Origin of the sequence: Burkholderia sp. AcTa6-5, from assembly GCF_017815075.1 — a bacterium.
Taxonomy (GTDB): Bacteria; Pseudomonadota; Gammaproteobacteria; order Burkholderiales; family Burkholderiaceae; genus Burkholderia; species Burkholderia sola.
Map to the genome: position 1 here is coordinate 1 of NZ_JAGIQE010000042.1, position 41314 is coordinate 41314.

General features: G+C 67.0%; 25 protein-coding genes. 7 read left to right on the top strand and 18 right to left on the bottom strand.

The features are described from left to right. Positions 1-164: 164 nt before the first annotated feature. The 11 genes from J8I33_RS32915 to J8I33_RS32965 form a co-directional block, all read right to left on the bottom strand. Positions 165-842, bottom strand: a complete 678-nt coding sequence (locus J8I33_RS32915) for a DUF429 domain-containing protein (RefSeq protein ID WP_124595571.1) — start codon at positions 840-842, stop codon at positions 165-167. A 10-nt stretch (positions 843-852) separates the two neighbouring features. Next, entirely contained in the window at positions 853-1377 is a 525-nt protein-coding gene (locus tag J8I33_RS32920; protein ID WP_209939843.1) for an HD domain-containing protein, read from the bottom strand. A gap of 120 nt (positions 1378-1497) precedes the next feature. Beyond that, positions 1498-4968, bottom strand: a complete 3471-nt coding sequence (locus J8I33_RS32925) for a YhaN family protein (protein ID WP_209939847.1) — start codon at positions 4966-4968, stop codon at positions 1498-1500. A 3-nt stretch (positions 4969-4971) separates the two neighbouring features. Further along, a complete protein-coding gene (locus tag J8I33_RS32930; protein WP_124654927.1) occupies positions 4972-6222 on the bottom strand; it encodes a DNA repair exonuclease in 1251 nt (416 codons plus the stop codon). A 443-nt stretch (positions 6223-6665) separates the two neighbouring features. Then, positions 6666-7436 carry a hypothetical protein gene (locus tag J8I33_RS32935; RefSeq protein ID WP_209939851.1) on the bottom strand — a complete coding sequence of 257 codons (771 nt, stop codon included), beginning with the start codon at positions 7434-7436 and terminating at the stop codon, positions 6666-6668. A gap of 522 nt (positions 7437-7958) precedes the next feature. After that, complete coding sequence (locus tag J8I33_RS32940) at positions 7959-12320, bottom strand: thioester reductase domain-containing protein (protein WP_280920994.1); 4362 nt, start codon at positions 12318-12320, stop codon at positions 7959-7961. Between the two features lie 57 nt (positions 12321-12377). Further along, positions 12378-17045: a condensation domain-containing protein gene (locus J8I33_RS34900; protein ID WP_209939856.1), complete on the bottom strand. Its 4668-nt coding sequence runs from the start codon at positions 17043-17045 to the stop codon at positions 12378-12380. Then, positions 17042-22660 (bottom strand): type I polyketide synthase, encoded by a 5619-nt coding sequence (locus J8I33_RS32950; protein ID WP_209939858.1) that lies wholly within the window; start codon positions 22658-22660, stop codon positions 17042-17044. The genes J8I33_RS34900 and J8I33_RS32950 overlap by 4 nt, the downstream gene beginning before the upstream one ends. Positions 22661-22706: 46 nt before the next feature. Continuing rightward, complete coding sequence (locus tag J8I33_RS32955; RefSeq protein ID WP_209939861.1) at positions 22707-24968, bottom strand: AMP-binding protein; 2262 nt, start codon at positions 24966-24968, stop codon at positions 22707-22709. 68 nt (positions 24969-25036) lie between these two features. After that, positions 25037-26545: an AMP-binding protein gene (locus J8I33_RS32960; RefSeq protein WP_209939862.1), complete on the bottom strand. Its 1509-nt coding sequence runs from the start codon at positions 26543-26545 to the stop codon at positions 25037-25039. 13 nt (positions 26546-26558) lie between these two features. Then, positions 26559-27305 (bottom strand): iron-containing redox enzyme family protein, encoded by a 747-nt coding sequence (locus J8I33_RS32965; protein WP_050016614.1) that lies wholly within the window; start codon positions 27303-27305, stop codon positions 26559-26561. A gap of 173 nt (positions 27306-27478) precedes the next feature. On the opposite strand from J8I33_RS32965, the gene J8I33_RS32970 reads away from it, so the two are divergent. The 6 genes from J8I33_RS32970 (at position 27479) to J8I33_RS32995 (ending at position 33714) form a co-directional block, all read left to right on the top strand. Then, a complete protein-coding gene (locus J8I33_RS32970; protein ID WP_050016620.1) occupies positions 27479-27745 on the top strand; it encodes a phosphopantetheine-binding protein in 267 nt (88 codons plus the stop codon). Between the two features lie 10 nt (positions 27746-27755). Then, positions 27756-29606, top strand: a complete 1851-nt coding sequence (locus tag J8I33_RS32975) for an alpha/beta hydrolase (protein ID WP_209939865.1) — start codon at positions 27756-27758, stop codon at positions 29604-29606. Between the two features lie 159 nt (positions 29607-29765). Then, positions 29766-30791, top strand: coding sequence for a cysteine synthase family protein (locus J8I33_RS32980; protein ID WP_239469026.1), 1026 nt, complete (start codon positions 29766-29768; stop codon positions 30789-30791). 13 nt (positions 30792-30804) lie between these two features. After that, positions 30805-31470, top strand: coding sequence for a GNAT family N-acetyltransferase (locus J8I33_RS32985; RefSeq protein ID WP_050016626.1), 666 nt, complete (start codon positions 30805-30807; stop codon positions 31468-31470). After that, the gene (locus J8I33_RS32990) at positions 31467-32429 is read left to right on the top strand and encodes an amidohydrolase family protein (RefSeq protein WP_050016628.1); all 963 of its coding nucleotides are present in this window, start codon (positions 31467-31469) and stop codon (positions 32427-32429) included. The genes J8I33_RS32985 and J8I33_RS32990 overlap by 4 nt, the downstream gene beginning before the upstream one ends. A 13-nt stretch (positions 32430-32442) precedes the next feature. Further along, entirely contained in the window at positions 32443-33714 is a 1272-nt protein-coding gene (locus tag J8I33_RS32995; RefSeq protein WP_245172622.1) for a cytochrome c peroxidase, read from the top strand. A gap of 19 nt (positions 33715-33733) precedes the next feature. Here the strand turns inward: J8I33_RS32995 and J8I33_RS33000 are convergent, their stop codons facing one another. From J8I33_RS33000 to J8I33_RS33030, 7 genes are all read right to left on the bottom strand, one after another. Then, a complete protein-coding gene (locus J8I33_RS33000) occupies positions 33734-34126 on the bottom strand; it encodes a RidA family protein (RefSeq protein WP_089490172.1) in 393 nt (130 codons plus the stop codon). Between the two features lie 36 nt (positions 34127-34162). After that, positions 34163-35434, bottom strand: coding sequence for a hypothetical protein (locus J8I33_RS33005; RefSeq protein WP_245170519.1), 1272 nt, complete (start codon positions 35432-35434; stop codon positions 34163-34165). Next, entirely contained in the window at positions 35431-36198 is a 768-nt protein-coding gene (locus J8I33_RS33010; protein ID WP_050016717.1) for an outer membrane lipoprotein-sorting protein, read from the bottom strand. The genes J8I33_RS33005 and J8I33_RS33010 overlap by 4 nt, the downstream gene beginning before the upstream one ends. A 127-nt stretch (positions 36199-36325) precedes the next feature. Continuing rightward, positions 36326-37468 carry a DJ-1/PfpI family protein gene (locus tag J8I33_RS33015; RefSeq protein WP_124595562.1) on the bottom strand — a complete coding sequence of 381 codons (1143 nt, stop codon included), beginning with the start codon at positions 37466-37468 and terminating at the stop codon, positions 36326-36328. Positions 37469-37527: 59 nt separating this feature from the next. Next, on the bottom strand, positions 37528-37962 hold the full coding sequence (locus tag J8I33_RS33020; protein ID WP_245170518.1) for a FixH family protein: 435 nt from the start codon (positions 37960-37962) through the stop codon (positions 37528-37530). Positions 37963-38023: 61 nt separating this feature from the next. Next, a complete protein-coding gene (locus J8I33_RS33025; RefSeq protein WP_209929016.1) occupies positions 38024-39415 on the bottom strand; it encodes an FtsX-like permease family protein in 1392 nt (463 codons plus the stop codon). Further along, positions 39412-40122, bottom strand: a complete 711-nt coding sequence (locus tag J8I33_RS33030; RefSeq protein ID WP_050016640.1) for an ABC transporter ATP-binding protein — start codon at positions 40120-40122, stop codon at positions 39412-39414. Before J8I33_RS33030 ends, J8I33_RS33025 begins: the two co-directional genes overlap by 4 nt. A 303-nt stretch (positions 40123-40425) precedes the next feature. Between J8I33_RS33030 and J8I33_RS33035 the strand changes: the two genes are divergently transcribed. Then, positions 40426-41178, top strand: coding sequence for a thioesterase (locus J8I33_RS33035; protein WP_209939870.1), 753 nt, complete (start codon positions 40426-40428; stop codon positions 41176-41178). Positions 41179-41314 lie beyond the last annotated feature (136 nt).

Genomic DNA, 41314 nt, shown 5'->3' on the forward strand with positions numbered 1-41314 from the left:
TAGCGCCATCGGCGGCATTGCGCCGATGGCGAGACTTCCTGCGTCGAGAAACAACCTCTTGACGCTTCACAGCTAGCTGACCTCTTCGTCGCCGGGCCTGCCGCATCCCCTCACGAAACGCCCCCTGCGATCGCCATCATCCCGCGCAGAGCAGCACGCCGCTCCTACGGCGAATCGAGCACGATCGTCTCGCTCACCATCGGCACGCGGATGTATCCGCCCGCCGCATCGCCGTACGCATGCGCGTTCCCGTCGATCACGTATTGCGCGGTCAACGCACACAGCGTCGCGTCGCGCGCATCGACGGAACGCAGCGTCGATACGTCAATGCCCAGCCGCTCCAGCAAGTGCCGGCGCTGGTTGCGCTTCTGCTTCGCCGACGCCACGGCCTTGCCCAGCATCGCGCAGGTAATCGCATACGGATAGGTTTCGAAGCTCACGCGTCCGCCCGCGTAGCGCGCGTCGGTCAGCAGCGGATAGGCGCCGGCGAGCGCGCGGTAGACGCGCTCGCCCATGAACATCCAGTCGAAGAAGCCTGACGTGCTCGCGACGGCCTGCGCCCGCGACGGTGTCGGAAAGCACGAGATCCGTTCACGCGCGAGCGCCTGTTCGGCCGCGCGACGGCCGCTCCCTGTCCACCACAGGCTCGGCGCGTCGACGCCGATGGCGACGACATCATGAGCGAGGCACAGGGCGGGCAGCGACTCGGGCGCGATCCGCGCTTCCCGGCAGACGACCGTCGACCCACGCAGGATCACGAGATCGCACAGCTTCCTGTCGCCGCCGACGTCGACGCCCGCCACGGCAGCCGATTGCCGTGCGGCGGATCGGGCCGATCGCATAACGCGTGCGTCAGTCCGCCGGCCGCGCGGCGTACGCGGTGTCGAAGATCGCCTCGAGACCGGGATGGACGCCGCGCATCGGATCGACGACCGACTTCGCCCAGTCGAAGTACGCCTGCTTGCGTTCGAGCGGCCAGTCCGCGGGCGGATGCCGGGCGATGTCGCGCAGGTTGCAGATCTTGTCGGCCAGCTTCACGAGCTTCGCGCGCCGGCTGATGGTGGCCGCGTGTTCGACCTGCAGACGCTTGCGTTCTTCCTTAGGCAACGCCTTGTCGTCGGTGACTTCCATCACGATGTCCGCCACGTCCTTGCCGAACAGCCGCAGCAATTCCTGCTCGGTCGTCTCCGTATCCTCGACTGTGTCGTGCAGCACCGCCGCGACGATCACGCGTTCGTCCTCGACGCCGGCTTCGTTGGCCAGCACGTCGGCGAGCGCGATCGGATGATTGATGTACGGCGACGCCTCTTCGTCCTTGCGCCGCTGATTGCGATGCTTGTCCGCCGCGAACGCAATCGCGGCTACCAGCTTCTTCATATTCCCCCCTCGTGTGGCCAGACCCGCGACCGTTGAACCGGCCGCATGCGTTTCGGAACTGCTCATACTACCTGTACGCGATGACCCTTCCCGCGCGCCGACCCTCCGGCATACCGCGCATCACGCGCCGGCCGGCGCGCGCTGCAACTCGACCACGTTGACCCGCGCGCCGAATACGTCCCGCACGAGCGGCAGCAGGTGGTCGTGGTGCGTCAGGAACAGCACCTGGGTGCGCGTCGACAGATCGCGCAGCGCATCGAGCCCCGCCTTCGCGCGCGCATCGTCGAAATTGATGAACAGGTCGTCGGCGACGAACGGCAGTGCGGTGCGGCTGCCGAGCTGCAACTCCAGCGCCGCGATCCGCAGCGCGAGGAACAGCTGATCGCGCGTCCCTTCGCTCAGCCCGGCGACCTCGACCGACGTTCCCCTCGCGCGGCGCGCATACAGCGCGGGCGGCGTCCGCTCGGTATCGACGGTCAGCTTCGCGAATTCGCCCAGCGTGAGCCCCGCGAAAATCTCGCTCGCGCGCCGGAGCATCGGCCCCTGCTTCTGGTCGCGGTAGCGATCCGTCGCCCACTTCAGCAAGCGGCTCGCGGTGGCTGCCTCCAGATACTGTTCGGCCGTGTCGCCCATCGCCGCCAGCGCCTCCTGCCGTTTCGACTCGGCAACCGCCGCGTTCGCCTGGCCGTCGATCGCGCCGAACGCCTGGTCGGCCACGACCTGCTGCTGCGCCAGCTCGTTCAGCCGCTTGCCGACATCGCCGAGCGACTGCTTCACCGCTTCGAGATGCGCGGGCACGTCGGCAATGTCCTGTTCCGCCACCTCGGCCTCGACGGCGGACCGGGACAGCCCGTCGCCGTCGCGCACCAGCGCTTCATGCGCGGCATCGACCGCCTGCCGAAGCTGGCGCTGCCGATCCGAGCGCTCGGCCAACGGCAGCGCCGCGTCGATCGACGCGACGCCGGCCAGTTGCAGCAGCGGCTGGATCCGCGCATCGGCGCCCGCGACCGCGGCGGCCGCGTCCGCGACCTTGGCGTCGGCCTGCCGCACGGCCTCGTCGGCACGATCGATCGCCCGCGCGACTTCCCTGGCGGCCGCGAGGCGCATCGTCAGCCGGCGCGCCACGTCCGGCCAGTCGCCGCTCGCCAGCCATTCCGGCGCGAGCGCTTCGGCAAGCCGCCGCGCGCCGGCCTCGAGCGCGGCCAGCTCAGCGCGGATCGCGGCGATCCGGTTGCGCGGCGCGTCGGCATCGGCCAGTTCGGCCGTCACCGTGTTCGCGAGCCCGAGCGCGCCTTCCGCCGCGGCCAGCGTCGTCGCGCTCGCGGACAGTTTCGCATCGGTCAGCGCGTCGCGCCATTGCGCTTGCCACGCGTCGTAAGCCGCTTGTGCAAGGTCGGCCCGCGACTGCGCGGTCGCGCACCCGCGTTCGGCTTCCCGCGCGCGATCGTCGAGACTGTCCTTTCGTGCGGCCGCTTTCTCGGCCGACTGGACGAAGGTCTCGGCAACGGCGACGAGCGCGGCCAGCCCGTCCGACTCGCCGCCTCGCGATACCGTCGACAGCGCCGCACGCAGCGCGGCTTCCGCGCCGGCGCGGGCAGCACGCATCGTGTCGAATTCGCGGCGCTGGCGATCGAGATCGGCCTGCGCGGCGAACACCGCGTCGCGCTTCGCCAGCCAGTCGCCCATCGCCGCCAGCGGCATGCCGGGCACCGCGGCGGCCGTCGCGAGCGCGGCCCAGGCGTCGCGATGCGCGGCGCGTTCGCGCTCACGTTCGTCGAGCGCGGCCTGCCGGCGCGCCACGCCCGCACGCGCGGATTCGACCTGCTGACGCAGCGACTGCAGCGTCGCCGCGGCCTGGGTCGCACCGAGCTGTGCATCGACGAGTTCGTCCGCGAGACGAATCGCGTCGTCGACCGCCGGCGCGCCCGTCACGAGATCGACGGCGCCGCGGCGGATATCGCCCCACGCGCCATCGCGACGCGCGCGTGCCGCCAGCACGTCGGCGGTCGTGACGACCTTGTGGTTCTCCGCGAAATGCCTTTCCTGCAATTCAAGCCGCTCGAGCTCTTCGAGCGCACCGTCCCGCGCGTCGCGCGCGGCAGCGACGGCGCTCGCGCGTTCGCTGTCTTCCTTGAGCAGCGCGGCAAGCCGCGCCGCCGACGGCACGTCGAGCGCACGCAGCGCGTCGACCGGCATGCGCCATTGGCCGAGTGCATCGAGCGCGCCGGACAGCGTGCGTTCGGCAGCCGCGATGTCGTGCGCGAGCGCCTGCTCGCGCGGGCCGCTGTTGCGAAAACCCTGCGCGTCGGCCAGCGCCGCGCGCAACGCTTCCGGCACGTCGACGGTCGACAGGCGCGCCTGTTGTTCGCGGACCTGCGCCAGTTCGCGCGTGCGTTCGTCGAGCGATTCGCGCGCGCCGGCAAGCGCCTGGTGCAGCGCGCCGTGTTCGCGCAGCAGGTTCGCGACCGTCTTCAGCGACAGCGCCGTCGGCAACGCGGCGCGCAGCGACGCTTCGTCCGTCGGCCAGCCGAGCTGCGAAGCCGACGACGACGCGGCGCACAGGTGCCGCTCGACGTCCGCGCCGAGCAGCAGCAGATCCTGCGCGTGATTCATGCATGCGCCGCGCAGCCGATCGAGCGCCTCGATATCGGCTTCGAGCGCCAGCGTGTCGGCGTCCGCGGCGATCGCATCGCGCGCCTGCCGCTTCGCGAGCAGGTCGGCGCGCCGTTCCTCGAGCACCTTCTGCTCGGCCGCGAGATCGCCCTGCGCCTTCAGCAGATCCGCATACGCGGTCGGCGGCAACTCGACGACCGCGCCCAGTTCGGCCAGCGCCGCGTCCTTGACCGTCAGCTCCTTCAGGTACGGCGCGAGCCGCCGCACGCGTTCGAGCTTCGAGCGCAGCGCTTCGAGCCGGCGCTGTTCCGCGCGCGCCTGCTCGATCTGCTGCTCGACCGCTTCGCGCGCGTCCTTGCGATCGACCCAGTCGCGCGTGCGCACCTGGACCGTCTTCAGCTCGGCCACCGCTTCGTTGAATGCCGTTTCGGCCAGCGCGAACGCGCTACCGCTGCGACGCGGCGCCCACAATTCGAGCGCGCGCGCGTCGAGTTCCTCGCGCACCGGCCCGAGGCTGCCCACCCCGGCAGCCGATTCGAACAGCACCTGGCCGAGCTTGTCCGATGCATCGAGAATGCTGCGGCCGCCATCGACCAGCCGCCCGTGATCGAGCCCGAACATCTGCTCGAAGAATTCGCGCGTCGCGCCATCGAGAATCGACGCCAGATAGTCGTCGGGCAGCTTGTCGTCGGCGGGCGTGCGCAACGGACTGCGCCCGCGCGCACGGTGGAACGCGAGTTCGCCCGTGCCGCTCTCCAGTACGCCGCCGATCCGCAACTCGGGCGTGCTGTGCAGGAAATCGAGCGGCGTCTGCAGCTTCATCCCGAACAGCAACTCGGACACGGCCGTGCGAATCGTCGACTTGCCGGCCTCGTTCGGCCCGACGATCACATGGAAGTCCTCGGCGGCCGACGGGAACCGCAGCGTCTCGTCGGTGAACTTGCCGTACTTGATCAGATCGAGCTGACTGATGCGCATCGCTTATTCCCCCCTCGCGAGCCGCGCCAGCAACGCGGGCCCGACTTGCTCGACCAGCGCCGTCAGCTCGCCCGCGCGCGCCATCGTCAGCAACGGCACGTCCTCCTTCACGTCGCTGCGGACCTTGCCGACGAACGGCTTCAGGTCGCGCTCGAGCAGCGCGAGGAAATCCGGATCGTGCGCGGCATCGGCCAGGATCTGCTTCAGGTCCTCCAGCGCTTCAAGTTGCTCGCTCTCGCCCGGCTGATGATCGGCAGCGGACGTCGCGAGCCGGACCTTCTCGAGCCACAGCCGCTCGTTGCCGATGATGCCGATCTGGTTCAGCACTTCCGCACGCAACTGCGGCGCGCGGCCGAAAAAGAGGCCGTGCGCGGGCGTGCGTCCCGTGACGGTGACGCGCACCGCGCGCGGCACGTGGCCGTCGACGGTCAACAGCGCCTCCAGCGACTGGCCGATCTTTCGCGACAGATCGGCCACCGACAGGCAATCGGACGCATCGACCGACACGGCTTCCCAGCGCAGCACGTCGAGATACAGACGTTCGACCTGCGTCCTGCCTTGCTCGACCGTGACGAGCACCGCGCCGCGCCGGCCCGTCTCGCGGATATGACGTCCCTGCAGGTTGCCGGGAAACACGACGGTGGAGGAGCCCGTCCATTGCTGGAATTCGTGCACGTGGCCGAGCGCCCAGTAGTCGTAGCCTTTCGCGTGCAGTTCGGCCAGCGTGCATGGCGCGTAGTTCGCATGCGCCGCGTAGCCTTCAAGCGCCGTGTGCAGCACGCCGATGTTGTAGTGCCCGGGCACCGGGTCCGGATAGCCGATCGCGAGATTGTCGACGACGGCCTTGTCCTTGAAGCTCTGGCCGTGCAGCGCGACGTCGAATTCCGGCAGCCTGACGGTTTCCGGCTTGCGGTGGCCGAACACGGTGACGTTGTCGGGCAGCGTCAGCTTCTTCGTCATCTCGCTTTCGGCATCGTGGTTGCCGCCGAGGACGAACGCGCGGATGCCGGCCTTGCGCAGGCGCCCCATCTGCTGGCCGAAGAAGATGCCGGTGTTGTGATCCTTCCAGTCGCCGTCGTACAGGTCGCCCGCGATCACGAGGAACGCGACTTCCTCTTCGATCGCACGATCCACGAGTTGCCGCAACGCCTCGCGCGACGCGTTGCGCAACTGCGCGGCCGGCGCGTCGGGATACGCGCTCAGGCCGTGCAACGGGCTGTCAAGGTGAATGTCTGCCGCGTGGATGAACTTCACGAAGGTTCCTCTGTTTCATGGCGAACGGGCGACGCCGCTCGCACGGGCCGTGCCGTCATGCGTCGTCCCGGTAGCCGCCGGGCTTGCCGCCGCACATGCGACACGCGTCGGACCGGATCATGCTGCCCGCTGCAAGCGGGTCGGGATGGTACCTGAAAGCGGGTAACGACATGCGCTCTCCGTCGGTCGGGATGACGGGGAAGCACGCGATACCGATGCGAACCGACATTGTGCCGCAGCACGAGCGAGCGACGGCGATACCGCGCCGCTGAAGAACGGGCAGCGCACGACATGATGGCCGCGCGATCGCCCAATAGCGCGGATGCGCGCCGAATCGTGTGTCGGGCGAAACCAAACGGAAACGGCGTTGAACAGGCAGCAGGAAAGCACACAGGCTCGCCCCGCGTGCGTCACGATGCACGCGGGCGCCCGGCTACCTGCGCTCACTCGCCGCGCGGGACCGGCGGCGGCGCATAGCCGTTGTCGTTGCCGGGAAACGGATTCGCGCTGCGGCGCAGCGCGTCCTCGTCGCTCTCCTTCTGCGCGAACAGCGCGACGCCGATCACGCCGACGTTCGCGGCATCGCCGTACTTCGAATTCGCGACATAGCTGTCGGGCACGGCCGCGAAGCGGAACGCGGCAACTTCGTCGCGGCTCTTGCGGAAGCCCTCGATCGTCAGCGTGCGGCCCGGATACAGCACGTAGCCGCCGTTCGTATAGCTGCCCGGCCTCCCCGACCGCACGTCGAGCCCGTCGACCGTCGACACGACTTCGAACGCGCGCCGCCCCTGGTTGCGCAACACGATCATGTAGCGCGAGCCCTCGACGCCCGCCATGTGCCAGCGGCCGTCGCGGCGCGCGAGACGCAGCGGCGCGCCCTTCTCGTCGGTAAACGACAGCGCGATGTCGCCGTTCGCGAGCGCGACGCGGGTCGGCAGCCGGCGCACCTGCGACGCGGGAAGATGGCCGGGCAGCACGTCGTTGTAGTAAACCGACGCGAGATCCGTCGGATTCGCCGGATCCGCGCGTTCGAATTCGATCTGCCGGGTTTCGGATCGCACCGACTCGCCCCACGCGGTGCCGAGCCCGCGGCGCTCGCTGGCATCCGGTGCGGGAGCGGACGCGGTGGTACTGGAAGGCGGCGGGGGCGGCGCCGCACAGGCGGCCAGCCACAGCGCGCAGGCGAGCGCGAGAAGACGGAACAGAATGGTCATGACGTGATGCCTCGGAATGTTATCGGACCGCGCCGGGCGCGCCGGAACGGTGTTTTTGTATCGTCTGTCGTCACGGTGTCGATCGGACATGCTGGCCCGTGCCGACCGGCGCTGCCATCGCGGCGACCGGCGGTCGGGAGCCCTGCTATTTAAGCATGGCGCGCGTGCATTGGGCAGGGGTCGGCCGTCGATCCGGGATTGATCGAGCGCGGCACTTCGGTGATATTCGTTGGAGGTATTTTCTCACCGATGGGCGCGTTGCTGCCGGGCGACCCTGCGCGGGTGCATCGTCAAAGCTCGGCACTTCAACCGCTCGCGATCCGCGAATACAGTCGGCAGATAACGTTTCGATGCCGGCGCGACTTGCAACAAGGCAACGTATCGCTCTCGGGCAATGCGGTAACCGGGACGACGGCGGCCCCCCGTCCCGGCATCGACTATTCGACGACGTCGGTCGTCGCGATCCGACGGCGCCGACCTCGGATCATCGTCTCGCGCGCGGTCTCACCGGCGAACCGCCCCTCATGCGGTGACCAGCTTTTCATCCGGCTGCTGGAGAAAACCGTCTTCGTAGAAGTAATCGAAGAACGTGCGCAACCAGTCGTTGGCCGGACGCAGACTCGATGCGAGCACGTCGCCCGCGAGCCGCTTCAGTTGGGTGACGTCGATCGGAAGAATGCGCCCGACCGTCGGATCCGCAACGGGATTCAATTTCTTGAGCACCGGAATCAGCATCGAAAGCGGATGCGCCGGGTCCTGCCGCACATGCTCGGCCAATGCCGCGAGCCACGCGTCGTAGCTCACCCGCTCGATCGCGAAGCCTTCGTCTTCGATGAAATCGACCAGCGCGTCCAGCGAGTTCCAGCGCGGGTTGATCACATGCACGCCCTGCCCCGCGGCAGTCGGGTCGAGCGACGCGCGTACGATGATCCGGCTGACGACGTCGACCGGCAGGATGTTGTCGAATCCGACGTCGCGCGGCGCCTTTCCAAACAGGATGATGCCCTTGATCAATCGACAGAACAGATCGTCCAGGTTCATCCGCCCGCTCACCGCATGCCCGACGATCCGCGCCGGACGATAGACCGTGACGGGAACGCCGCGCGCGTGCGCCTGCGCGAGCAACTGCTCGGCGACCCATTTGCTCTGTTCATAGCCGCTCGTCAGATGTTCGTGGAACGGCACCGCGAGCGTTTCCGGCAACGCATCCGAATAACGGTTCAGCGTGCCGACCGTGGACACGTAGTGAATCGGCGTCACGCGATGCAGGCTCGCCAGTCTGACGATGTCCTGGGTCGCCAGCACGTTGACCTGCTTCAGCGTTGCGTACGGATAAACGAAGTTGACCAGCGCGCCGTTGTGGTAGATCGCATCGATTTCACGTGCGAGCGCGTCGAATGCAGCCGCCGACAAGCCCAGGTTCGGTTCGCCGAGATCGCCCGGCACGGCGACGATCCGATCGCGGTGCTGCGCGTCCCACAAGCCGTGCGACTGCATCGCGGCCTCGATACGTCGCACGCCGGCGGCCGGATCGTCGGCGCGCACCACGCACATCACGCGTGCGTCGGTCGTCGCGAGCAGCGTATGGAGCAGGTGCACGCCGAGGAATCCGGTCGCGCCCGTGAGCAACACCGTCCGATACGGGCGCCACGCATACGGTTGCCGTGTCCCGATCGCCGGGTCGAGCCGCGCTTCGCCCGGCAAATCGACGGCCGGCGTATCGCGACGCACATCGCCATTCGCGATACTGGCGGCCAGGCCGGCGATCGTCGGCGCGGCCAGCAGCGTTTCCATGTCGATCGGGTGCTGAAGCCGCTCGCCGATCTGATACAGCATCACGGTGGCTTGCAGCGAATCCCCGCCGAGATCGAAGTAATTGTCGTGAATGCCGATACGCGGCTGCTTGAGCAACACGCACCAGATGTCGTGGATCGCCGTTTCCACCAGGTCGCGAGGCGCCGCATGGCGACCATGCCGGCGAACCTCGACGTCACCGGAAAGCAGCCGGACACGGTCGATCCTGCCTTTCGCGGAACGCGGCAGGGCGGCGAGCGCGACGACTGCGCCGGCGGACAGTGCCGGCACGCCGCGCAGCCCGGCCAGTCGGCGCACGATGTCCGCGGCGTCGGCCGTCGCGTCCTGATGGAACAGCGCATGGTCCCATTGTCCGCTTTCGGCGATCCGCTCGACGAGCGCCACCTCATCAACGCCCGCCTGCCGTGCGACGTCGGCCTCGAAATCGAGCCAGTCCGCCGTCGTCTCGTCGGAACACGCGCTTCGGTCGGGCAGCCACGTATGACAGCCATGCTCGGTGTGCCACGCGTCCAGCGTCGTGCGCAACCACGTACCGTTGCGCGTGACGGTCAGGCTGTCGCGGTCCGGCTTGCCGTTGCGCAACATCAGATCGGGCACCGAATGCCCCGACACGACGAGCGTACCGAGCGCGTCCCCACCCGCCGGGTTCAGATGGGTGTCGGCGACGAACACGGATTCATTGGCCGATACCACGCCCGATTCGACGCGATCGAATCCATCGGCCGACGACACCGCATGCGGGAGCGACCACGCAGGCCAGCACAATTGCCGGAAACGCTTCGCGCCGGGTGCGAGCTCGGCGAGTCTCGCGGCGTCCGCACGCGTCAATGAGCGTGCATCGGCCATGACCCAGTCGGTGCGAAGCGCGCCGGCCGACAGCATCGACGCGGCGCGGACGATATGACGCGTCGCTTCCGGACTCAGGACGATACCGTGCCAGTGCGCATCCGGAGACGCCGCTCGCCGCAGAAACGCGGGATCGCCGGCGCTCGCGATCTGGTGCAGCGACAGCCCGGCACTCAGTGCGCCCAATACCGTCCACAACGCCGTATGCGACAGCGGCCCGTCGCCGAGCGCAACATCCCGCGATGCACCGGCCGGTACCGTCGCGCCGAACGCGCGCGCGGCTTCGACAAGCTGGGCGTGCGTATAGCGCACGACATGCCAATCGCCATCGACATCGCGCCGCAGCAGCGAACATGCGCCCTGTACCGGATCTGAACGATCGTCGAGCGCACCGTCGATTTGCCCGTACATCGGGTCCTGCTCGTCGAATACGTAACACATGACGCCGGTCAACGGCGTATGCTGCGCGGTCGTCACGCAGCTTCGCAGCGGTTCCGGCGACCAACTGCCGTCGACGAGCGCATCGAACGCGGCCGACGGCAGATTCGGATCGGTCATCGCGCAATCGACGCCATACGTCAGCCCGGACAGCAGCAAGACCAGCCCGGAGACGGGGTCGTCGCATGCAATCAGCACGCGCTCGCCCGGCCGATAGCCGAAACGCCGCCATTGATGAACGGCACGCTGCACGCGATCGGCCATCGTTCCATAGGTGACGCCGTGCGCGCCGCCCGGCGACTCGCGCCCGTCCAACCGGGCAAAGGCGATTCGATCCGGCGTGCGTGCGGCATGCGCGGCGATATGCGCCGACAACGTCGCGTCGCCCATCGATGCGTGTGCGGATGCGTCGGACACGCCGCCGGTACCCGTCGACGGTCGCGCATCGAGCATGAGATCGCGCACTTTTCGCGGGGTCGCGTCGGCCAGGATTTCGAGGAGCCCGCGGTACTGCGACGCCATGCGTTCAATGAACGCCGCGTCGAAGCGGGCCGTGTCGTAGGTCAACTGAAACGTCAGCGTATCCGTCGGCAATACGATCAGCGCCAGCGCATAGCTCGTTTCCTCGACGGCGCGCGGGTCGTCGATCCGCCACCCGCAACTCGCCGCGAGCCGGTCGAACGCATCCCGGCCCGGATAGTTCTCGAATACGTAAAGCGTGTCGAACAGCGATTGCTGGCGCGGCACTTCGCTGCATTTCAATACGTCCGCGAGTGCGCTGTGCGCATGCTGTTCCAGGCGCTGCGTACCGGCTTGCAAGCGTCGCAACCAGTCGGCCGTATCGAGCTCGCCGTCGAGCGTCGCACGCCACGGCAGCGTGTTGATGAACAGGCCGGCCATGCGTTCGATGCCGTCCACTTCTGCCGCACGTCCCGATACGACGATGCCGCCGACGACGTCGTCGCAACCGCCGTAGCGCGCAAGCAGCATCGCCCACGCACCCTGGCACAGCGTATTGAGTGTCACCCGGGCGACGCGGCACGCGCGGCCGGCCGCCTCCATCCATCCGGCCGGCATCGTGTCGGCCCGAACCGACAGCGTGCGGCGCGTGTCGGCGCCGCTTGTGGCACCGTTCGCCGGCGAAGGGCATACCGACGGCGCGAATCCTGCCGGCCTGCGATAGCCGCGCAACAGATCGCGCCAATAGTCGAGCGAACTGTCGCCATTGCGTGTGCGCAGCCACGCAACGTAGTCGCGATAGTCCCGCGCGACGGCAGGAAGCGGCGCGTCCGGGCGGGAATAACGCTGAAACACCTCGCCGAGCAGCAATGGCATCGACCAGCCGTCGAGGATCGCATGGTGATAGGTCCACAGGAACCGATGCCGCTCGTGACCGAGGTCGATCAGCGTGACGCGCATCAGCGGCGCGACGCTGAAATCGAAGCCGCGCGCGCGGTCGCTCGCGAGCAATCGATCGAATCGATCGGCTTGCTCGTCGGCCGCGTGATCGCGCCAGTCGATCACCTCGAACGGCAACCCGACCGTATGCCGGACGACCTGCAACGGATTCTCTTCGTGCAGGCGAATGAACAGCGTCTTGAGTGTGTCGTGGCGATGCACGACCGCTTCCCACGCGCCGCGGAATCGCTCGAGGTCCAGCGGGCCATGCAACACGCAGGAAAATTGCTCGACGTAGATGCCGGAGGCCGGATCGAGTCGCGAATGGTGAAGCATGCCTCGCTGCAGAGGCGTGAGCGGGTAAATGGTGTCGACGTTTCGGGTCATCCTGGATTCCTGGTGCGGTCATGCTCGACGAACGCGCGGTATCGCGCGCCGCCGCGTTCAGCGCTCGAGTGCATCGATTTCTTCCAGCAGCGCGTCGAGCGCGTCCTGGTCGACATCGAGTTGAGGAACGTCGTCGGGTGTCAGACCGCCCACCCCGTCGGCGCTGCAATGGCGAATCAGCATCGTCAGCGCCTCTTCGACGCGGCACATCAGGCAGCCGATGCTCTCATCGACGCCCGGCACCCCGAAGAAGCTGGACTCCACGGTCAGCCTGCCGCGCGACACGTACGCGACGACGTCCAGCAGGTGCGTGCGCCGCTGGCGCGGGCTGCGGATGCCCGGCGCCGGTTCGGGCGGCCCGCCGTACAGCGGCGACGACGGTCCCGACAATTGCTCCAGTTGACCGAGGTAGGTAAACAGGATCGGTGCGCGCGGAAACGATGTCAGCGCATCGGCGCCGGCCTGCGGTTTCGTGTCGAGATAGCGCAGCACGCCATAGCTCGCGCCCTTGCGCGGCACCTCGCGCAGTCGGGCCTTGACCGACTTGATGAGCGCCGACGGATCCGCGGCGGTGGCCGGCGTGTCGATCAGCACCGGATAGATCGACGTGAACCAGCCGACCGTGCGGCTCAGGTCGATCGCGTCGCCGAGGCCATCCCGGCCATGCCCCTCGACGTCCACCAGCAACGCATCGCTGCCGCTCCAGGCATGGAAACCCGCGTGCAGCGCGGCGATGAGCAGATCGTTCGCGTCGGTGCCGTAAGCACGCGGCGCCGTGGTTCGAAACGCGTGCGTCAGATCCGCATCGAGCGTGATCGCACAACTGAGCGACGATTCCTGATAAGCATGCTGAACGATCGAGGTCAGCCCGTGACGCATCAGCGCCACCCGCTTCGGCCCATCCAGCACGTCGCGCACCTGTGCGTTCACGTTGCGCCAGTAGAGACGGTCGTCGTCGAGCGCGTCGCCCTGCGCCAGCGCAAGCCACTGGTCCACCCAAGCCTTTACGGAGCTCGTCTTCGGCGGCAACGCCGCCGCCGTGCGGTCGCGCAAGCGCAGATAGCAATCGGCCAGGTCCTGCAGCAGGATGCTCCAGGACACGCCGTCGATCGCCATGTGATGAACGACGATCAGCAGCCGGCTGCTCGACACGCTGGTGCTCTCGAGCCACCTGACCGCGATGAGCCGACCGCCCTCGAGGTCGAGGCTGCGCTGTGCGGCGTCGATCGCATCGCGCCACATGCGTTCGCAATGCCGGCCAGCCGAGTCGATACACGGGACGATCGCAAAATCGACGGCGTCGGCGCCGCCGTCGCCGGCAAACATGTGCCGCATTCCATCGCCGTGCGCGACAAACCGGGAACGCAGCACGTCGTGATGCCGCATGACGACGCGAATCGCCTCGGCCATGATGTTCGCGTCGGGCGTCTCGCCGAGCGGAACGAGCAGCGCCTGGTTGAAGTGCGAACGATCGACGTCGACGCGCTCGACGAACCATTGCGCCGCCGGACCGAGCACCGTCTCGCCCTGCACCGGCCCCTGATCGACATCGAGGCCCGGCGTCTCGCGCACCACCGTCGACAGGCCCGCCACGGTCGTATGCAGGAAAATGTCCTGCGGCCTCAAATACATGCCGTCGAGCGCGGCCCGCGATACGATGACCGCGGCGAGAATCGAATCGCCGCCCAATTCGAAGAAATCCTGATCGACGCCGACCGACGGCTGGCCGAGGACGTCGGCCCAGATCGCCGCGAGTTTGCGTTCGATGTCGGTCGACGCGCGACGGTCGGCCCGCTCGCTTGCGCGAGGCAGCGGGAGCCCGCCTGCGTCGAGTGCGCCGCCCGCGTCGAGCGGCAGCCGGTCGAGCACCACGATCGCGTCGGGGTGCATCGCGTCCGGCAACGCATGCTTCAATGCCGAACGCACCGCGTTTTCGAGCGCATGCGCATCCACGTGGCCGTCATCCGCGACGAGATAGGCGACCAGCATTTCCTGCGTGTCGCGGACGACGCATGCACAGGCGACGGCGGCCACACCGGGGATCGCGGAGATCGCCTGTTCGACCGTGCCGATTTCGATCGGCACGGGCCGGTGACGCGCGACCCGTGACGAAGGATCGGCGCACAGCAGGTCGCCGCCACGGCGCACGACCGACACGCCAGTGGGTATCAGCGCCCTGTCCGGGGGCGCGGTTTCGAGTGCAGCTCCTGCAGCCGACGCGCGGATCGACGCGCCGTCGAAGAAATGCAGTTTTCCGGCCTGGCGATCATCGGCGAAACTTCCGGACGATCCGAGCGCGAATGCAACACGTCCCGGATACGACGGCGCCAGCAATTGCCAGCCGTCCGGGCCGGCCGCAAACGCACACAGCGCCGAACCGGTAGCCGCGTGCTGCACCGGGACGAAGTACGCCGCCGTGGGTATCCGGTTGGCCGCGGCGAGCGACTTCAACGGTTGCGGATGCTCGCCGTACGCGACAAGCGCGCGTGCCCGCCCCACGCCGGCGACGTCCGCACGTTGCAACAGAAGCGACGGCAGCAGGAGCGACGGGCCGTCCGCGAGCAACCGGTCGAGTGCCGCGTATGCGCTGTTCGCGATCGCAGGGTCGCCGGAAGCGAGCGCGCCAATGGCGGCCTGCTCGGACAGTCGAGCCGTGCCGCCGACAAGTACGGCCTGCGCAAGCGCCGCTGCCGACAGCCAGTCATGCGCGCCGTGCGGAACGAGCGCCGTTGCGTGGGCGTCGAGATGGAGCAATTGACCGACATAGTCGAGCAGCGGCTCGACCGCAGAAGCGCTGCCTGCGGCAACGCCGTCGCCGCGCGCGGCGTCATCGCGCGCCTGCACCACTTCTATCGCGTCGATCTCCCAGCCGGACCAACCGTCGCCACGACCTCGGCACACTGCGTCGGCCGTGTCGCCCGACACCGTATAGCACGCGCCGACGGCGCGGATCGCGAGCAACGCGACCGCGCGCTCGGCGACACTTTGCAGTCGGAGTTCGACGCGTTTTCCGACGCCGATCCCGAGGCCGTCCAGTTGTGCACGGACGGCGCGAACCGCATCGCGGACCTCGCCATCGCTGATCGCGCGATGGTCGAATTGCCAGACCACGCGCGATGCATCTAGCTGCACCTCGGGTTCGGCATGGGCCGCGCGGCGCACGAATGCGTCGGCCGCGGCAATGCGGCTTCGCGCATCGTCGATCGGCGCGGTCGCGAGTGTGTACTGGTGCAGCGAACGGCGAGTGTCAGCCACCACCTGCTCGACGAGATGCGCATACTGGCTCGCGAATCGCGCGATCGTTTCGTCGTCGAACAGATCCGTATTGAACGTCCAGGCGGTCAGGTATTCGTCACCGAGATCCTGTACGTTGAGCGTCAGGTCGTGTGTCGCGCCGCGCGTACCGGTGCTCGATGCGGCGAGACGCTCACGATAGAACGGCACGCCGCTCCCGCCTTCGGCGGCGAAATCGCCGCGCGCCTGGTTCCAGTTGTACATCACCTGGTAGATCGGCGACCGGCTCGGATCGCGCGCCGGACGCAATGCATCGACCAGCAACGGAAACGGATAATCCTGGTGATCGAGCACGCGCAGCATCATTTCGCGCGTGCGCTGCAGCAGCGCGTCGAACGAATCGTCCGGTCGGACTTCGCACGCGAGCACGACCGTGTTCACGAAATGACCGACCACGCTCTCGCTGCCCGGCGCATTGCGCCCGGAAGTCGGTGCGCCGATCATCACCCGCGCCTGCCCGGTGTGAAGGTGAAGATGCAATTGATAGACCGCGAGCAGCAGCATGTACGGGGTCACGCGCAGCAGCCGGGCCGTGTCGCGCACCTGCTGCGATAGCGTCGCGCCGAGCGACCGATCGTAGACGCGTCCATGCTCGGTTTTGCGCGGCGGGCGCAACCGGTCGGTCGCGAGGCTCAACACCGGAAATCCGTGTGCCAGCTCGCGCCGCCAGAACGCCGCGAGATGCTCGCCGTCCGCGCCGTCGAGCCGTGCGCGCTCGTGTTCGACGCAATCCTTGTACTGCACCGGCAGCGGCGGCAACTTCAGCGGCTCGCCCGCGCGGGCGAGACGGTAGAGCGTGCGAAGCTCGTTGAGCAGGATCTCGAGCGACCAGAAATCGGCGGCGATATGGTGAACGTTCAACAGCAGCACCACGCGAATCGCGTCGGCGCCGTCGTGCTCGTTCAGCAGCAGCTTGAGCCGGATCGGCGATTGCGTCAGATCGAACGGGCGATTCGACTCTTCGTCGATCCACCGGCGGATCGCGGCTTCGTCGGCCGCGAACACGCGATCGACCGAGAACTGCGCGCGCGCTTGCGACCCCACCTGCTGACGCGGCTCGCCATCGATCACGCGGTACGCGGTGCGAAGGATCGGATGGCGTGCGATCAGATAGTCGACGCAGCGGCGCAGCGTGGATAGGTCGACATCGTCGTCGATGCGCGTCGCATACGTCACGTTGTATGCCGCGCTGTCGGGATTGAGCTGATGCAGCGACCAGAGCGATTTCTGCGCGAACGAGAGCGGGTAGGTGCCCGCCGTTCCCGCAAATTGCTCGAGCAGCGCGATGAGCGTCGCCTTGTGGGTCTTCAGCTCGTCGACGAGCGAAGGTGTGACCGCGCCCTTCGGCGCCTTGTATTGCAGCTTGCCGTCCTGGGTCCAGAGCTCGATGCCGCGCCCCGCCAGTTCGTTGATGAATTCGATCGAGCTCACAGCTCTCCTCCTTCCATTTCGACGCCGAACGTCGCTTCTCCTGACACCACGTCGATCCGGTCCGCCGCGCGCGATGGGGGTGTTCCGTCGGGCGCCCGCGACTCGCTGCGGTCGAGCGTCGTCACGATCGTGCGCACGACGTCGTCGACGGACGCGCCTTCGAGCAATCGCCCGAACGGAACATCGACGCCCAGCTCGCTGCGCAATGCATTGCGGAATTCCGCGGCCATCAGCGAATCGAGGCCGAGCTCGATCAGCGGAATATCCGGCGCGATCCGCTCGCTCGACGTATGCAGGGTCGCGGCGATGGCGTCGGTCAGGTGTCCGCGCAGCAATTGCATGCGCTCGTCGTCCGGCACCCCCGCGATGCGCTCGCGCAAGCCAGGGCCGGTACCGGCCGGGCGACTCGCCGGCGGCGCTGGCGGCACGAGTTCCGACAACAGCGCCGCCATCGCCCGGCTCGGGCTGCGCTTGATCAGCGTATCGACTTCCACGTTCCAGATCTGCGTCTGCCCGTCCGGTTCGGCGACCAGCGCGTCGAACACGCGCAGTGCGACGTCCGGCTCGATCGGCTTGAGACCGAACGATGCGATGCGGCGCAGTTGCCGCGCGTCGAGCTGATCGACCATCCCGTTGCCGCCCCACAGGCCCCAGTTCATCGTGTGCCCAGGCAGGCCGTCCTGGTTGCGCACGGCCGTCAGCGCGTCCACATAGGCGTTCGCGGCGGCGTATGCACATTGCCCCGGGGAGCCGACGCAGGCCACGATCGACGAAAACGACACGAAGTGCCGCAGCGGCAGATGCGCGGTCGCGCGATGCAGATTCAACGTTCCCGCGACCTTCGGCGCGAGCACCTTCAATACGTCGGTCATCGGCTGGGTCGCGAGCAGGCCGTCGTCAAGCGTGCCCGCCGCATGCAGGACGCCGACGAGGGGGTGCGCGGAATCCGCTTCGAGCGCATGGACGAGCGCGTCGATGTCGGCGGACGAGGCGACGTCGGCCGCCACGAATTCGACGATCGCGCCGTGCGCATCGGCGATCGACGCAAGTCGCGCGCGCTCGCTGTCGGCCGGGACCTGGCGGCTGGCCGACACGATCTTCGGCACGCCATTCCGGATCAACTGCTCGATCACCCGCGTACCGATTGCACCGCGGCCGCCCGTCACCAGATAGGCGCCGTGCGCAAGCGGTTGCGCCGCGCCGGCGTCGCGTGCGACGAGCCGCGGGACGTATACGGCGTCGCCATGCGACACGAACTGCGTCTCGCCGGTCGTCGCGGCGCCCGCCAATGCGGTCAGCGCGCGCGCGCAAGACGTCGCATCGGGCGCCGGCAGATCGACCACGCACACCGGAATGTCGCCGCTCTCGTGCATCAGGCTGCGGGCGACGCCCCAGGCCGCCGCCTGAAACGGCGCTACGCGCACGTCAATGCCGGGCACGTGCTGCGCCGCGTGGGTCACGATGCAGACGGCCGGCGTGCCCTGCGGCCAGCGAGCCGACTGCACTTCGCGCCAGAGGTTCGCGAAGCGCCGGTAAGCTGCGCCGACTGCGGCGAGTTCATCCTCTGATTCCGCGTCGTCTCTCGACGGCCACACATAGAGCAGCACGGTACGTCGTGCATCCAGGCCGGCTAGTGCATCGTCGAGCGCAGCACGAATGCGCCGGGTACCTGCATCGTCGTCGAACAGGTCGTCCGCCGGCAGCGCCGCGATTGCACACGCGTTGTCAGCGTCTTCACATGCCTGCGCCAGCATCGCGTCCAGCGCGGACCCGTTGCCGATCAGCACGAAGTTCGCGCGCGCGTCGGCCGCCTCATGTTTGGCCGCAAACAGCCGCCAGACGAGCGTGTTCAGCGCGACAGGCTCCGCGACCCGCTGAAACCGTCGCGGATCGACGGCCATCAGCCGCAATCCGGAGACGACGGCGACGCAGCTGCCCGCGTCGTCGTATATCCAGAGATCCGCGGTAGCAACGCTGCGCTTCACCCGAGCCCGCACTGCACACCACACCGCCTGCACGCCGCGCATCGGCATGCAAGCGATCCGTTCGATGCCGATCGGCACGAAGGCGGTGTTCAGCTCGGCATCCCATAGCGCGCCCGCGACGGTCTGAAACGCATTGTCGAGCAGCGCCGGATGAACGATGCGGACGAGGTCGTCCGTGCCGTCCGGCTCCATTTCGATTCGGGCCAGCGCCACGTCGTCGCCCCGCGACAGCGCGCGAATCGAGCGAAATGCACCGCCGTATTCGAGCCCGGTCGCTTGCAAGCGCGCGTAGAAACCGTCGACAGGCAACGCGTCGCCGCATTGCGCGCGCCATTCATCGAGCGCCGGCACGTCGGACACGTCGGCAACGCCATGCGTCGTCCCGATCTGCGCGGCGCACTGCAACATCCATTCGGGTTGGGACGCGGCCGTGTCGTGGCAGGCGTGAATGTCGATCCGCACGCCTGCTTCGCCCGGATGCGAGGGGTCACCTGCGTGCACGACCGTGCCGAACGTCACCGCGTTGCCGGGCTCCAGCGTGAGCGCGTTATCGAACGACACCTCACGCGCGACCAGCCAGCGGCCGGCCGCGGATTCCGTATCGCCGCCATCGCGCCGCGATGCCGCGTCGAGCAGCGCCTCGACGAAGCCTGCCGCCGGAAAAACGAGTTGCCCGTGCACGCGATGTCCGCCCAGAAACGGCAGATGCCGATCGGACACCTCGCTCTCGTAGCGAAGATGATCCGATGCCGGAATCGCGAGATGCCGGCCCAGCACGCCGCGACCGGCGGTCCGACGCGCGCCGGTTGCGCTCGTCAGCACGTTCGCCCGCTGCGCCGGCTCCCGCGCATTCACCCAGTAACGCTGCGCTTCGAGCGGATACGGCGGCAGCACGCCGCGGCGCGCGGCTTGCCGCATCGGCGCACCGGTTCGGGAGCGCTCGTATGCATGCCAGTCGACACGACGGCCGCACATATAGACATGTGCCAATGCACGCAGCAACTGCTCGGTTTCGCGCCCGTCATTGCTCATCGACGGCAGCGCAATCACGTTGCGATGATCCGCCCGCTCCGCCGTGCACGCGGAGACGAGGCTCGAAAGCGTCTTGCCAGGCCCGATCTCGATGGCCGTCGTCACCTTGTCGTCGAGCAGGGTGTCGACACCCGCACGGAAGGCTACGGTGGCCCGCACATGCTCGACCCAATATGCGGGATCGCACAGGCGTTCGGCCTCGAATCGGCCTGTCACGTTGGACACGATCGGAATCGCAGGCACGCGATAGCGCACGGTCGCGGCGACGGCGCCGAAATCGGCGAGCATCGGCTCCATCAGCGGCGAATGGAATGCGCGCGATACCGCCAGCGCCTTCGTCGCGATGCCGCGCGACGCGAACAGCCGCGCGATCGACTCGATTGCGTCCGGGTCGCCCGACACCAGCACGCTCTCCGGTGCGTTGTCCGCGGCGATGGCGACGCGCCCGGGGTAGTCGCGCACCGCATCGGCCACGTGACGCACGCTTGCGAACACCGCGAGCGCACGGCCCGGCGCGGTGAGCGTATCCATCAAACGTCCGCGCGCCGTCACGAGACGGCAGCCGTCCTCGATCGAGAACACGCCGGCGATGCATGCAGCCGCGTACTCGCCGATGCTGTGGCCCATCACGACCTCCGGCACGACGCCCCAGTGCATCCACAAGCGCGCGAGCGCGACCTCGAGCGCGAACATCGCCGGTTGCGTGTAACGCGTTTCGTTGATCCGGTCCTGATGGTCGCCCCACAGCACGTCCACGAGCGACAGTTCTCCTTGCGCCTCGATATGGCTGTCGCATGCGTCGAATACGTCGCGAAACGGCGCGAAATCCCGATAGAGCTGTCGAGCCATCCCGGCGCGCTGCGCGCCCTGTCCGGTAAACAGGAACGCAAGCCGGTCGCGGGCGCCGCCCGGCTGCCCGCTCCAGACCGTCATGGCCCGCGCGGCGTCCGACAGCGCATCGAGCAGCGTGTCGCGAGCATCCGCGACAATCGCCACGCGATGCCGATGGCTGTCGCGCGCGAGACGCAGCGCGCTGGCGACCGCGTCGGGCGCCAGCGACGCGTCTGCCCGCACGTGCGCCGCGCAGTCTTCGATCGCCTGTTTCAACATCGGCGCCGTGTGGGCGGACAACGGCCAGATATCGTGACGCGCGTGCCCGGCCAGCGCGACGTCCGCGTCGGGTTCCGCTGCGCGCGTCTCCTGCCATGCCTCAATGATCAGGTGTGCGTTCGTGCCGCTCATGCCGAACGAGCTGATCGCCGCGATACGCCGGCCCGGTCGGGACGACGGCCACGCCGCATGCTCGGTCGGCACGCGAATGCCGTTCGCATCCCAGTCGACGTGCGTGGTCGGCGTATCGAAATGCAGGTGCCGCGGCAATTCACCTTTCTGCAGCGCGCACACGACCTTCATCAGCCCGGCGACCGCGGCGGCCGATTCGAGATGCCCGATATTCGTCTTGATGCTGCCGACGTACAGGTCGCCGGTGCGATTCGTGTCGCGGCAATACACGTCCTCGAGCGCACGCAGCTCGATCGGATCGCCGAGCGGCGTACCGGTGCCGTGCGCCTCGACGTAGTCGACGTCGGCCGGCGACACGCCGGCATGCTCGAGCGCGTCGCGGATCACGTCGCGTTGCGCACGGCCATTCGGCGCCGTCATTCCGTTGCTGCGCCCGTCGTGATTGACGGCGGAGCCGCGGATCACCGCCCGGATCGGCCTGCCCTGCGCCCGCGCATCGGACAGCCGCATCAGCGCGACGACGCCGCAGCCTTCGCCGCGCACGTAACCGTCGGCGGCCGCGTCGAACGTCCGGCAGCGGCCGCTCGGCGACAGCGCCTGAAGCTCGCTCAGCGCGATCGTCATCTCCGGCGACAGCATCAGGTTGACACCACCCGCGAATGCGACATCGGACTCGCGGGTACGCAGGCTATGGCAAGCCAAATGGACGGCGACGAGCGACGACGAGCACGCGGTGTCGAGATGCAACGCCGGGCCATGAAACCCGAACAGATAGGAAATGCGTCCGGCCGCGAAGGGCCGCGCGGTACCGAGCGAGGTCTGCGCATAGCTGAGCGCGTCGCCCGCTACGCTCTCGCTGACGCGCGCGTAGTCGTCCACCGACGAACCGACGAACACGCCGGTTCGGTACGACGCGATCGTTTCCCGCGAAAAGCCGGCATCTTCCAGTGCACGCCACGTGCATTCGAGCAACAACCGCTGCTGCGGATCGATGTGCGGCGCCTCGCGCTCCGACACGCCGAAGAATCCCGCATCGAAACGATCGACGTCGTCGATGAACCCGCCATGCCGGCTGTAGCTCGTGTCGCGCCGGCCCGGCCGCGGATCGTAGATCGCATCGGTCCATCGGTCGGCCGGCACCGGGCCGACGGCGTCGGTCCCGTCCGCGAGCATCGACCAGAGCGCGTCGGCGGAATCCACGCCGCCGGGCAGGCGGCAGCCCATGCCGACGATGGCGATCGGTTCGCTCATCGCGCTGCGCGCTTCTGCCAGTTCGCGTTGCAGCGCGTCGATCTTCAGCAACGCTTGCTTCACGGGTGTAAGGGGCGCGGCGGGCGCGCGATTGGACTCGATCATGTGTACCACTCCAGACGTTCGCGGAACGAGACTGCCGGGGATCGGCTCAGCGCTGCAGCGCTTTCAGCAGCAGCGCTTCGGCCTGCGCGTCGGAGAGCGCCGCAAGCTGCTCCCGGGTAGGCGGCGCGTCGGCGCCGTCGACGACCGACGCGGAACGCGCGTGCGCGGCGGCCGGTGCGGGCGCGTCGCTCGATCGCAACGCATCGGCCGCGCCCTGCAACCGCGCCAGATGCGCGGCAAGCTGCTCGACGTTCGAACAGTCCCACAGCACGGCGGCGTCGAACGTCAGCCCGATCGTGTGCTGCACCTTCAACGAAAACTGGAGCGCGCTCATCGAGTCGAAACCCATCTCGACCCACGCGGCCGTGCGCGACACTTGCGCCTCGGCGATCTTGAGCCGCTCGGCGACGATCCGTACGATCCGGTCCGCGATTTCGCGCTCGATCAGCGTCGATTCGGAATGGGGCGCAACCTCGGCGACAGCCGGCGCCACCGCACCGTCACGCGCCGCGCCCGCATCCATCGCATAGGCGCCGTCGGTCCAGCTGGCGACGGCTCGCAGTTCGCCTTGCAGATACGCACGACGACACAGCGCACGCGCGATCTTGCCGCTGGAAGTCTTTTCGATGGTTGCCGGCTCGACCAGCACGATCGCGTGCGGCGTGACCCCGAAGTCCTCGCCGATCGCGACCACCATCGCGCGCAGCGTGGCGTCGAGGTCCAGCGTGCGGCGCGCGGTGCGCCCGACTTCCTGGATGATCACGAGCTTCTCTTCGCCGTCCGCCTGCACCGATACGGCAGCGCCGCACCCGCGGCGCAACGCCGGCACCGCGTCCTGCACGCACGCCTCGATATCCTGCGGATACAGGTTGCGCCCGCGAACGATCAGCATGTCCTTCACGCGGCCGGTCACGTACAGGCGGCCGTCGACGATCGCGCCCAGATCGCCGGTGCGCAGGAACGGACGGGCGCCAGGCGCGTCATCGACATGCGCGCCGAACGTCGACCGTGTCGCTTCGGGGTTGCCGTAGTAGCCCACGCCGATCGCGCCGCCGCGCACCCAAATTTCGCCGACGCCGTTCGGGTCGGCCACCGGGCAACCATCGGGCCCTGCGATCCGGATCTCGGTGCCGGGCGCCGTGCCGCCGCACGACACGAGGCTCTTCGCGTTCGCGGCGCCGGGCTGAACCGGTTCGACGATGCCTGCGGCAAGCTTCACGTTGTCGACGTCCAGATAATGGGCGCCTTCACCGTAAGGGACACCCGATACGATCAGGGTCGCCTCGGCCATCCCGTAGCACGGATAGAACGACCCAGGAGCGAAGCCGTGCGGGCTTGCGGCGTCGATAAAGTCGGTGACGGTCTGACGATGAATCGGCTCCGCGCCGCAGAACGCCACCCGCCAGCTGGACAGATCGAGCCGGCCGCCGTCGTCGCTTCCGTCGAGGGCGGCCGCGGCAAGCGCATACGCGAAATTCGGCCCGCCGGACGTCGTCGCACGGTGTGCGGCAATCGCGCGCAACCATCGCCCCGGCTGCTGGACGAACGCAACGGGCGACATCAGCACCACCGAAAGCCCGATCGACGCCAGTTGCAACGGCATCGACAGTCCCATGTCGTGATACAGCGGCAGCCACGACAGCATGCGCGTGTCGCGATCGTGCTGCATCAGCAGCGCGATCGACCGTTGGTTGTCGATGATGTTGCCGTGCGTGATCATCACGCCCTTCGGCGTGCCCGTCGATCCGGACGTGTATTGAAGAAACGCAAGATCGTCCGGCGCCGGCATGCGCGGCAACGCCGACGTGTCCTTCGCACCCGCGTCGACGAGCGCTTCGTACGTGACGAGCTGGCAGCCGGTGAACAGCTGCTGCGTCGCGCGCAGGGTCTCGATGGTCTCGACCGAGGTCGCCGGCGCGACGATCAGCGTGGCGCCGCAATTGTCGGCAATCGCGTGCAGCTTCGCCCATTGCGCGACCTTGCGTACCTGCTGCGGATGATAGGCCGGCACGGCGACGCGCCCCGATGCCAGACATCCATAGAACGTGCAGACGAACTCGGCGCTCGTCGGCAACAGCAGCAGCACGCGAGCGCCCGGCTCGGTCAGTTGCGCGAGTCCGCGCGCCACGCGCATCATGCCGGCATGCAGATCGCCGAACGTGCTTTCGCTTTCGATCGCCTCGCCGTCGCGCAGGATGGTCAGCGCGACGCGGTCGGGGTCTCGCTCGGTGTGATGGGCGAGCGTCTCGATGATGGAGGTCGGTTCGACTTCCATCTGAAACACGTTCGGATTCGGATGCGTCGTCATGGTGTATCCAGAATGAGGTCCGTGCGCGCCGCCGCGCAAAGGCGGCGGCTTGCGCACGGGGGGTGATCTCATGCGTGTCGCAGGAACGCGTCCGCGATCGCGCGGCGATTGAGCTTGAGGTTGCGCGTGCGCAATCCGCCTTCGACGTCGAACGCGCGGTCGGTGAAAATCACCTTCACCAGTTGCCGTTGTGCGGGCAGCGTGCCGTTGACCGCGCGGACGAGTTCGCGCAGCGCGTCGGTGACGTCGGGATCGTCCGGCCGGCGTGTCGCGATGACGACGCTGAGCCCCGCTTGCGGGCCCGCCATCACGACGGCCACGTCGACGCGCGGATCGCGATACAACAGCGCCTCGATCGGCTCGGGATGGAATTTCTCGCCGTTGCTCGTGATGATCGCGTCCTTCTTGCGCCCGACGACGCGCAGAAAGCCGTCGCGATCGAATTCGGCAATGTCGCCCGTCGCGACCGCATTCGGTGCGATGAATGTCGCGCGACTGTCCTCTTCCGGCGCATCGAAGTAGCCGAGCGACAGCAGGGCGTTCCGTGTGACGACGACTTCGCCGTCCCCCAGCAACGAGACGCTGCCCGGCTCCGCCGGCTGGCCGACCGTACCGACGCGTACCTGCCCGGGCTTGTTCCACGCAACCATGCCGGCCTCGGTGATCCCGAACGCCTCGTACAGCGCGATCCCGCAATCCCAGAAGAAATCGAGCGCCGCGCGCTTGATCGGCGCCATCCCGGTGACCATGTAGCGGATGTTGCCGCCGGTCAGCGCGCTCAGTCGCTCGGCGAGCGTCGACGGATCGCTGCCGGGCCCGGCAGCCGCGCGCGCCAGCGTATGCAGCGTCTCGTACAGCACCGGCGGTGCGATCACGAACGTCGGCTGGTGCCGCTTGAGCCCCGGAAAGAGTCCGTGGAACGGCACCGACACGAGATCGACCCCGTGATACAGGCAGAAGTAGTACGTCATCCGTTGCTGATAGTTCGCGAACGGCAAGAACGTCAGGAACCGCTCGCCCGGTGCGACGCCGAATGCGTCGCCATACAGACCGAGCAAGTGCGCGGTGCCGCGGCGGCTCATCACGAGCCCTTTGGTCCTGCCCGTCGTGCCCGAACTGAACACCAACGAATGGGTATCGGGCGTATGCTCGACCCGCACCGGTTCGATACGCGCGTGCGAATCGCCGCGGCTGGCGGGATCGATATCCACGACGCGCCCGGCAATCGTCTCGCCGGCATCGATCCATCGTGCGTCTACTGCCAGCACACTCAGCTGGTAGCGCTCGATCAACGCGTCGCACGTGTCGAGCAGGCCATCGTTCGGAAACGCGACCGAAACGCAGCCGAGCTCGATGCACGCCAGATCCCACACCATCCACGGATAGCCGTTCGGGGCCGCGATGCCGACGCGCGCCCCGGGTACGAGGCCGATTGTCTTGCCGCGCTCGACCGTGGCGAGCACGTCTTCGAACAGTTCGTGGAAGGTCCGGACGGTTTCGGCGCCCTTGTCGTCGACAAAGGTCAGCGTATGACTGTTGTCGCGCAAGCGCGCGACGAGATCGTCGAAGGTCATCATCGGCGTTGTCCCGTCACGCGTGCGCGACGCCCTCGGCGGATGCGTAGTACTTTTGCGCGGCGCTTTCATACATGTTCCAGAACAGCTTGCACGTGTGGCGCACCGCGAACAGCGCTTCCTGTTGCATCTCCACGGTCGTGCACAGGTCGGTCACGAGCGAGATGCCCTCGGCGACGTGCGCGACGTCCTCTTTCTGGTGAACCGAGAAGAATCGCGTGTCTTCCTCGGTGAGCCCGTAGCACTTCGCCAGAATCGAGTGGCGCGCGTCGCCCGCACGGGTTTCCAGGCTCTGCCCTTCGCTCGCGATCATCACCGCGGCGGCGCCGATATGGTAGGTACCCTCGCCCTTGCAGTTCTCGAGGCGATAGTCGATCAACTCGCGCGTGGCCGCGGACGGCGTCCACGCATCGCGCTCCTCGTCGCTGATGTTTTGCGCGCGAATGAAGTCTTCCATGAGCTCGACATGGTTCTTCGTTTTCGAGAAGCGCCCGGTTTCCTCTTCGAACAGGTTGTACAGCAGCCGGCGCTTGTGGTCGGGGAACGGGCAGCGGAAGTACAGGTTCTCGATGTACTCGAGAAAGTACCGGGTGATCTGGTATCCCTCGAGCGAGATGATCTTCAGCAAGCGCCAGTTTTTCTGCGGCGTGAACAACTCCGCGAAGATCGGGTGATCGAGCGTGAGCTGCTCGTCCAGCGTTTCGCGCAGCGCGCGCGAAAACGTCGCTTTGTCCATCAGCACGGCTTCTTTGGTGAGGGTCATGATCGTTCCCTGTCGGTGAGGTAACCGGCAATGTAATGGCCGCTTTCAAGACTGAAACCTGTCCGTTCGGGCGAGTGTTTCCCTTGCTGCGCCAACCCTGTACGTCAGTGCAGGTAGGCAGTGCGGTGGCTTGACGCTATAAAGCGGAACCCCTACGGCACTTGGAGAATCCGATGGACGACCACGCGAACGTGTTCGCTACGCTTACCGAACTGATTCCGCAGATTGCTGCGCTCGATATTGCGCCGGACATGCTGACGCGGGAAACGTCGCTGACGTCGGATCTGATGCTCGATTCGATCTCGCTGCTGTCGCTGATGGCGCTGACCGAGGATCGGCTCGGCATCAGCTTCGCATCGCACACGGAACAGGTCGCGAACCTCGAAACCATCGGCGATGCGGTTGATCTGGTCGAAATGCTGTTGTCCGTGAAAGCGTAACGAGATGACGATGAACGATCATCCGCACGACGCATGCAGGATGCCGTCGGCCGGCGGCGACGACCGTATCTGCCTGCTGGATGCCGGCGACCTCGCCGCGCTGCGCGCAGCGGCCGATGCCGGCGATGCGACTACGGCACTCGGTGCGTACCCGCGCATCGCTCGGCTTCGCGACGCATTGAACGCGCCCGGTTCCGGGCAGCTCGCCGTCGTCGTCGACGATCCCGAGATTCGCCGCACGCGCGAATTCGCGTCCTTGCCCCGCCTCCTGTCGGCCGCGCTCGACGTTGCGTCCGCATCCGTTGCGAACGCATGCATCGTCGTGCTCGGCGACGCGCTCGCGGACGGCACGGCCGCCATCGGCGAAGCCGGTACGCTATCGCTGGCGTCACTCGACACGCTCGCCGACGCGGTCGCCGAAACCGTGTTCGAGGTACGCCGCCGCGTCGACACGTACTTCGAGCAAGAGCCGCTGGCGTTGCCTGCCGAAACAGCCGGCGCGGCTTGCCTGCTGACGGCTGAAGCGGTGCTGGCCTGGCTTGCGACGCAAGCGTCGCCCGGCCTTCACGTCGTGCATGGCGATCGGCGTATTGCTTGGCGCGAACTCGCCGAAAGCGTCGCGCAAAGGGTGCCCATTCCGACGCGAAGCGATGCCGACGAGGCCGGCTCCGACGCCGTTCTCGCGCTGCTCGAAACGAATCTGAAGCACGCCGAGCACATGCTGGGATACGCGGATGACGCGCACGTTCCCCCGACCGACATCCGTTCTCACCGACTACGCTGTGACGGCTTCGACTGGCAAGCCCGGATCGCTTCACGCGTCGCCGCTCACGCGGCCCGGCACGAACGGCGCGACGCGCCCCGGTTTGTCGACCTGCCGTCTGCGCGCCGGATCACGACCGGCAGCGGGCATGGGTATCTGAATGCCGGGCGCGGCTCGCGGGCCATGCTGCTCATCAACGCATTCGGCATCCCGCACGACGTGTGGCACGACTTCGCGGCCGGATTGGCGCCGGATTTTTCGCTCTATCTGGCGGACGACGCGAGCGATGCGTCAGCCGATGCAGGACTGACACGCGCGTACTATTCGAGCCCCGATGCGCCGGACCGCTACGCGCGCAGCGTGGCTGAATTGCTCGACGTCGAGGGGATCGACGCGATTCACGTCGCCAGCTGGTGCGGAGGCGCCCGATATGCGCTGGCGCTGGCGCGCGCACTGCCCGGCCGCATCGCGTCGATGAGCCTGATCGCGCCGTCGTTTGCCGGCGCGCAGGACTACGACGGCGCCGACAGCGCGTACGAAAACAATCTCAATACGATGTGCTCGCTCGTCGCGCGCATGCCGAAGGCCGCGGACAGCATGGCCAAATCGATGATCGGGCTCCTGGAGAAGCGGGCACGCAGCGACGCACGCGAAGGCGGCCACGCATCGATGTTCGCGCTACCCGATTCGGCAACCCGTCACTGGCTGCACGCGCCGTTCGTGTCGGCGGCGAACATGATCGAATACAGCCAGCAACTGTTGAATTTCCGCGCCCATCGGATCGAAGCCGAACGCGACGGATCGATCGCCGGCATCCCCGCGCTGCTCGTGACCGGCGAATACGACGAAATGACCTGCGCGATTCGTGCGCGAGCCATTACGTCGGCCCAGCTTCGCCCGATCCGGATCGAGCTCCAGGCCGGCAGTCATCACATGGTTCAGCAGAATGCGGCGCTGCTCGCGCAACTCGTCGGCGCGTTCGTCGGCGATCGGGCGCTGACACCCGACGCACTGCCGCATCCGAGACTGCGCGTCCTCCCTGCGGCCGACCGCGGCGAGAGGGAGAGGGAGACAGAGATGGAATCGGGCGAACTGTGACGCACGCGCCTTCCGATGCCCGTTCGGACAGTTACAGGCCCCGGGCATCGATCACTAAAGTCGCACTGTGAAGCAAGCCGGATCACACGCGGCCGATCGCGTCGTACAACTCGCAAACGACGCACAAGCCAACGCCAACCCGCTGGTCGGAGATGTCGAATGTACGCAAACAGCCTAGTCGAACTGATCGGCGATACGCCGCTGCTGTATCTGAAAAGCCTGTCGAATGAACACAGGCGAATCCGCGTGTATGGAAAGCTCGAGTGCTACAACCCCGGCAACAGCGTGAAGGACCGGAGCGCGCTGCAGTTGCTCCGCCAGGCCGAGCGCGACCATGGCCTCAAGCCGGGCTGGTCGATCGTCGAATCGACGTCGGGCAACATGGGGCACGCACTTGCGATGCTGTGCGCCACGCGCGGCTATCGCTTCATTTGCGTGCTCGATCCGAAGACGCCGAAGACGAATGCGAATCTCGTGCGCGCATTCGGCGGAGAGGTCGAGATGGTCGAACACCCCGACGAGACGGGCAGCTATCAGCGCAAGCGCATTGCGGTCGCGAAGGCGATTGCCGCGAGCGTGCCGAATTGCGTGAACCTCGATCAGTACAACAATCCGGCCGCGATCGACGCCCACTATTACTCCACCGGGCCCGAAATCGTCTCCCAGCTCGCCGATCGGCTCGACGCCGTGATCGTGTCCGCGAGCACCGGCAGCCATCTGAGCGGCATCGCACGCTATGTGAAGGAGCGCGACCCGGCCACCCGCGTGATCGGTGTCGAGCCCGACGGCTCGGTCGTGTTCGGCGGCACCTACCGGCCGCATCTGCAGAACGGCGCGGGGCTCAGTTTTCAGCCCGGCAACATCCTGATTCATCTCGTCGACGAAACGATGCGCATCGTCGATCGCGATGCGTTCGTCGGCTGTCGTCGCCTCGCGCTCGACGAAGGGTTGCTGCTCGGCGGTTCGTCCGGCGCCATCGCGCAGGCCGCGCGTCGCTACGTCGCCACCTTGCAAGGTCCGGCCAACATCGTGCTCGTCTTCCCCGATAGCGGCACCAAGTATCTCGACACGATCTACGACGATCAGTGGCTGGTCGATCATGGCCTCCAGGCCGTGCTCGACGACCTGTGCACCGACGCGCCCCCGCCACGCGCCGAAAGCGCCGTGGCCCTCGAAACCACGTGATCCAGGGACACCCATGAACGACTCCATCCGTACCTTGCTTGCCGACGGCGCGCAGTATCCGATCGCGTTGCCGAAGGCCAACGTCACGCACGTCACCTATCGCTGGACGAACGCCGTCGACGATACGTTGGGCGCGCAGATCGTCGAACTGATGCGGCGCACGAGCGAAAGCGCGCCGATCATCGGCTTCGCCGAAACGATCACGGACGCGGAAGCGAGCCGCTATCTCGACGAACTGCGCTCGAATCTCGCCGCGGAAAAGGTGCGCCTGCTGACGATCTTCGCGAACACCGGGCAGCTGATCGGCCTGTGCACGTTGCGCCGCAACCTGAACCCCAACAATCGCCATATCACCGATCTCGCGAAAGGCATGATCCACGACGCCTGTCGCGGCGGTGGCGTGCTGCCTGCCGCGTTCGTCGAGATCGCGCTGCAATGCGATCGGGACAATGTCGAACTGTTGACGCTCGACGTGCGAGACGGCACGCCCGCTCACCGCGTATGGGAACACTACGGTTTTCAGACGTGGGGCACGTTGCCGGACTACGCCCGCGCGAACGGGAAGATGCATGCCGGCCACTTCATGATGCAGCGCGTGGCCGACCTCAAGGAACGCGCGCTCGGCATGCTCACCGGTCGCGACGCCGACCGCACCGCCCCCGTCAAAGCAACGGCATGAGCCACGCCATCTACGACGGGCCGATCATCGACTCGCACTGCCACATCGCGTCGACGCGCTTCATCCCCACTGCGTTCCTCGAGGGATTCTGCGCCAACGTTCATGTCCGGCTCGTCGCCAACGGCGTACGGAAATCGCGATCGGAACTGCTCGATACCTATCTCGCGCAAAGCCAGGACCACTTCGGCGATGCACTGGTGGCCGACATGACGTCGGCCGGGATCGAGCAGGCCGTGGTGTTGCTGCCCGATTTCACGTACGTGATGAAAAGCGACCTCACGATCGCCGAGATGTATGCCGAGCATCATGCAATTCTGCAGCGTCACGGCGAGCGCTTTCACGTTTTCGGCGGCATGGATCCGCGTTGGGGCGCGGACGGTGTCGCGTTGTTCGAGAAAGGCGTGGTCGAGTACGGCTTCTCCGGATTGAAACTCTATCCGCCGTGCGGCTACAGCCCCAGCGACAAGCGCCTGTACCCGCTGTACGAAATCTGTCGCGCCCACCGGTTGCCGGTGCTTCTGCACGTGGGGCCGACCAGCCCGGCGCTCGAGTTTGCGTACTCGCACCCGGATCTGCTCGATCGCGCGGCGTTCGATTTTCCCGACGTGAACTTCATCCTCGCGCACGGCGCCGTCCATCACGTCGACGCTTGCGCGCGACAGTGCGCGTATCGACCCAACGTGTATCTCGACGTCAGCGCATTTCTCGGCTCGCAGCATCCGCAGGGGTGGTCGGTCGCGCTCGCGGAGCTGTTCCGCATGAACATCAATCACAAGATTCTGTTCGGCACCGACTGGCCGGTCTTTCGCAACTCGGGCGGCCACCGCAAGGTCATGGAGCAGTTCCTCGCCGCCGATGGCCCGCTCGCGGCGGTCGCGCCGGTGCAACGCAAGTGGTTGATGTCGGGCAATACGCGTGCGCTGCTGCCGGCATCGCGCACGATCGATGCGGTCGCGTGATTCCGACCGTCGCATGCGACGGCCGTCCCGCACGCACTATGGGCTCGCCGCTGCGTCGATGATCGGCGCGCTGCTCGTCTGGACCGCATGGCCGGGGCATCGCGCCGACGCGATGGCGGAAACCGCCGACGCGCCGGACCACTGGCGCGCCGACGAACGGGCGCAGCTCGAATCGATGCGCCTGCCCGCGAACGTCGTCGTCAAAGTCGACCCGTCGAATCGCGTGGCCACGTCCGCACCGGCGGCGCAGCTTGGCAAGCGTTTGTTCTCCGATCCGCGGTTCAGCCGAAACGGCGCGATCGCCTGCGCAAGCTGCCACACCCCCGATCGCCAGTTCGAAGACGGCCGACCGCTGGCAATCGGCCTGGGCATCGGCGTGCGTCGCACGATGCCCGTCGTCGGCATGACCGATGCGCCGTGGCTGTTCTGGGACGGCCGCAAGGATAGTATGTGGTCGCAGGCGATCGGGCCGATCGAGGATCACAACGAACACGGCGGCACCCGGCTGCGCGCCGCCCATGTGCTTGCCGAGCACTACCGCGACGCTTACGAGCCGCTGTTCGGACCGCTGCCCGACGTGAGCGCGCTGCCCCGTGACGGCGGCCCGCTCGGCACGGACGCGGAGAAAGCGGTGTGGCAGCGGCTCGACGAACGCACCCGCACCGACGTGTCGCGCGTGTTCGCGAATCTCGGCAAGGCGATCGCGGCGTACGAAGCGACGCTTCAATACGGGCCTTCACGCTTCGATACCTATGTCGACGGCGTCCGGACCGGCGATCCGGCCAAGCTGGCCGCGCTGACACCGACCGAGAAAGCAGGCCTGCGCCTGTTCGTGAACAAAGGCCAATGCATGACCTGCCACACCGGGCCCATGCTGAGCGACCGGCAGTTCCACAACATCGGCGTCCCGCCGCGTAGCGGGACGGCCGCCGATCCGGGTCGCGCGGCGGCGATCGCCAAGGTGTTGCACGACGAATTCAACTGCATGGGGCCGTTCAGCGACGCGAAGCCCGAGCAGTGCGAGGAGTTGCAATTCATCTCGACCGACGATCCCCAAATGCTCGGCGCGTTCAAGACGCCGAGCTTGCGCAACGTCGCGCTGCGGCCGCCGTACATGCACGCGGGTCAATTCGCGTCGCTGGCCGCGGTGATGCGCCACTACGCGGACGCGCCGGCGGCCGCGATCGGGCATAGCGAACTGAAGCGGATCGCGTTGTCGGATGACGAGCAACGGCAGCTCGTCGCGCTGCTCGGTGCGTTTTCCGGCCCCATCGTCGAGCGCTGATCGTCCGCGCCGTCGTGCGTCAGCGCGACGCGTCGCGAACGGCGACGCCCATCACCTTGACCTGGCCGCCAAACGGCAACGCAGCGGCCTGATAGACGGTTCGCGCCGGCCGGCGATCCGCGGGAAACAGGTCGGCATAAACCCCGTTCACGTCCGCGAGCGCACCGATGTCGGAGAACGCGATGTCGACGAACACGAGATCCCGCGGGCTGAATCCCGCCGCCTCGATCGCACGGAACAGGTTCGCGAACGCGCGCCGCGCTTCTTCGGCCGGCGTACCGGGCACATAGCGGCCGTCGGCATCCAGCGAAAGCTGGCCGCTGAGATAGCAGGTGTCGTTCGCGACCACCGCATGGCTGATCGGCGACGGCCACTGAGGCAGTTCATGGCCCGAGGTCACATAGTGTTTCATGCAGTGCTTCTCCTTGAAGCAGGTGGCGCTGCCGCGTCACAAATAGTGCTTGACGAGCAACTGGAAGAGATTCGACTGAGGCAGCGCGCCATATTCGGTCGACGACGCGCCCGCATTGATCTGCCATTGCAGCGCGACATCGGTTCTGGCGAAGCGATAACGCGCCTCGAGCCATGTGAGCCGGCTTCGATCAGCGAGGTTCAACCTGACGAAACCGGAGAGATCCAGACGCTGGATCCACGCGTCCTGCCACCTGATCATCGCGAAGAGCCCGTCGCGGGTCGTCGGGTCCTGCTGGGCGGCCGCCAGCGTTCGATACGCGGCGTAGCCGGCCGGCGGGCCATTGCGCAGCGCCTGCCAACCCGCACGGTCAAGCGCGGCGCCGTCCCGATCGTATTCCAGCGTGACGGAAAGATTGCGCGACGTCGTGCAAGTCGCACCGGTTGCGAGTTTCCAGCGGAACGCGACATCGCTGTACGGCTGCCCAAGCGCACGCGCCAGCGTCGACGGCCCTCGCCCGCCCGACCACTCGACGTAGCCGACACACGCATTGTTGACCAGATGAACCAGGTTGACACCGAATTGCGGCGAACTGCCGGGCTTTCCGTCATCGTAGATCACGATCTGCGGCGACAGATCCGAGATGACGCGCTGGCTGAACTGAAGCATCCAGCGCGTGCGCTGATTCGTTGCGCCGAAGTCCGGCGAGAACGATGCGTCGGTGGCGCGATCCGCTATCCGCGGCGCGACGAGCGCACTGACGGAACCGTCTGCCCACAATTGCTGGCCGCGCAGCATCACCGTACCGAGCCGGTTCTCGCGCAGGCTCGCGGGATCCACCGAGGTCACGGAACGGACCGCGTTGTCGCGGAAAAAGTCGGTGGGGTTGTAGCCGGTCGCAACGCCGAGCCGCACATTGACGCGACCGGCCTGCAGCAGCGTGCTGCCGCTGCCTACGCGGCCGTCCACATACAGTTCCTTCAGCGTGTTGATCGCGCCCGAGTCGCCATCGAAGCGCCACGGACCGTTCAGGTCGAGTCGGTCTGCAAGACTGATGCCCCAGCCGTTCGAGAATGCGTGACGCGCCGTCAGGTCGAGCGACAGCCGCGTGGCCGTCCGCGTGCCGCCCGGGCGCAAGGTGGCGAAGCGCAGGCCCGGTTCAAGACTGAACTGGTACTTGCCGTCGTCGACCTTCTGCACCGGCGTCGCGTCGGCCAGCGCCAGCCCGGCCTCTTCCGCGTCGTTGGCATGGCATACGCCCGCCATGCCGGCCAACGCGATACAGGCGATGCCGATGCGCGTCATCATTCAGGCTGGAAACGCGCCATGAAATCGGACTGGAACCAGGCATCCGGAATCTCCTTCGCCACGTAGTCCGCATATCGCATCACGGTCACGAGATTCGGATTGAGCCCGTCGATGATCACGATCTCGGTGGGCCGCAACGCACCGAGCTGCTGCTGAAAGCGCCGATAGAACGCGGTCTTGAGAAGCTTGCCGCTTTCGCTGAAGAACCGTGCCTTCACGGGGCGCGAGTCCGTCGTATCGATCCACATTTCAATCGAGTGATACGTCATGTCGGATACGCTCTGGACCAGCTTCAGCCGGTACGCACGGCGCATCTGGCGCTCGCCGTCCTGCACGTCCTCCTCCGCCTCGACCTGGGCACGATATCCCTGTGCGAAATTGACGGTGACCACGTCGCCGTTCGACGCCTGCCCGAGCAGCCGTTGCTGCGGCGAAATGCGGATCGTCGCCTTGCTTGCCGGATCGAAAAACCACAGATCGTTGCCGCTCTTGAGCATCAGCTTGTTCGCATCGCGCGCCGGCGCGGCGAATCGAATCAGGCTGCGAAACTGACCGCTCGTCGGGTTGATCCGCGAATAGGCGGTCAGTGCGTTCGAATCCGTTTGCTTGCCGTCGGTGTACTGGGTCAGCGTGACGTTCAGCGTGAACGGTTCGCTCGGGTTGCGAACGGCATCGCTCGCGGCGAGGATGCGTTGCGGATCGGGCGCGGCGTGTGCGGTACAGCAGGCGAGTGCGAGAATCGCGGCGGCGGACAGGCGCGCCATCGAATGCGTCTGCATCGGAATCTCCGGAGCAATTACGGAATGACAGGGACGAGTTCGGCTCCCACCCGAAAACGGGTGGAAAACCGACAGGCTTGGGGAGGAACGGGGTAACGCTGCGGTGTGCCGCTCAGTAGCCCGGATACTGCATCTGCAGTGCGACCCATGCGGCCGTGCGCTTGCCGAATTCGGACGAGATCGCATTCAGCGATGCATCGAGCGCATGCAACGGATAGCGCGTGATCGGCGCGGACAACATCCGCGTCGGCGCGTCGACGCCGGCCACGCGGTCGGGAACGATCGTCAACCCGCGCCGGGTGCGCACGGGTTCGCGGTTCGCGGCCACCGTGTAGGCGGTCGAGCGGAACGTCGTGGAATACGCGTCGGCCTCGAGCACGAGCGCGATTTCGTCGACGCCCGGCGCGATCGGAATACCGAAATCCTCATGCGACCAGAACGACACGTAGTTGGTTGCGATCGTCGCCATCGCCGGCAAGCCGAGGTTGAAGCGGTCGCTCGCGATCTCGGACGACCATGCAGGGCGTCCGAGCCGCTCGGCGACCTGCAGCGCACGTTCGCGCCCCGCGAGCGCCTCGACGAGCGCAAGCGATACCGGAATCGTCGCGGTGACGCCGGTCGTCGTGACGACCTTGCCATCGGCAACGTAACGCTTGCCTTCGACCCAGCGCGTATCGGCAAACTTCTTGCGGAGATCGTTCATCGAATACCAGTGCCCGGTTGCACGGCGGCCTTCCAGCAACCCCGCACGGGCGACCACCCAGACGCCGTCGCACACGCCGATGATCGTCGCGCCCTTCTTCGCCTGCTCGGCCACCCACGCCAGCAGCGCCGGATCGCTGTCGCGATGCACGGCCGGCACGATCACATAGTCGGCCCCTTCGGGCACGCGCTGATCGAACTGGGCAGTGGTTTCGTCCGGAATGACGTTCATCGGTGCCGGGAACATCCGGATGGGGCCCGGTTTCGTCGCAAGCGCGACGAGATCCGCCGCGCCCGATTCGGCCACGATCCCATAGGGAACGACGTAATCGGTCAGCTCGGTATAGTAGTTTTCGCCGACGACGGCGACGATCGGGCGCGTGCGCCCGAAGCGCGGCTGATACGCGGGCAGCCGGTCCGCGCGTGCCGCCGCGGGCGCGGCGGCGGCCGGCGCCGACGCTTCGCTCGCCGGCCCCGCATGGGCCATGTTCGCGATACCCGATGCAAACGGCGCGAGCAGCACCATCATCCAGTACAACATGACTTTTCGCATTGAAGCCTCTCCGTGTATGGAACTCATCCAGTAATCGGGCATGGCGCCCGTGTCGACCGTCATGACGCCGCCGCCGGCGGCAACACGATGTTGAACGTCACGTCGTCGTCGCGCTGCGCGTCCCGGACCTTCAGCGTGATCGTCCACCAGCCGGGCATGCTGAACTTCATCCCTTGCAGTCGATACGTCCCGTTCGCGTCGCCGTCGATCACGCGAGGGCGCGTCGGCAGACCGTGCCCGTGCTGAGGCATCCCGCCACCGACATCGATGCGCGCACCGCGCACGGGCTCGCCCGATGCACGCTTCACGATCACGGTCCATGCATGGATCCGGTTCAGCGGCGGCGGTGTCGTCGGCGGTTCGAGCGTCACGACGTACGCGCCCGACGCCGTCGCTTGCGTCAGCGACAAATTCAGACCCGCGGGCGCCGGCTGCTCGGCCGGTGCGCCACATGCGCCGAGCATCGCGATGCCACTCCCGGCGAAGGCTAACATGACAATCCGCCGACGAATCGATTTCATCGACATTTCATCGATGGCCGATCCGATCGTTCGATCACGCATAGCGGAGCGCATCGACGATCTCCATTCGCGACGCGCGGCGCGCGGGCAGCAACGCGGAAAGCATCGCCACCACGAGCAGGCCGATCGCGGTACCGACGATCAGGTCGTTCTCGCCCCACACACGAATGATCAGCGGCACCGGCGAGCGGCCCGGCGGCGTCCACGTCAGACCGCTGACGTTGATGACGCCGGCGAGCAACGCCGCGCTGGCGACGCCCAGCACCGCGCCGATCACGCCGAGCAGCAACCCTTCGCACAGGAACAGGCGACGCACGCCCGCACGGCGCAATCCCATCGCGCGCAGCGTGCCGATTTCGACCGTGCGTTCGAACACCGCGGTGCTCATCGTGTTGCCGACGGTGAACAGCACGATCGCGGCGATCAGGAGCGCGACGAAACCGAACAGCGTCGCGAACATCGCAAGCGCTTGACCATAGAACGGGTTCAGCACCGTGTAGTCGACGACTTCCGTGTCCGTACCCGCGAATTTCGTTTTCAGCAGCGCCTCGATCCGCGCCTTCGCGGCCGGCAAATCCGACGTGTGGCGCAACTGGACGACGATCGCCGTCGCCATCGGCCGCCCGGTGCCGTAGACGAGTCGTTGCGCTTGCGCGAGATGCAGGCCGACGTACATGTCGTCGTATTCCTTGATGCCCTGTCGCTCCGCCTTCACGACCTGCAGTTCCGCCACGTTCGGCGCACCGCGCGCGGTCGCCGCAAGCAGTTCGATCCGCCGGCCGTCCGCCGCGGCAACCGGCGCCGCACGCGTCCCCTCGGCAAGGGCCGCGATGTCGCCCGGAAGCGGCGAAGCCGGCGTGGTATCCGCGGGCTTCCCGGGCGGGTGGCAGTCGGGTACCTTGAGCGGCCCGCACAGTTCGAGCACGCGCGCGAGGCCCGTCCCGATCACGGCTGCGTCGCCGGTCGTGCCGGTCAGCGCCATCGGCGGGATCGTCACGGGGAACTGATAGTCGTTCCACGCTCGCATCCGGTTCTGGTCGTCGACGCGCACGCCGAGCGCGAGCGCGGTACGCGACAACCCCGCGTCGAAGTTGCCCGCGATACCCTGCAACTGCAGCGTGGGCGTCGCGACGAGCACCATCGTCGCCAGTTCCGGATCGGCCTTCACCGCATCGATGATCGCCTCGTAGTTGTCGATCCCGTACGCGGAAGGATTGCCGCTACCGAACTCGTAGAACCCCTTGCGTTCGATCTGCAGGTGGCCGCCGTACTTCACGTAATCGGTTTGCAGACCGTACGTGATGTTGCGCGTATAGCCGCCGAACAGCAGCACCGCGTGCGCGCCGACGATCATCGCGAGCAGGGTCGTGATCGAGCGGCGACGGTTGCGCAGCAGATTGCGGAGCGCGAGCGAAAAAGTCTTCATGCGAACGCCTCCTGGTCGTCGGTGCGTGTCACGTCGGACACGATCCCGTCGGCAATGTGAACGACGTCGTCGCCTGCCGCGATGACCTGCGGATCGTGCGACGAAATCACGAACGACACGCGCCGCTCCCGTTGCAACCGCCGCATCAGCGCGATGATTTGCTGACCGGTCTTGCTGTCCAGATTGGCGGTCGGCTCGTCCGCCAGCACGAGGTTCGGCGACGCAACGAGTGCGCGTGCGATCGCGACGCGTTGCCGCTGACCGCCGGACATCTGTCCCGGACGGTGATGCGCCTTGTCCGCGAGGCCGACCGCATCGAGCATGTCCCGCACCTTCAGTGCACGTTCGGACTCCGTCAATCGCGTGCCCGCGAGAAGCAGCGGATATTCGACGTTTTCGTGCGCCGTGAGCACCGGCAGCAGATTGAAGTTCTGGAAGACGAAACCGAGCCGTCGCGCACGAAAATCGGACAGTGCGTCGTCCGACAAACGACCGACGTCTTCGCCCGCCACGACGATGCGGCCGCGGTCGGGCCGGTCCACGCATCCGACGAGATTCAGCAACGTCGACTTCCCGCTACCGGAAGCACCGGCGATGACGGTCAGTTTTCCGTCGCGAATGTCGAGCGTGACGTCGCGCAGCGCGGTCACGTTGACGGAACCCATCAGATACGACTTTTCAACGGCTTCGAGTATTACGGCGTTCATGGTCTCGATGTACGAAGTTGGCGGGCCGCGACAGCACGGTGCAGGAAGATCGCGCAGCGCAGAATACCAACTTGCGTGTAGGGAAAAACCTGTTCGTTGGGGCAGCATCCGGGCGCGAACCCGATGCCGGGATCGCATGTCGCGCCCCGCATTCGCGAACAATCACGGCCGGGAGGGATCGTCAACCTGTACCGTCGGACGGCACCCGTCGCCGGCCCTTGCGATTACGCTGCACCGTCATCGGCGCGCCGCCCCGGATCGGATCGCGGCTGCGACGCGTCACGACTTCCGCTCTCAATCGGCATGCCAGTCAAGATCACGCCCTGGTTCATCCTGCATCGCCCCCAACCCGCGGCCACGCACCGGCTGTTCTGCTTCCCGTACGCCGGTGCCGGCTCGCTGCTCTATCGGCGCTGGGCGCTCGAACTGCCCGACTGGATCGAAGTCGTGGCGGTCGAACTACCGGGACGCCAGACGCGCTTCTCGGAAGCGCCGCCCACGTCGCTGGATGCGATGACGGATGCATTGGCCACCGCCGCGCACGGGCTCCTCGACAAACCGTTCGGCACCTTCGGATACAGTTTCGGCAGTGTCGTCGGTATCGAATGGCTGAGGGAACTCGACCGACGACGGCTTCGCGGGCCCATTCACGCATTCTGCGCGGCGCACCGTGCGCCGCATGTCGTCCCTCGTCCGTTAGCGATTCATCGGTTGCCGGAACCGGACCTCATCGACTGGCTGAAGACGATGGGCGGCACACCGGATGCGTTGCTGTCGGAGCCGGACTGGCTTCGGCATTTCCTGCGTGCGCTGCGAGCCGATCTGGCGCTCGCCGAAGGCTATTGCACCGATACGCCTTTCGCGTTGCGCTGCGGGCTGACCGTATTTGGCGGCCTGCACGATCCGCATGTCGACGTCGACGCGCTGCGCGAATGGCGCCGCTACAGCGGCGGGCCGTTCTCGCTTCACCGGTTCGACGGTGATCATTTCTTCATCCATGCCCGGGAGCGCGAGCTTCAGGATCACGTTGTCGCGACGCTGGCCGCGCACGCATAGTCTCGATACAGGGAACCGGTTGCGCCCGCCTTGTTTGCGAGGTCGTTGCGTCACAGCATCACGCGCTCGATCCCGCCATGGTTGGCCCGTGCGACATAATCGGCCATCCAGTTCTCGCCGAGCACCTGGCGCGCGA

What these genes read in the sequence shown, in the direction of transcription:
- J8I33_RS32990 (WP_050016628.1), top strand. Translation starts at nt 31,467, where the DNA reads ATGAGCCACGCCATCTACGACGGGCCGATCATCGACTCGCACTGCCAC.
- J8I33_RS33000 (WP_089490172.1), bottom strand. Translation starts at nt 34,126, where the DNA reads ATGAAACACTATGTGACCTCGGGCCATGAACTGCCTCAGTGGCCGTCG.
- J8I33_RS32995 (WP_245172622.1), top strand. Translation starts at nt 32,443, where the DNA reads ATGCGACGGCCGTCCCGCACGCACTATGGGCTCGCCGCTGCGTCGATG.
- J8I33_RS32965 (WP_050016614.1), bottom strand. Translation starts at nt 27,305, where the DNA reads ATGACCCTCACCAAAGAAGCCGTGCTGATGGACAAAGCGACGTTTTCG.
- J8I33_RS32985 (WP_050016626.1), top strand. Translation starts at nt 30,805, where the DNA reads ATGAACGACTCCATCCGTACCTTGCTTGCCGACGGCGCGCAGTATCCG.
- J8I33_RS32960 (WP_209939862.1), bottom strand. Translation starts at nt 26,545, where the DNA reads ATGATGACCTTCGACGATCTCGTCGCGCGCTTGCGCGACAACAGTCAT.
- J8I33_RS32925 (WP_209939847.1), bottom strand. Translation starts at nt 4,968, where the DNA reads ATGCGCATCAGTCAGCTCGATCTGATCAAGTACGGCAAGTTCACCGAC.
- J8I33_RS32970 (WP_050016620.1), top strand. Translation starts at nt 27,479, where the DNA reads ATGGACGACCACGCGAACGTGTTCGCTACGCTTACCGAACTGATTCCG.
- J8I33_RS32940 (WP_280920994.1), bottom strand. Translation starts at nt 12,320, where the DNA reads ATGACCCGAAACGTCGACACCATTTACCCGCTCACGCCTCTGCAGCGA.
- J8I33_RS32935 (WP_209939851.1), bottom strand. Translation starts at nt 7,436, where the DNA reads ATGACCATTCTGTTCCGTCTTCTCGCGCTCGCCTGCGCGCTGTGGCTG.
- J8I33_RS32915 (WP_124595571.1), bottom strand. Translation starts at nt 842, where the DNA reads ATGCGATCGGCCCGATCCGCCGCACGGCAATCGGCTGCCGTGGCGGGC.
- J8I33_RS33035 (WP_209939870.1), top strand. Translation starts at nt 40,426, where the DNA reads ATGCCAGTCAAGATCACGCCCTGGTTCATCCTGCATCGCCCCCAACCC.
- J8I33_RS33030 (WP_050016640.1), bottom strand. Translation starts at nt 40,122, where the DNA reads ATGAACGCCGTAATACTCGAAGCCGTTGAAAAGTCGTATCTGATGGGT.
- J8I33_RS33020 (WP_245170518.1), bottom strand. Translation starts at nt 37,962, where the DNA reads ATGTTAGCCTTCGCCGGGAGTGGCATCGCGATGCTCGGCGCATGTGGC.
- J8I33_RS32955 (WP_209939861.1), bottom strand. Translation starts at nt 24,968, where the DNA reads ATGACGACGCATCCGAATCCGAACGTGTTTCAGATGGAAGTCGAACCG.
- J8I33_RS33005 (WP_245170519.1), bottom strand. Translation starts at nt 35,434, where the DNA reads ATGATGACGCGCATCGGCATCGCCTGTATCGCGTTGGCCGGCATGGCG.
- J8I33_RS32950 (WP_209939858.1), bottom strand. Translation starts at nt 22,660, where the DNA reads ATGATCGAGTCCAATCGCGCGCCCGCCGCGCCCCTTACACCCGTGAAG.
- J8I33_RS32920 (WP_209939843.1), bottom strand. Translation starts at nt 1,377, where the DNA reads ATGAAGAAGCTGGTAGCCGCGATTGCGTTCGCGGCGGACAAGCATCGC.
- J8I33_RS33025 (WP_209929016.1), bottom strand. Translation starts at nt 39,415, where the DNA reads ATGAAGACTTTTTCGCTCGCGCTCCGCAATCTGCTGCGCAACCGTCGC.
- J8I33_RS32980 (WP_239469026.1), top strand. Translation starts at nt 29,766, where the DNA reads ATGTACGCAAACAGCCTAGTCGAACTGATCGGCGATACGCCGCTGCTG.
- J8I33_RS33010 (WP_050016717.1), bottom strand. Translation starts at nt 36,198, where the DNA reads ATGGCGCGCCTGTCCGCCGCCGCGATTCTCGCACTCGCCTGCTGTACC.
- J8I33_RS33015 (WP_124595562.1), bottom strand. Translation starts at nt 37,468, where the DNA reads ATGCGAAAAGTCATGTTGTACTGGATGATGGTGCTGCTCGCGCCGTTT.
- J8I33_RS32975 (WP_209939865.1), top strand. Translation starts at nt 27,756, where the DNA reads ATGAACGATCATCCGCACGACGCATGCAGGATGCCGTCGGCCGGCGGC.